A 57343-nucleotide genomic window follows, 5' to 3' on the forward strand; every position below is an offset into this window, starting at 1 on the left:
CTATCCAGGCTGTCGCGCCGGGCATGATCGCGGCGGGCGGCGGGTCGATCGTCAATTTCGGCTCGGTCGGCTGGATGATGGCGACCGGCGGCTACCCGGTCTATGCCGCGTCCAAGGCTGCGGTCCACGGCATGACACGCTCGTTCGCCCGCGATCTCGGCCGGCACGGCATCCGCGTCAACACGCTGGTTCCGGGCTGGGTGATGACCAAGCGCCAGCTTGATCTTTGGATCGACGACGCCGCCAACGAACTGATCGACAAGAGCCAGTGCCTGGCCGGCCGCGTGCTGCCCGAAGACATTGCACGCATGGCGCTGTTTCTGGGTTCGGACGATGCCAAAATGTGCTCCGCCCAGAATTTCATCGTCGACGGCGGCTGGGTTTGAGGGTGTAATCAGGCCAGTATTCCGACCCCGCGTCACGCATGCGGGGTGACTTGCCGCGCGAAACTCAGTACCAGCCTGCATCTACGGATCGGCTGGCAATCCGGTCCATGCGCGGCCATCAGCAAGCAAGGAAATCGATATGAGCGAACTGTTCAGGAACCTGATCGGAGGCGAGTGGGTCGACGGCGAGGCCATTCCCAACATCAACCCGTCGGACACAAACGATGTGGTGGGCGAATATGCCCGCGCCAGCAAAGACGATGCACAGGCGGCGATCGCGGCGGCCAAGGCCGCCTTTCCGGCCTGGTCGCGCTCGGGCCTGCTCGAGCGCCACGCGGTGCTGCGCAAGACCGCGGACGAGATCACGGCGCGCAAGGAAGAACTGGGGCGGCTTCTGTCGCGCGAGGAAGGCAAGACGCTGGCCGAGGGCATCGGCGAAACCGTGCGCGCGGCGCAGATATTCGATTTCTTCGCCGGTGAGGCGCTGAGGCTGGCCGGCGAGATCCTGCCCAGCGTCAGGCCGGGCGTCAGCGTCGAGGTGACGCGCGAGGCTGTCGGCGTGGTCGGCATCATCACGCCGTGGAATTTTCCGATCGCGATCCCGGCCTGGAAGATCGCACCGGCGCTCTGCTACGGCAATACGGTCGTGTTCAAGCCGGCGGACCTGGTGCCCGGCTGCTCGTGGGCGATTGTCGACATCCTCCACCGTGCCGGCCTGCCGAAGGGCGTGATGAACCTGATCATGGGCAAGGGCTCGGTGGTCGGGCAGGCCATGCTCGATAGCCCCGACATCGACGCCATCACCTTCACCGGCTCGGTCGCGACGGGCAAGCGGGTCGCAGCGGCAAGCGTCGAGCACATGCGCAAGTTCCAGCTCGAAATGGGCGGCAAGAACCCACTTGTCGTGCTCGACGACGCCAATCTCGACATCGCGGTGGACTGCGCCGTCAACGGGGCCTTCTTCTCGACCGGCCAACGCTGCACGGCGTCGTCCCGGCTGATCGTAACGGAAGGCATCCATGACAGGTTCGTGGAGGCGGTGACGGCGCGGCTGAAGGGCCTGGTCGTTGACAATGCCCTGAAAGCCGGCACGCATATCGGCCCGGTGGTCGACGAGAGTCAGTTCGGCCAGGACGAGAAGTACATCGCAATCGGTCGCGAAGAGGGCGCCAAGCTCGCCTTCGGCGGCGAGCGGCTCGACCGCGAAACGCCGGGCTTCTACCTGCAGCCGGCGCTGTTCACCGAAGCGACGAACCAGATGCGAATCTCGCGCGAGGAGATCTTCGGGCCGGTGGCGTCGGTGATCCGGGTCAAGGACTACGAGGAGGCGCTGCACACAGCCAACGACACGCCTTTCGGCCTTTCCTCGGGCATCGTCACCACCAGCCTGAAGCACGCGACGCATTACAAGCGCAACGCTCAGGCAGGCATGGTGATGGTCAACGTGCCGACGGCCGGCGTCGACTTCCACGTGCCGTTCGGAGGATCCAAAGGTTCGAGCTACGGCCCGAAGGAACAAGGCCGCTACGCCGCCGAATTCTACACGACGGTGAAGACGGCCTATACCGCTGCCTGATTGCGATCGGGGGGCGGTGCGGCTGGACCGCACCGCCCGTTCTCACACCCGCGCAATAACCTCGTCGGTGTTGGCCAGAAGCTTGCGCACCGCGTTGCGGGCGGCTTCGGGACGACGCAGCCGGATCGCCTTCTCGATGGCCTCGTGCAGTCCCTGCGCGTGGCGCAGATCGTCTGCCTCGCGCGTGACGAAGACGAACAGATGCGCGAGCGCCGATTCGATAAGTGTACCGAGCGGCACCAGCAGTTCGTTGCCGGACGCCCGCAGAATGGCGAGGTGAAAGCGTGTGTCAGCCTGCGTGCGCTGCGGCAGCGATGTCGCTTCGCCCATTTCCCGGCAAGCGGTGCTGATTTCGGCCATCTGTTCGTCGGTCCGCCGCAATGCCGCGAGCGCGGTAGCCTCCGGCTCGATGATATGGCGGAATTCCTGGACCGATATCAGGAAGGCTTCGCGGTTGGGCGAGGTCGCATACCAGGTCAGCACGTCTCGATCGAGCAGGTTCCAGCGATCGCGCGGCTCAACCCAACTGCCGACCTTGGGCCGCGAGCTGAGCAGGCTCTTGGCCATCAGCATCTTGATCGCCTCGCGCACCGCCGAACGGCTGACCTCGAAAGTTTCGGCCCATTTCGCCTCGTTGGGCAGTATGCTGCCGGGCGGATAGTCGCCGCGCACGATGCGCTGGCCGATCTCGTTGGCCACTGACGCGTGCACGCTGGTGCCGACGATCCGTGAATTGTTGGCACGCCCGCTGCCGGCCTGCGGCGCGGCAGGCAGGAGCGCTTCCGCCTCCACTGCTTCGGCCTTCATCGATTTTCCAGTACGCATTGAACTTCCCCTGCCCGATCCCTCAATTGTCGGCTTCGCGCCTTGCGCGGATGCGATCGAACGCAACGGCAAGGACGATGAAGCTGCCGACAAAGGTTCCTTGCCAGAAGGTGCTGATTCCCAAAAGGGTCAAGCTGTTGCGAATGATCTCGATGAGCGCTGCGCCGACCACCGACCCGAACACGGTGCCCGCGCCGCCCATCAGATTGGCGCCGCCGATGACCGCCGCTGCGATCACGCTCAGTTCCATCGACTGGCCGAGATTGGTGGTGACGCCGCCGAGCCAGCCGGCCTCCAGCACGCCTGCAATGCCGGCAAACAGCGCCGAGAACATGTAGACGCTGACCTTGAGCCGTCGAACGGCGATGCCCGTCAGCACCGCCGCCTTTTCGTTACTGCCGATGGCGAAGACGTGACAGCCCCAGCGTGTCCATTTCAAGAGAAGCGCGGTGACGACCGCCAGTATGACCAGCGCGATGACCGGATTGGCGATCCCGAAAGTCGAACCGCCGCCGAGCCAGAAGAGTTGCTTCTCGTCTGGCCCGAACTGATAGATCATCTTGTTGTTGGAAAGCACCATGGCGGCGCTGCGCGCCACCGACAGCATGCCCAGTGTGACCACGAAGGGCGGGATGCGGAGATAGGCGATCAGCACACCGTTGATGCCGCCAATCAGCAGCGAAACGGCTAGCGCTGCGCTAGCGCCCGCCCAAAGCGGGTAGCCGGCATTCATGATGATGGCCAGAACCATCGCCGACAGGCACAGGATCGAGCCGACCGACAGGTCGATGCCGCCGGAAATGATGACGACTGTCATGCCGAGAGCGATGATGGCGACGAAGGCGAAATTTCGCGTGACGTTGAAGAGGTTCTGCGGCGTAGCGAAAGTGTCGGTGACGAGTGTCAGCGTCACGCATGCGATCAGCGCCGCGAGGAATACCCAGAAGGCCTGCTTCGACAGCATCCACGAGATCGGCGTATGGGTCTGCCTGGCTATCGCTTCGTCGATGCTTGAAACCATGTGTCTGCCCCGGCTATCCGTTCAGGTATTCACGCTGCATCGATCGCCCCGGTGATCAGGCCGGTCACCTCTTCCGGTGAAGAGCCGGCGATGGGCTTGTCGGCGACCTTTTTTCCGCGGCGCAGGACGACGATGCGGTCTGCCACGGCAAACACGTCCGGCATGCGATGGCTGATCAGGATCACCGCGACGCCTTGGCGCTTCAGCTCCCGGATCAGGTTCAGGACTTCGGCGACCTGCCGCACCGAAATCGCCGCAGTCGGCTCGTCCATCAACACGATGCTGGCTGACGACAGCCGCGTCCGGGCGATGGCAACCGCCTGGCGCTGGCCGCCCGACATGTCGCGCACCATGTCCCTCGGTCTCGTCTCCGACTTCAACTCGCGAAACAGCTTCGTCGCCGCCGTATTCATGGCGGCGTAATCCAGGATCTTCAGCGGGCCGAAAGAGCGCGTCAGCTCGCGTCCAAGGAACACGTTCACCGCCGCTGTCAGATTGTTGCAGAGCGCCAGGTCCTGGTAGACGATCTCGACGCCATTGTCGCGCGCATCGACCGGGCGGTGGAAATTCATCTGCTTGTCGCGAATGGAAATCTTGCCGTGGGTCGGCTGGAAGTTGCCGGCGATGATCTTTACCAGCGTCGACTTGCCGGCGCCGTTGTCGCCCATCAGGCCAATCACCTCGCCAGCTTCCAGCGATAGCGAGACGTCGTTCAGGGCGTGAATCGCGCCGAAATGCTTGGATATTCCCTCCAGCCGCAGGACGGCCATCGACACCTCCAGTCGTCTAGTCCTAAGGCTATTAGCATCGGTTTGCCTGCAATGGTCAATAGAATGATAAAACGTATCATATGATTTGTAGGACAATTGTTGACTCATGCTTCGGCTTGCGCTTAGTTGCCTGCCGGGAGGTCCGGCATGTTCGTTCTGATTACAGGCGCATCGGGCAGGCATCGCCACGCGGCGTGTTCCGACACGCGCCTGCGGCTTGCTATCCCGGCAATTCCATATGGACGAACAGCTTGGCAGGCCTTGCCGTGCAATCACGGCTGAAACGGCCGGCGGCTTGCCCGCCGGAATGAGAGTGTTTGAATTATAACGACACCATCATTGGGAGGATGACATGCACAAACTGCTTACCGGCATTGTTGCCGGCGCCGCCCTCGCGGCAATGGCCGGTTCTGCCCTGGCTCAGGAAAAGACCCTGGCCATCGTGGTCAAGGGTCTCGACAATCCGTTCTTCGAGCAGATCAATCTCGGCTGCCAGAAGTGGAACAACGAGAACGCCTCGTCCGGGTACAAGTGTCTCTACACCGGCCCGGCCTCCAGCGCCGATGAGGCCGGCGAGATTCAGATCGTCGAAGACCTGCTGACGCGGCCGGATGTGGCGGCGATTGCGATTTCGCCGTCCAATGCGCCGCTGATGGCCAATCTTCTGAAGAAAGCCGCGCCGAAAATTCCGGTCATGACGATCGACGCCGATCTCGCCGCGGCCGACGCGGCGCTGCGCAAGACCTATCTCGGCACCGACAACTATCTTATGGGCGTCAAGTTTGCGGAGCACCTGCAGAAGCTGAAACCCGAAGGTGGCACGATCTGCCTGCAGCTCGGCAACGTCGCCGCCGACAACATCAACGCACGCGCCGCCGGCACCCGCGACACACTTTCCGGAGAAAAAGGCATCGAGCGGCTGACGGGCCAGAATGGCTGGACGGAGATCGATGGTTGCCCAGTCTTCACAAACGACCAGATCGACCTCGCCAACCAGCAGATGGCCGATACCTTCACAGCCAACCCCGATCTCGATGCCTTCGTTCTGGAGGGCGGCTGGGCGCAATTCGCGCCGCAGGCCTATGCGCAGGTGACGGACCAAGTGAAGGCTAAGTTGGACTCGAAAGACCTGATCATCGTCGCCGGCGACACGCTGCCGCCGCAGATGGAGGCGATCAAGGCCGGGCGCAGCCATGTCCAGGTCGGCCAGCGGCCGTTCGAGATGGGCTACCGCGCGCCGTCAGTGATGATGGACCTCATCGCCGGCAAGGCGGTCGAGCCGGTCATCTACACCGGGCTCGACGAATGCATGCAGGAAACGGTCGACACCTGCATCGCCAAGTGAACGCGCATAGAGCGGGGCCGGCTTGCCAGCTGGCCTCCGCTTGCCCGTAACCCAGAGATCTCAAGGAGATCGAGATGAAACTCCGCCTTGCGACTTGCGCATTGATGATTACGGCCGCCTTTGCGGCAACCGACGCGAACGCTCAGGACAAGAAGGCGCTCGCCTTCGTCGTCAACGGCGCTTCCGATTTCTGGAAACTCGCCGAAGCCGGCGTGAAGAAGGCTCAGGAAGAGCTGCCGAATTACGATCTGCAGTTCAAATATCCAGAACAGGCAGCAGCCGCCGTGCAGCAGCGCCTGATGGACGATCTGGTCGCCGCCGGCGTCTCCGCCGTCATGGTGAGCGCCGTCGACCCGAAATCGTCTACCGATGCGCTCAACAAGGTCGGCGCGCAGGTGCCGCTGTTCACCACCGACAGCGATGCGCCCGACACCAACCGCATCGCCTATATCGGCTCGTCCAACACCGACGCCGGCAAGCAGGCCGGCGAGATTGCGCTGAAGGCGCTGCCGGATGGCGGCAAATGCATCGGCTTCGTCGGTCTTCCCGGCGCCGACAATGCGCGAGAGCGCATCGAAGGCATGAAGTCGGTGATCGCCGGCTCCAAAGTCGAACTGGTCGATGTCCGCGGCGACGATATCGACATGACCCGGGCCAAACGCAATGTCGAGGACGCGCTGGCGGCAAACCCGGACATAGACTGCATGGTCGGTTTCTATTCGTACAACCCGCCGCGCATCTACGAAGTGCTGAAGGAATCGGGCAAGCTCGGCGAGATCACCATCGTCGCCTTCGACGAGGATCCGATCACGCTCGGCGGAGTCAAGGAAGGGACGATCGCTGCAACTGTGGTGCAGCAGCCTTACGAATGGGGTTACCAGGGCATGAAGCTGATGGCGAAGTATCTCGAGGGCGACAAGTCGGTGGTTCCCGACGACAAGCTCGTCATCGTGCCCACCAAGATCATCGACAAAGCAAATGTCGATGCTTTCGAGGCCGAACTCAAGGCGCGTATCGGCGGCTGATGCCTCGAACCGAGCAGGCCGGCCCCACTCCCTGCCGGCCTGCTTCGGCGCTCTTGCATGGCAGCGACACCCACTCCCATAATCGGCGGCATGCCCCAATCCTTTCTGGCATTGACGGGGATCTCCAAGCTTTATCCAGGGGTGACCGCGCTGGACGGTGTCAGCCTGCGCGTAAGCCCGGGCGAGGTGATTGGGCTGGTCGGCGAAAACGGCGCCGGCAAGTCGACATTGATGAAGATACTCGGCGGCGTGATCGAACCGACCGGCGGCGAGATCGAAATTGACGGCGACAGGGTCGACCGGCTTTCCGTCAACGGTTCGATGCGGGCAGGTATCGCCTTCGTCCATCAGGAACTCAATCTCTTCGACAATCTGACCGCTGCCGCGAACATCTTCATCGGCCGCGAGCCGCTCCGCGGAGGCCCGCTGCGCCTGATCGACACCGAAGCGCTGAACCGGCAGGCCAAGCCCCTGCTCGACCAGTTGGGCGCCGACTTCGAGCCCGACACGAAGGTCGCGGACCTCTCGCTCGCGCAAATGCAACTGGTCGAGATCGCCAAGGCGCTGTCGCTAAAGGCGCGGCTCGTCATCATGGACGAGCCGACGTCGAGCCTGACAGTGACTGAAACCAACCGGCTGCTAGCTGTCATCGGCCGTCTCAAGGCCGAGCAGGTGGCGGTCATCTTCATCTCACACCGGCTGGGCGAGGTGAAACAGACCGCCGACCGGGTGGCTGTCTTGCGCGACGGCAAGCTGGTCGCCGAGCTGGCTCGCGGCGAAATCGAAACCGGCACGATGATCAGGCACATGATCGGCCGCGACCTGAAGACGCTTTATCGGCCGCCGGCCGCGCCGCCGGGCAGCGCCATTCTCGAACTCGCCGATGTAAGGACGACCTACCGTCCGGGGCAGGGCGTCAGCTTTTCCGTGCGGGCGGGCGAAATCCTCGGCCTCGCCGGGCTTGTCGGTTCGGGAAGGACCGAGCTTGCCCGCGCCGTTTTCGGCCTTGAGCCTAAGCTCGGCGGCGAGATCAGGATCGACGGCCGCAAGGTCGCGCTTCGATCGCCGCGCGAGGCGATCCGGCAGGGCGTCTATCTCGTGCCGGAAGACCGCAAGCGCTCGGGCCTCATCCTGCCCTTCAGGATCAGCCACAATATCAGCCTGGCCAGCCTGAAGAGCCTGTCGCGCCATGGCATTGTCGATCGCGCCGCCGAGCGCCGCGAGGCCGAGGCGCAGAAGAAGAATCTCGACATACGCTGCCTGGATACGACGGCCGAGGCCGGATCGCTTTCCGGCGGCAACCAGCAGAAGGTGGTGCTCGCCAAATGGCTGTCGATGCAGCCGAGAGTGCTGATCTTCGACGAGCCGACGCGCGGCATCGACGTTGGCGCCAAGAACGAGATCTACCGGCTGATGCGCGAGCTTTCGGACCGGGGCGTCGGGATATTGATGATCTCCAGCGACATGGAGGAGGTGATCGGCGTCAGCGACCGCATCGCGGTGATGCATGAAGGCGCGATTGCCGGCTTCCTCGACCGCGGCCAGTTCACCGAAGAAAATGTCCTGTCGCTGGCCGTCGGCCGCGCCGCAATCCGGGAAGCCGCAGAATGAACCGCAAGGATTTTGGCCTGCTCATCCTTATCCTCGTGGTCGGCACGGTCGTCGCCATCATCAATCCGCGCTTCCTGTCGCCGGTGAACCTTTCCAACACCGCCAATCTCATCGGCCTGTTCGGAATTTTCGCACTCGGCCAGGCTTTCGTCATCATATCCGGCGGCATCGAGCTCTCCGTCGGCTCAATCATAGCCTTGCTCGGTGTGATCTTCGTCGATCTGGTCTCGCTGGGCACCGTCAACTGGAGCGTCGCCTTCGCCGTCGTTCTGGCGCTTGGCTGCCTCATCGGTCTGGTGCACGGGCTGCTGATAACCAGGGCGCGCCTGCAGCCCTTCGTCGTCACGCTTTGCGGGCTGCTCATTTATCGCGGCGTAGCGCGCTACTACACCGACGACGCCACCGCCGGCTTTCCTTTCGGCGCCAGCTTCCCGACACTGGAATGGCTGGTGGCTGGCCGCTTTTATGGCATTCCGCACAGCCTGATCGCCTTTCTCATCATTACGATCATCATGGCGGTCGTGCTGCACCGCTCGGTGTTCGGACGCTATCTGTTCGCCGTCGGCAAGAACGAGGAGGCGGCCCGCTACAGCGGCATACACACGACCCGCATCATCACGGCGGCCTATGTGATCTGCTGCGGCCTGACAGCGGTGGCGGCGGTGTTCATCGCCATGTACACGCGGTCGATCTCGCCATCCTCGCACGGCAATTTCTACGAACTTTACGCCATCGCCGCGGCCGTGCTGGGTGGCTGTTCGCTGCGTGGCGGAGAAGGCTCGATCATCGGCGTTGTGCTCGGCACCGTGCTGCTCCAGGTCCTGCAGAACCTGGTCAATCTGTTGGGCATTCCGAGTTCGCTGAATTTCGCGGTGATGGGGTCGGTGATCCTGCTCGGCGTGCTCGCCGACCAGCAATTCTACAGAACCCGCAAAAGCGTTGCGCGGGCAGCCGGCTGAAAGCGACAAAAGCAAGCGCGCGCCGTCACTGGGCCGTTGCAGGCGGAACCTCGCTTCCCTGCCGCAGCCGCTCCATCACCTCCGCCAGTTGCTCGGGATAGTCGGGCATGAACGTCCAGTAATGGGGTCCGGAGGGACCTTCGCCCTTCGCCAGTCCACGCTCGTCCGGCGGCAGATGGAAGAGGAGCGTGATCAGGACGTCGCTGCTCACCCATGGATCGTCGTACCAGAACGTATGCGACCGGTTCGAAAGGCCGGGAATGTTCTCAGGCCGCACCCGCAGCACTTCGAGACCGTAATTCGTGGCTGCCTGAAGCAGCCAGTCGGTGGCTTCCGGGCTGAGCTCCTGCATGTCTGGCCGCCCGGCGCGCGACGCGCGGTTGACCGCCTGCGACAGCCTGAGCGCGCTGTCGTTCATGTTCACGGCGACCGTAATCCGCTGCACATCGTCGGCATAGTCGCGCATGTCGTCGACGAAGGCTCGGAAATCGGCGTCGGGGGCGGCGTGATAGACCTCGCCGATCCGGAACGATTGTGCATCCGGCTGTTCGGGGTCGCGCCCGACCATGGCCAAGGCGTCGCTGCCCACCGTGCCGCCAGCGCTGTAGGTGAACACGTCTATCTTCTCGGCATCAGTGTTTTCGGCCAGCAGTTCGATCAGCTTCGCCAGATGCGGTGCTGCGCCAAAGGCGGTGATCATATCCCTGGAATAGCGCAGGAAACTCTCGGCGGTCGGCCAGGCGAACAGCACCACGACCGAATTGCGCCCGGTGAAATGATGCAGCTGCGCAGCCTGTCCGGCGGCCCGCTCGACAGTGGTGTTGGCGCCGTGAATATAGACGATGATGTCCTTGTCGCGGCTGCGCTTCAGCACGGCATTGATGTCGGCGAACCAGGCCTGCGCCTCCTCCGTCAGCGGCTCTCCGGTCTCGAATTCCGCCTGTTCGTTCAGGTTCTCGAGGTTGAGAAAGGGACGGCGGTCTTCGCTCGCGCCGGTGGACCAGGCGTAGATCCGGTCCCAGGTCGTGCCCTCTTCGCCGATCCTGATCGTCGCCACGCCCATATGCATGTCGCGCCCCGGCACCACCGCGTAGAGCCGGTTGCTGCGCGGGCCTATCGGCAGGCGGTTGGTCGCATAGAAAAGCGGGATCCTGGGGTCCTGGGTCAGGGCCGGATTGGCGGAGAAGGCGTTCACTTCCCCGTCGAGGAATGCTTCCGGGGCCGGCATCAGCCGCATCGGAGGGTGGTAGAACGCCAGCGCGACGGTGATGCCGATGACGGCCAGGCCAAGGATGATGATAAAGCGAACCATGGTCTCCCCTCGAACCCGTCTTATATGTCGGCCGGCAGGCCCTTTACGGAAATGTCTCCAAGGAACGAAATCGCGCCGGAAACCGATTGCTCCGGCCTTTGCATGCTCAGTCTCTGACGGCGCGCAGGAACAATTCGCGAAGCGTCAGATCGTGATCGAAGCGCCCGTCGCGCAGGAAGTTCAACACCTGCGCGATCACCAGCGGGTTGTTCATCATGAATGTATGGGTCGTCGGCAGGACGATGTGGTCCGCCATGCCATCAAGCTTGGTGCTCTCCACCGAAACCTTGCCGTCGTTCGGACCGTTGAACATGGTCGACAGGATCGGATTGACCGAGCGGTCTCCGGCGATGATGCCCAGCTCGAAATCGGCAGGGCCGAGCGTGTTGGGGACGCTGTCGGGACCGGTGCCGAGTTGCAGGCCGGCGGGGCCGTTGAAGAATTCGAAGATACTGAGATCGCCGAGAGCGTCCACCACTTCCGAGCCCCGGTTGGGCGGCCCGAGCATGACGACGCGGCCAAGATTGTCGGGCCGGCTTTGCGGGAGCCACGCCCGGAGCACGATGCCGCCCAGCGAATGGGTGACGAAGTGGACCTTGCCGACCTCACCGCACATCGCGACCGAGGTGTCGACATTCGCCAGCAATTTGTCGATCGGGGCGTCGGTCGAGGGATAGGTTTCGTTGACGACCTTGAAGTCGACCGCACTCAGCGTCTCTTCCAACAGGAGGAAAGAAATGTCCGTGCGCGACAGTCCGTGGATCAGCACTACGCAATCCTGCGCCAAGGCCACCTGCGCAACCAATGAAAACAGAAGTGCCATGACATAGCGCATGGACCAAATTAGTCCCACCGACCGGCGACCTCAAGGGCGTCGGCGCCGCGCTGTTTTCAAAGGTCAGGCTGAATCTGGCGGAGAGGGAGGGAGAAGAACCCACGTTTCCCAACCCGAAGAATACCAAGCACTTAACCTCAACACTCCGAAAGGATCGCCCGGATTTTGTACCACTGAAATGTACCATGGTGTCAAAAAGTGCGTCCCCCGATCCACTTTTGGCAGCGCAATCAGCCAGGCCATTTTGTGGCGCTTCACCAGACTGAGGATGTGGGAATGCCCTGAGCTTCTATTGCCGCTTGGCGCGATCTGGGCGCGGTTTGGCAGGCTCTTTACCGCGAAGGAGGCGCAATTCGCGCAGGGACAAAAATTCCGTCAGAAGCAGCGCCATAGCGGCCTTACACTTGAGCATTCCCGTGGGCGTCCGAGAACTGGCCGTCAATCCGTCTGCTACAGGCGTTGGCCCGCCTCGTTCAACGGACGCTCACCTTCCTGCCAGTGGCACAAAGACCGGCGCTCGTCGGGAACGGTGCCGTAGTTCCCATCGCCTTTATGCAGCGGAGGATTTCCATCTCTGTGCCGCCGCCATCCTGACGCATCGCGACGAGCACGTTGGTCCACCTGTCGTATTCGCTTTCGATGCGTGGCACACCGTGCAGCGCCATCACTTCGTCCAGTGCTCGCTTGATTTGCTCGCGTGTGTAGCTGCCTTGGAATACGGCGGCTGCCTGATCCAGAACGGAAACGGAAGCGGAGGGGGCTGCCTTCTTGTCGTTGCCGGTGAATTGCCCAATGAGCGCGAACACTCCGATGACAGCGCAGATAGTCCACAACAGCGAAGGCTTCGCTGATGCTGGTTCCGCGCTGGCGGCGGTCTTTGGGAGGGCTGATCCTGTGCTCATGGAATGCGTCTCAACTTCCGTGAAACTCTATATCTGGGAGCCTAATTGCAATTAGTTGCAATTAGCTTCAGGTTTTATGTCCAATTCTGATTAAGCGGCACTAAATCGCATTGCAGTCGCTCCCTACAGCTATCGCTGAGGGAGCAGCATGGACGATCTGCGAAAACGGTTTGGACGACTGGTGACGGCACACCGCAGGCGGGCTGGCTATACCCAAGAACAGTTGGCGGAGCGGGCAGGGGTCAGCGTCGATACAATCTCGAAGATCGAGGTCGGAGCGACGGGCGCTCGTTTTCCGATGATCGAGCGGATCGCAACCGCACTTCAGGTTGATCCTGCAGAGCTGTTCAGCACTGAAATCCCATCAGGCGCGTTGAAGCGAGCGAAGCTGAATGAGGTTACGCTTACATTGGCTGGTCTGTCAGAGACCGACCTGCAATGGATCGGTGATCTGATCGGGGTTGCCCTACGACGAAACGGCCCCAGCAGGCCAGTTTAGCGGAAACCGCTTATCCCGGCCATTTGGTTGAAGCGATCTTGAGTGAAGCCAACATAGGCTTCCAATCCTTCCAAATCTCGTGCGGCTGCCACCATGGCACGGGATGCGCAGCGAGGTGCTTGCGGAACTTAGTCCGGCGATCCTTCTTCAGGAGCAGGAGCGCGTCCTTGAGCCCTCGCACCTGCACGCTATCGCAAAACATCGTCCACAGCCCTTCCTCGACTTCTGACGGCGCGACGGGCATGTTCGTCGTGAACTGCATGTCGGCAAAAGGGTTCGGCAGAGTTGGCAGCTGGTAGACCTTCATCCCCCCGAGGTTCACCAGCCGCCGTTCGATGCGCACAACTGACGGCCCGCTCCAGCCTTGGCCTTTGCTCAGCCGCTTCTTCTTGCGGCTGTAGATCAAGGTTTGGTTCCCCTTCGGCTTGCCATAAGCAAGGTTCTGGAGGATGCCGTTGATCGTCCACCGCATCGTGGTGCTGCTATGCTGGGGGAGAAACTGGAAACCGTCCATGCGCACACTCGGTAGGTCCACGGTTACGTCGATCCGAGTGACATGACCGTGCTTTGCCACATACTCCCAGCCGCCCGGCATGATGGTTATCATAGCGGCGTGAAGTTCGACTATCCCCAGCGTCCCGAGATCGACAGGGACGAACTCCAGCCGGATGCGTTCGACCTTCTTATGCGCCTTGTCATATGTCGCCTGAAAGAGCGGTAGCCTCTTGAAATCGACTATCGAGGGCAGGAGAACCCGCTTGCCGATCTGGAAACCTTTGCCCTTTGGACCGTTGGCCCATAGCATGGGGTCATCGAGGTTCTGAAAGAGAGCCATATAGATGTCATGCGCATCCTGATCCTTGTGGGGCTTTAGGACGATGCTAATCTTGTCGATAAAGGGGGATTTCGGGAGGGTTTCGGCCTTGTTAGAAGGCTTGACCTTATAAGTGATTTTGACGGGCATCCCGCATTGGGCCGTCGTTCATCGGTCGGACTGCTCGATAGCGTATCGGCGCGCCTTGCTGAGCGGAAACCGCTCAACGCTCTGTCCTTCATATTCGTGGACGCGCTTTTCCAGCCAGTCCAAGAGACCCCCGGCAGCATTGCGGCCTATTGCCGCCATTTCCAAACCTTCATCGAAGCTGACCGAAATCCTGTGGGTTCCGACCGGCGTCTCAGAAATTGCATCGCAGAACTTGCCACCATCCGAGAAATGCAGTGTCACGCTGATTGCTATTAGACTGTCGTTGGCCATCGTCACTACTCTCTACAATTGAACATTTGTTTAGGCTGCTTTGCGGGTGTCCTGCATAGCCTTGGCAGCCCTCAAGAGCTGGACGATGTACGAATTGACGCTGCGATCATCTTCCTTGGCACGGTCCTGAAGCCATTCCTTCAGGTCGTCGGGAATGCGGATGCTGAATGCGGTGCGGTCGTTCATGGGACATTTGTGGTTTAATATAGGACCATTACGGTTTACAGCCATACCGTCTTGTCGTCAACACCGTAGCGGTCCATAAGAAGACCATGATCGCAGACGCTCAAATGAAGATACGCCTCCCGCACCTCCTGAAGGAGCAGATCGAAGCCGCAGCACGAGACAGCAACAGGTCGCTCAACGGCGAAATCGTCTTCCGCCTCGAAGCATCGTTCGGGTTCAGATCGCCGGGGCAACAACCTACGCGACGCGCAATAAAACGGGCGGCTAACGTCACGCTGTCAGAAGATGACTACGACTACATTGCGGGAAAAGTGCTGGCCCGCCTGCGGCGGCTTGAGGAATGAGACCGCAGACGCATCCAGTTCTGGAGGTGTGACATTAATTGCACAAGAACCGCGACCAGCAGCGGGAGTTGAGCCGCTTCTGAATTTGGTTTCTGGGCGCGATTTGGCGGCCTAGGGCCCCATATGGTGGTGCTGGGGACGAAATGGTTCTCCATCCCAGCGCCACTGCCGCCTTGCGTCACGCCGGTTCTGGTTTCGTCCGAGAACTGACCGTCAAATCGCTACAAACCGCCGTGCCCGATCCGGGACCATGCTTCTCTGAACTGGTCTTCCTCGTATTCTCGGGGCTGCGACCAGTAGGACACACGCCCGTGGTACTGCTCTGTTTGGGCAAGAACTGGAAACCGTCCATGCGCACTCCGGGCAGATCAACGCCACATCCAAGCGCGTCACCCGGCCATGCGTCACAGCATATAGCCAGCCGTCCGGCAAGATCATGTTGATCGCCACATGAAGGTCCAGCATGCCTTCCGGCTCAAGGCCCACAGGCACGAAATTAAGCAAAAGTTTGCTAATTGACCAACCGGGTTGATCGCGTACGCAAAACCCGTGATTGTATAGCGAAGCGGCTTTGCGCCGCAGATAGCAAATGAGGGGGACGTAGGCATTGTGGTTCGACTGGAAGAGCTTAAGCGCGGTGTTCACATTGATGGTCTTTCGCCAGCCGGTACAGCCGAAGTAATTTCGGTCGATTGGCTGAGCGATCACCAGCTTGAAGTCACCTACCGCACCGGCAAGGGCCTCGATCAACGCATCCTCGTTCGCGACGACCAAGACCGGCTCCTAGCGGCGACTGCGACCTCGCCATTCTCCTTCGATGGGAACGCCGAGAATTTTCGTCTCGCTGCTGAAGCGCATCGGATCACTCTGGCCCATTTGTTCGATCCCTATCTGGCGCTGACCAGCGCCAATATCGAAGCACTGCCCCACCAGATCACTGCCGTCTATGGAGAGATGCTGGAGCGTCAACCGCTCCGTTTTCTTTTGGCTGACGATCCCGGCGCGGGTAAGACCATCATGGCCGGCTTGTTTATCAAGGAGCTGATGATCCGTGGCGACCTAAAGCGCTGCATGATCGTTGCGCCCGGATCGCTAGTCGAGCAATGGCAGGACGAGCTTAAGGAGAAGTTCGATCTCGACTTCAAGATTGTTGGCCGCGAGATGTTCCGTACAAGCTACAGCGGCAATCCGTTTAATGACGAGGACAGGCTGATCGTTCGGCTTGACATGGCATCGCGGTCTGAGGATGTGCAAGCACTGATCGAAGCCTCACGGGACTTCGACCTCGTGATTTGCGACGAGGCGCATCGCATGTCGGCGAGTTATACGGGGGGCGAAGTCAAATACACCAAGCGCTTTCAACTCGGCCGGATGCTTGGCCGCAACTCGCGTCATTTCCTGTTGATGACGGCTACTCCCCACAATGGCAAGGATGACGATTTCCAGCTTTTCCTGACGCTCCTTGACAATGATCGCTTCGAGGGAGCGTACCGGGAAGGCGTGCGCACGTCCAACGCTTCCGACCTCATGCGCCGCCTGATCAAAGAAGAACTTTACTGGTTCGACGGTCGACCGCTCTTTCCAGAGAGACGCGCTTATACGGTCAGCTATCCGCTGTCCGCTACCGAAGCCGATCTCTATGCCTCGGTCACCGACTATGTGCGCGAAGAGATGAACCGCGCCGAACGGTTCGCCAATTCGGATGAAAAAAAACGGAACAATGTCGGCTTTGCGCTGCAATCGCTTCAACGCCGTCTGGCCTCGTCGCCACGCGCGATTTGGCATTCCCTAAAGCGCCGCCGAGAAAGGCTGCAAAAGCGGCTGGAGGAAGAGCAACTCAAGCTGAGGGGCGGGATGCCTTCGACGTTCTCCCCGTTGTCCATTCTAGATGTTCCGGGTGACGACGATTTAGAGGAAATGCCCGAAGAGGAGGTGGAAGCGCTCGAAAACGAGGCAATCGACACGGCCTCCAGTGCTCGCACGCTGGAGGAATTGAAGATAGAAATCGAAAGTCTCAAGGTTCTTGAAGAGAAGGCGTTCGCATTAACTCGCTCAGGAGAGGATACGAAGTGGACCCAACTCGCGGCGATCCTCGACCAGCCGCCTATTTATGATCCCGCCACCGGCCGCCAGAAGAAGATACTGCTCTTCACTGAGCCACGCGATACGCTCGACTATTTGCGAGAGAAGATCGTCACTCGCCTTGGCTCCCCTGAGGCCGTCAAAGTTATTCATGGCGGCGTACCGCGCCAGCAGCGCCGTGCCGCAGTCGCCGGCTTCAACGATGATCCCAAGGTTCGTGTACTGATCGCCAACGACGCAGCAGGCGAAGGCGTCAACCTTCAACGCGGCTCGCATCTCATGGTCAACTATGACCTACCATGGAACCCGAACCGGCTTGAACAGCGCTTTGGGCGCATCCACAGGATCGGCCAGACTGAGGTATGCCACCTGTGGAATTTGGTGGCCGGGGAAACGCGCGAAGGCGCGGTCTATCAGCGCCTGCTGGAAAAGCTTGAGGAGGCTCGCAAGGCCCTTGGAGGCAAGGTCTACGATGTGCTCGGTGAAGCCTTCGAAGACAAAAGCCTGAAAGATTTGCTGATGGAGGCGGTGCGCTACGGCGACCGCGAAGATATTCGGGCACGCCTGTTCCGGAGCATCGACGGGGTGGTTGATCAGTCGCATCTCAATTCTTTGACCGAACGCGCGCAGCTTTCGCAGGAAACGCTTAATCCCGAACGCGTCCAGGAGCTGAAGTTCGAAATGGAGCGGGCGCACGCTCGCCGCTTACAGCCGTTCTACGTCCGCATGTTCTTTGCGGAAGCCTTCAGGCGGCTAGGCGGCGAAATGGTTGTGCGCGAGGAAGGTCGCTGGGAAATCCTTCGCGTGCCGGCGCTGATCCGCGGCCGCGATCATCTGACAGGGCACGGCGATCCGGTGTTGGAGCGATATGGCCGCGTCTGTTTTGACAAGACACATATGAGTGGGGCCCATGGCCAGGCGAATGCCGCCCTGATAGCACCTGGCCATCCGCTGCTCCAGGCGGTAGTGGACCTCACCATTGAATACTACGGAGCGGCACTGAAGCAGGGCGCAGTGCTTATTTCTGAAACCGCTCAGGACGGCGGGCCGCGCTTGCTTGTCATGGCCGAACACGAGATCAAGGACGCAGTGACCGCGCCCGACGGCCAGCCTCGCGTTATTTCGAAGAGGTTGCAATTCGTCAGTCTCGGCGAAGATGGCAGCGCGCGAGACGAGGGGCCCGCTCCTTATCTCGATCTTCGCCCACTGACCTCCGAGGAGCATGATCTGTGCAAAGACGCACTGGAGGCGAACTGGCTGAAGCAAGACCTATTGGCGCGAGCGCGAACATATGTAAGCCAGCATCTCGTTACCGGACATCTGGAAGAGGTCCGTACGCGCCGCCTCGCCTATATTCGGAAAGTCGAGGAGGCAGTCCGCGTCCGTCTCAAGAAGGAAATTGCCTATTGGAACCGACGCGCCGATCAACATCGGCTCAACATCAAGACGGGAAAGGATGAACGATTGGCGTTTGCCCAAGCCGAGGAGCGAGCGTCACGACTGGCCGATCGACTGGAAATCCGGCTGTTGGAGTTGAAGAAGGAGCACGATATTTCCGCCGCTTCGCCGATCATTCGCGGCGGAGCGCTCGTCATTCCAGCCGGCCTTCTAGCGAGCCTCAAGGGCGAAACAGTTTTCCACGACGGATTTGCAGAGGAGACGGAAGAAACCGAGCTTCTCGCGATGAATGCTGTTATGGAGGCCGAACGGGCGGCCGGGCGTAATCCTGCCGACGTCTCCATGCACAATCGCGGTTGGGACATTGAGAGTGTCACAGCTGAGGGGGAATTAATATTTCTTGAAGTTAAGGGTCGCGTCATTGGCGGACGGGAAATCATTGTGACGAAAAACGAAATGCTCAAGGCCCGCAACGCCGGGGACCGTTACCATCTTGTTTATGTGCCAATCGACGCCGGGTTTTCCGGTCAACCGCAATATCTGTGCGATCCTTCGCGCCACCTATGGGACGAAGGTGAATTCAGAGACATCTGCCGGCATTATGCGGTCAAAGACATTTTGGCGCTTTCAGCCAACTCTCCGAAAGTTGCGGAGTTCGGGCGCTGATGACTGGCCGGGCACGGCTGAAACTGATCGAACATTCTCTGCCGCTAGAGAAGATTAACCTCGCCTCTATCCGAGAAAAACCGCTCTGGCGTGGCCACCCATCCGGCTTGCACAAATGGTGGGCCCCTCGGCCTTTGGCAGCCTGTAGGGCGGTGCTTTTTGGGCAATTGGTTGATGATCCATCCGCCTGGGAAGACAAGTTCCCTACCGAGGAGGAGCAGGCCAAGGAACGCCGCCGGCTTCACAAAGTTATTGAGGACATGGTCGAGTGGCCATCGTCCGATGCTAAGGACCAGAAACGGTTCGAGACCGCTATCGAGGTAGCGCGTTATGAGATCGCCCGTTCGGTGGCAAGGGAACTTGGCGATGAAGCGCCAACTCACCCTCAGGCGGTGCTGGACTATCTTAAAGAGAGGGGACCGTCGGTCTACGATCCGTTTTGCGGCGGTGGAGCGATCCCGCTGGAGGCGCAACGTCTCGGCCTTCGTGCCTATGCATCCGACCTCAATCCGGTCGCGGTGTTAATCACTAAGGCACTCACCGAGTTCCCGCCGAAGTTCGCCGGATTGCCACCTGTACATCCGGAAGTGAAGAAAGAACGCGACCTTGCGGGGCGCGACTGGAGAGGCGCGCAAGGTCTTGCCGAAGATGTGCGCCGCTACGGGCAATGGATGCGCAGCGAAGCAGAAAAGAAGATTGGCGAACTTTATCCCCAGACGACGTTACCAGATGGTTCGAAGTCGACTGTTATCGCGTGGTTGTGGGCACGCACGGTCGCCTCTCCGGACCCCGCGCAGAAGGGCGCACATGTGCCTCTCGTATCTTCATTCACGTTGTCTTCAAAAGCGGGGAAGGAGGCTATCGTCGTTCCGGTGAAAGACGCCACCACTAAGGATGGTTGGCGCTTTACGGTGAAGTCTGTCGGGGTGACCAAAGAGGAGCTGGCAACCGCCGCGAACGGAACCAAAGGGGCGGGACGAGGATCGAATTTCACCTGCCTTCTGAGTGGAGCCACGATCTCCGGCGGATACATCAAATCAGAGGGTATGGCTGGCCGCCTCGCTGTCCGACTTATGGCGATTGTTTCGGATGGGGTGCGATCACGCTTCTATGAAGCACCTAATGATACTCATGAGCTCGCGGCTGAGATCGACCGGCCAACTGCACCGGAATTGGAACAGGCAGTCCCTGAACGTCTCACCGGGGGAACTTGCTTTCCTTATGGGCTAACTACGTTCGACAAGCTGTTCACGTCACGCCAGTTAAAAGCTTTGACGACCTTTTCCGATCTGGTGGCTGATGCACGGGTCAAGGTGCTCGAAGCTGCTCGATACTCTGCCGCTTTTTCCAATCACCAGGATCCCGATCGATCACTCGCCGATGGTGGAACTGGAGCGACAGCATACTCGGAGGCTGTGGCTACATATTTGGGACTTTCAACGTCCAAAATGACAATGTTCGTTTCGACCCAAAGTCGGTGGCGGTCAGGCGAGGGAAAAACAGCGCCAGGATTTGGACGCCAAGCCCTTCCCATGATTTGGGACTTCGCTGAGATTAACCCATTCGCTGGAGCTGGAGGCGATCTAGAGCAGGTTATTTCGAGCGGCGTCGGCTTTCTGCAGATGCCCGTTTTAGCTGCCGGTAGTGTCCAACAAAAAGTGGCCCAAAACAATGACTACCGTAAGAATTCGCTCATATGCACCGATCCTCCTTACTATGACAATGTAGCTTACGCCGACCTCTCGGATTACTTCTACGTATGGTTACGGAAGAGCCTCAGGCAGATATTTCCTGACCTGTTCAGACGCTTAGTAACACCGAAGGACGATGAATTAGTAGCTACTGCCTATCGCCATGGAAGCGACGAGCGCGCCGAGCGTCACTTCATGACCGGAATGTCGCAGTCTCTAGAAGCAATGCGTGCTTCTTCGCTCGACGCCCCTGTCGTCATTTATTACGCATTCAAACAATCTGAGACACGGGCAGTCGGTGAAATTTCACCGGGCTGGGCCGCGTTCCTGCAAGCAGTCGTTAATGCTGGTTTGCAGGTAGATGCAACGTGGCCGCTGCAGACCGAAATGGCTACACGCCAGATTGCTTCGGGGACTAACGCCCTCGCATCCTCAGTTGTCCTCGTCTGTCGTTCCCGGCCCGAGGACGCAAAGACCATCGGCGTTCGTGACTTCCTCCGCGAGCTGAAGCCGGCGATGAAAAAAGCTATCGAAGAACACCAGAAGGCAGGCGTCCCGCTGCCCGATCGGCGACAGGCGGCAATCGGTCCAGGCATCGGCATCTTTTCAAAGTATGCGTGGGTACGTGAGATAGATGACAGCAGGATGAGCGTCGCAAGAGCGTTGGCGCTTGTTAACCGCGAGATCGACGAAGCGCTGAGCGAAGGTACCGAAGCACTCGATCCGGAGACCCGTTTCGTGCTCGAATGGTATGAAATGAGGGGCTACAAGCTCGTCGAGAAAGGGGCAGGAACCGCGATAAGTCAATTAATGAGCTTCAACCTCACAGAGGGCCGCATGAACAGTTCCGGTTTGTTCCGTTCGCGTGGCGGCGATGCGAAGCTCCTGACACGCGGCGAAATGCAGGAGGCCGACCCGCAATGGAGCCCGTCCCGCGATGGCAGTTTCACCGTTTGGGAGATGGCGCAGCATATGGCCAGCGTGTTCCACGCCGAAGAGGGGGGGGTGGATGACGCAGGCCGCATCCTCGCCGAGAGCCGGCGCTCTGGGCCAGACGTTTTGCTTGTGGCCGAGCGCCTTTTCGAGATCGCCACGAATAAGGGCGACAATGACGAGGCTCTGGTCTGGAACCAACTTCAGACAGCGTGGCCAGAAATCGAACGGGCTGCTGACCGCGCCGAGGAGGCCGGCATCGGCTCGGCACCCGTTCAAGCTCAATTTGATTTCCCGGCACTCCGTAAGGAACAGATATGAACAATCGCGATCGTATCGCCCAACTTTTGGCGCTTATTGAGCGTGGTTGCCTACCCTTTGTGCAGAAGCATCTAACGGCCCAGCTTGGTGCAAACTGGCGGCGCACGGCGCGTATGCCGCAATCCCTTTCGCCCATGGCCGACTTAGATGCTTACGCGCTGCTATACGCCATCAACAACAATTGGCGCGAGGTCTTTCAGAACGTCCTCAAAATGGAAGTGCGCGACGCGGCCTCCGCCGCATTGGCCGGCCGCAACAAATTCGCGCATTCTTCAGGCGCGATCGACGACCAATTGGCGCTCCGCGCGCTTTCGGGTGGGTCGGATTTGCTCAATGCTGTCGGTGCGAAAGACGAAGCTGACCGGGCTTCAGCTTTGCTGAAGGGCTTGCTTACGGCGATGGCCAGCCCAACCATAGCAACAGGACAAGCTCAGCCGGCAGGCCCACTAGCCGAACCAGCGACGCCACATCGTCCCACGCTTACGCTGACACCCAACCGCACAAAGGCCCAGGAACCAACGCAGGAGGATTTCTTCGGCGGAGGCGAGGTGGAAGGGTTGAAGCCTTGGCGTGTGGTGTCACCCCCGCGCGAAGATGTTCTGACAGGCAGGCTCGATAAGGACAAATTCGCGGCCAATCTCGCCGCCGCCGACCGCGCCGAGGGCGAGGAAACCTACGCCGATCCGATCGAGTTCTTCAACGCCACCTACTTAACCGCCGGCTTGCGGATGACGCTCGAAAACGCCGCCAAACGTCTCAGAGGTGGCGGTGGCCCTTCAACGATCGGACTGCAAACTAATTTCGGTGGTGGCAAGACCCACACACTTCTGTCGCTGCTGCACATGGCTCGGCTTCAGGACCTGAGCCGTGCTGACAACTTGTCGTCGATCGCTACCGAGATCGGTTCCTCCAATCTTGGAGAAGTGAACCTTGCGGTCTTCAGCGGCAGTGACAAAGGGCCGGACATACCGCTAGCGACCGCAGATGGCCAAGCTGTTAGGACCCTATGGGGTTATCTGGCCTGGCGGCTGGCAGGGCGTGAAGGTCTGGCGCTTGTGAAACCATCCGAGGAGGCAGGTACCAGCCCCGGTGCGGAAGTCTTTCAGAAAGTGCTAACGCTGACGGGGCAGCCGTCGCTGATCCTGCTCGATGAGTTGGTCGTGTTTGTTCGTCAGCTAACCGGCGAACGCTACAACGCGCACCTCTCTTTCCTGCAATCACTGACCGAAGCCGCGGCACAAATCCCAAATGCTCTTATCGTCGGTTCGCTGCCGGAAAGCGATCTTGAGGCCGGCGGGACCGAGAAAGGACTGGAAACGCTCCGCACGCTGGAAAAACTGTTCGGGCGAACACAATCGGCTTGGCAGCCGGCTCAGGGTTCAGAGACCTATTCTGTAGTTAGGCGTCGCTTGTTTCAGGAGTTGGATACGGAGGGCGAGAAGCAGCGTAAGCGCACGGTGGAGCGCTTTGTAAAGCTCTATCGCGATCACAAATCGGACTTTCCGTTAGGCACTGGCGAGCGCGACTACGCCGACAAGATGATGGAAGCTTATCCCATCCATCCGATGCTCTTCGACAAGCTGTCGAACGAATGGGGTGCTCTAGAAAAATTCCAGCGCACGCGCGGCGTGCTCGCGCTTTTGGCGCGTACGATCTTTGCCAGCTATCGCGAGCGTAGCGACGAGCCACTGATCCTGCCGAGTTCGTTGCGCGTGGATGATCCGGCAGTTCGTGGCGCGCTACTCGAACCGCTCCCTGGCCCTGTATGGGGATCGATTATCGAAGGCGAAGTCGATGGGGACACTTCGCTGCCGGCTGAGATGGAAAGCCGAAGGCAGCGCTACCGGAATGATCAGGTTGCCAGGCGCGCAGCGCGTGCTGTGTTTGTTAGCACAGCTCCTGCAGGAGATGCGCGCGGCGGCATCACTGGTCCAGAACTTAGGCTCGCCTGCGTCAAGCCGGGTGAGCAGATATCCATATTCGGTGATGCGCTTCGCGAAATAGCAGAGAGGTCAGCGCACCTCTATGAGACGGAAGGCCGCTATTGGTACGGCCCCCGCGCGACGCTAAACAAACTGGCTGATAACCGACAGCTCGACGTGGACAATGATGCCGCCGATGCTGAGATCATCAAGTTCCTTAAGATAGACGAACGAGCCAAAAGCAGTTGGGGTCGGGTCCATACCGCACCGGATAGAGCCTCGGAAGCGGAGGACCGCCCAACTTCCGGGTTGGTGATCCTTGACCCCAATCATCTTTACCAGGCCGGGGGTGGATCAGTCGCGGAAATCGAAGCGTTGGACGGGGTGGACCGCCGTGCTGGAGGCCAACGCAAATATCGCAATGCCCTCATCTTTCTTGCTGCCGACGATCGCGGACTTGAGGATGCTCGTCGCACGGTTAAGCGGATGATGGCATGGAAGGGCATCGTCGACGACCGCAGCCTCGATCTGACCGACAGCCAAAAATCCGATGCGCAAAGCCGTTTTACGCAGGCGGAAAGGGCGGCGAAAGATACCGTTCGCAAAGCGTGGTCGCATCTGCTTGTGCCGACGCTTTCGGTGACGGATCAGAGCGTTGTGGTGCTGGAGCATTTTGCGATGCGGCTTTCGGGTCAGCGCACCCCGGCGGAGGCGGCGTGGGATAAGGCGTCCGAGGCGGCAGTCATCTCAACAACGCTCGGTCGCCGGAGCTTCACCGAGCGAATGCTGGAGCTTTGGCCTCAAGGGAAGCCTGACCTCCCGGTCGATCAGGTGCGCGATTGGTATTTCGAGTTCCTGCATATGGAGCGACTGAGGGACGAGGTCGTTCTGGCGAGTGCGATTTCCGATGCCGTGGCCGATATGGATGCTGAAAGTGCGAAATTCGCGCTGGCCGCAGGCAAGGCTGATGACAACTATCGGGAACTGCAGTTCGCCAGGAACGTGCCCGTGCGTTTTGGCCAAGAAATGGTGATGGTTCTCCGGGAGATTGCGGAAGCAGCAAAGCGGCGGGATCAAACCAGCGAAGGTGGAGCAGCCAGTTCCACCACGACGAGCGGTTCTGGCACCCAGGGCCAGGCCGGCTCGGCGCGACAAGACGTGCGACCAAGGCGTTTTTCCGGCGTGGTTGAACTGGACACCATTCGTGGTGCGATGAAGGTTTCTCAAGTCTTCGAAAGCGTTATTGCCGAACTCGACCGGGCCGAGGGCACCACCTTCCGTATCGTGCTTGAAGTCCAAGCCGAGACCCCAGAGGGCTTCTCGAAGGATGTCGAGGATGTTGTATCAGACAATACTCAAGCTCTCGGCTTTTCGAGAAAGCAATTCGACTAAACGAAAGGATGCCTTAACGAAGGATCGCGCATCTCAGACACGATCTCCCAACGACGACGTATCGAGCTGTTAGGCCGCCTGTTCGAGTTCCAGCACATGGTTGCCTATTTCAGGCACAGTCACCCGTGGAATGACAGCGATGTCTCGCTTTCTTCCCTGCTCTCCCAACTCGTCAACCACCTCCAGCACATCACCAAACTGCTTTTCGGTAATGTGCGGATCGTACTTATCCTGATGTTTAACAATCATCTCATACTTTCGCTGGCGATCTAGCGCACCAGCAGCGTCGCGATCCTGTTCCAGATCCCACATCAAACGTTTGATATGGTCGATTATCGTGTTGGACCGCTTTGCAGGCAGCGTAGCGAAATTGGCTACGAGGGATGAGCCGGCAAAGCCAATGTAAATGTCTTGCGCACGGGGCTTCCGTTTTCGTTCACGTTTTTCACGAATTTCGGCATGGAAGAAGCTCGATAGTCGTGGCCTATGTTGTTCGACATATTCCAACACGAGAACCGGCAAACGGTCCGCTTTAGCTTTGGCCTCAGCCGATACCGGCAGTACCTCTTCGGAGCGTTCGATCCTTTCCGCCAGGCCGGCATCATAAAGCGACGAAAGCGAAGCGAGCCATGTCGTCGCGATCTGCTTCAAACTGCTGCCTTCACCTTCCCTCAACTCGCCCATGGTGATCCCCGAGAATGTCTGTCGAGGCTCGTGCAATGCAGTTTGCCCTCGTTCAGACAAATCCGATTTCAGTACGTCAAGCGCGACGCGGGCAGCAAGTAAAGCTGTCTCTGCGCCATCGCCGAACAAACAATGGAGCCGCCGCCATGCATTTGCTTCAGCGAGATAAAAATCGGTTTCCGTCGCGCTGGCCACTCCGATAACCAGGTTCTCAGGTGAACTGAGGCGAGGTGAAAATAGTACTGGCGTCCACAATGCTCTCAGATGATCAGCACGGCTAGGAAAGCCATCATTGGTGAAGATCACACTCATACCAGCAACCCGAGAGCTTCCGACGCCAATCGCGGAACGTGTTGCACGCGGGCATTCAGGAAGGCCACGAGGGCTTCAAAATCTCCTCGCGCCAGAATGTGAGCGACGTAGTTCAGTTCGCCCAATCGAGCAAGTTCTACCCCATTAAGACGCGCAGGCAGAGCACCCGCAGGGCCGGCGATTTCCCGCCTTCGATCATCGGAAATCGTCGGGGTAAGCCAGTGTGACAAGCGGTTGTTATACTGGGCGTCAGGTTGGAAATGCGCTGGCTCCCATCCGGGACCAGTAAAACTGTGCCCGTGGTCGATGAGCCAAATCTCACTGCGGCCTGAGAAGAGCAGATTTCCCTCGTGCCGGTCAGTGTTGGCGATCCACGTGTCAAAGCCATACATTCCGGCCGCATCGTTCCATGCCGCCAATTTCTCTCGGATCAGGGGTACCTTGCCTGGATCGCCACAATAAATCTGCTGAACATTTTCAGCATGTGTGTCGGCAGATGCAAAGACCAAATGTCCACTGCCATCAGCCAGTGGGCAACGCGAAACCGCCAATATTCCCGGCTCCACTCGCGCGATTATTGGCATAGGTATGGGCAATTTCGACGCCAGGCCTATTGCAGCTGCCATGACCTCGTTTGCGAGCTGGCGCGCGCTCAAATCTTTGATGATTGCCTGTCGGGCCTCGCCATCGGCGCACAGGACTTGACCGCGAAAGGTGTCGTTCACGTTGCCCAATTTGAACGGGCTTGCACCATGAAGCACTGTTCCGAGAACAAGATGCACCGGAGTTTCACCTTGCCCACCGGCGCTCTGCCGATCGGTCTGCTCCATCCATCCCCCCCGATGACGACCGGAACTGTCAAAACTACCGAACGATTTTTCAAATACAAGTCTCTCGTCACAGCCCCGATCAGATTTCCCGGATGCTGACGTTACTAGTGCAATTGATTGCACCAGCTCGAAGGCCCGCCCTCGCAATGAGTAATTGCTTGCCTGCTGCCGGTGGCGGCGCACGAAAATAGCCGTTTTGTAGGTCGTGATAAGTGGGTGTTATCGGAGGTTAGAGGTTATCTTAGACCATCCATGGCCGGGCGTCTTACGGACAAACTTCCGTGGTGCTTTCTCGGCGAAGGGTTGGCGGCGCACAGCCCACAGAGCCGCCGGAAACCGCGCTGACCTGTCCTCAAGCCAAGCATTTTTCCGGGTTTCGGGTTACCATCTGGAGACCCCAATGCGTGGTGTGATCCCGATGTCGCGCACCGGGACCGGGAACTTCCCGATAATCTCGCTCTTGCAGACGGCGTAGTCGCGGCCACCCGCCATGGGGTATCCCGTGTCAGCTGTGTCGTAGATATGACCGCAGGTCTCGTCAACTCGCTCCTGCTGTCGTTCCATATCCTGCGACCACAGTGCAAAGTTGAGCGTCTGCTGCTGCTGTCGCGCCTCAAAGGCTCTCTGGTCCTTCTGCCGCTTCTGGTAATCGGCGACAGCGTTCCCTCCGAGGTATGCAGCCATCCCAACCGCCGGAATAATGAGCGCTGCCACGATGGCGACGACGATCCCTGGTCGCGTCCGCATGAAGCTTCGCAATCCGCACTTCATCCCGCTCCAGGTATTGTGTGCCCAGTCGGAGTAGATCTCTTTCAGCGTTGGCTCGGTCGTGCTCATCATCCTGCCCTCCGTCGTGACGGACTGTACCAGTTCCGGGTTAGGACCGGGTGAAGGCGTTTTGGAGTTTTATCCATTTCGGTAGTCGCAAGCCATCTTGACCAGCCTGCAAAGCAGGCCACGTTCTCTAGTTCGCTCTCGAGCCGCCTTCAAGGTGGTTGGACCGCGTGTACCCATCACATCGCCAGAAACCGGGGGTCGCCTGACGCCCAGCCCAGCCTCAACCGCTGCCCACTCGGGAGCGTCGTTGAGACGGCGGTGTCCGGTTCTGCCGAAAGCCCGAAGACATTGAGCAGCGCGGCAAAATCGTCGAACCGCAATCGCTTGGGCGAGAAGGAGTGGATGATCATCGCAGCTTCGTCGGTTTTAAACCGGCGTGCCTCGATCAGTGCGGAGGCCGTTCTGTGCAGAAGCTGGTAGCAGAGGTGCAGCGGCGGCTGCTCTGGGTCCAGTCCAAGAAGTTGGCATATGTGGCTCAGCCGCATCTGCTTGCCTTCTGACGGCGTGCCCAGCCATTCAGCCACGGTCTTGTCAAAAGGCTCGTTGACCTTGCCTTCGATCATTGCCGCGCACGTCTGGTCCGCGTGGCGGACGAGGGCGAACACGTCATTCTGGCTCTGCGTGGTTCCGCCCGGCAGGGGAACCTTATATTCTGGCAGCGCGAGCAGAAGCTCCGCAGGGGCGTCAAACATACGGGCAATCTCAGGTGGGAGACCGTCTGCTCCTTCCCAGCAATGCGCGAGGGTTTTCGCTGAATATCCGGTTTGCCAATGGAGGTCTGGCTTTGCGAGAAACGCCTGCCAGGCGGTCGGGCCGCTACTCGGAATGTGCACTCGCGTCATACGCTCCCCCATCATATTCCAAAACAGTATAAGAGCGATGGGTTGCAGAAGCATTGTCCAGATGAAGCAAATTCGACAGGTGCTATTTACTACCGGAAGAGGCGAGAACACTAAGCGAGTTCCGCTGACCTTGAGGCGCGATCCCCACACCAGCACCGCCCATTGCGACAGCGGGCATATATTTCAATGATCCGCCCGTCAAGGATAGCACCCGTCCTCATGCTAAACGAGAGCCTCGGCGTTTCCGACCTGTCGGGAAGCCCGATGTGCATCAACACGATGAAGGTGCTGACGTACATTTGCGACAATGACGGCATCACGCTTACCAAGTCCGAGGCGTCCTACCGCAAATTCGTCACCTGGGCGGCAGAGGAGTTCGGCTGGCCGGGCTTCGAGGCAGAGGAACTCTATCGCCTCAACAGGGTGCTAAACGAGCCAGATTTCCCGCCGCTCGCCATCATGCACGAACTTCTGGTCGGTTCGCGGCTGATCCGCCACTACAAAAGTAAGGCGCTGCTGTCACAGGCTGGGAAGGCGATGCTTGGCGACTACGGTGCATTGCAGGCCGAACTGTTCGATACATTCTTCATCGCTTTCGATCACGCGGGCCACGAGCGGTTTCCCATCGAATACGAAGAGGCCGATGTCGTGCATTTCCTTGGCGTGATCCAGAACCGGCTCGATGGTTGGGTGCCGCTAACCGAACTCGCTGGCTGGTGCCTGCCGCTTGATCTCATCACCAGCTACCGGTTCAGCCCCGTACAGGACGCCAGTTTTTACCTGTTCTCGCACCTTGTACGTCCGCTGCTGTGGCTCGGCATGATCGAGGAGCACAACGTCGAGGACAAACGGCTCCGCATAGAAGATCGGCGCTACCGCAAGACGCCGCTGTTCGACCGCTTCCTCAGTTTCTGGCTGATCCGGGACGGCGGGGCGACGATCCACTAGCTGGCGCTGCTACAGCACGGCCCCTGCTGCATTGTCGGTGAACATGTCGCCCACCCTGACATAGCGGGCGAGCATGGCGTCGGAGGCGTGGCCGGTGGTGCGGCGGATGGAGAGCGTGCTGACGCCCGCGATTACCGCGCTGGTGGCCAGCCCGGCCCGAAGACTGTGGCCGGAGTAGGCGTATGGAGCGAAGCCTGCTGCTTCGGCTCGTTGCTTCACGACGATGCACGTGGCCTCCCCTGAGAGGCGCTGGCCGACCGCATGACCATGGCGATTTATGGGGCGGAAGATCGGCCCTTCTTCGATCCCGGCGAGTGCGAGCCAGTCGACTAGGTGCTTCACCGGACACCACCGCGACCGACCGAAAGGGATGCCGATCTTGCGGCCCGCGCCAGTCTGATCCGTCTTCGACCTTCGGAGGTGAACGACAATCCCCTGACCCACATGTTCGATGTCGGCCACGTCTAGCCCCACCAACTCGGATCGCCGGAATGCTCCCGCGAAGCCGATCAGCAGCAGCGCCTTGTCGCGAACGTCTTTTGGTCGGTTTCCCATTCGCTCTAAAATCTGGAAAAGGTCTTCGCGGAGGACAGGCTTGGCTTCGCGCTGGGCGGTTCCGATCATGCGCCTGATACCGCGAAGTGTGGCCTTCACGATTTCGGACTTGCACGGATCATCGCCACCGATGGCGCGATGAGCTTTGGATAGGGATGCCAAACGCCGACTGATCGTCGCGGCTTTGTGGCTCGACGCCATCGCGGCGAGGTATTCAGCAACCCTCTCGGGGGACGACGGGATAGTCCCGCCCCAACTCTCGTATTGGATCATGTCCGATCTGTAGGCGTGTTTGGTCGCTTCGGAGAGGGAACCGGAGATCAGGGCAGAGACCCCGTCTGACAGCCTTGGTGCGCCGATTTGATGGAGGTCGCCATGGCGACTGATCGGCAGGGGCGAGTTTGTGCAATTGATTGCAAATTGAGTAAAATTTGAATGGTCGCTTCTTCCGGTCTCAGCTGCGATTTGCATCTGGGTGGGGTGGTCAGAGAACATTGGCCCGCTCCTCATTCAGGACTGGGAGGTCATTGCGGAGCAGGTCGATTACCTCAGTAGCGTCGTCCACTCCGAAGCCGTTCGCCTCGTCCTCCATCGTTCGGCGTAGGTAGTTGCCCATCGGCCATTGCAGACGGCGGCGAAGCAAACCTCCTTCCGCCCGGAACACCAACCCACCCACCAACTCGACCCTGTCACGTGGGGCGATATGCTTTCCAATCCACCGTCCGGTTGGCGTATCCCTTTTCAAGAATGCCTTGAGAGCAGCCCTGCCGGGACGGGTGTAGAAATCTACGCTCCAAGCGGGCACATTGCCGATCATAGTGGATGGCGCGATTTCATCATCCTTTTCGGTCGGTTGGTAGCCGGTCGAGCGTGGCGGGACAGCCGACGACAAGAGAGCGACAAAAAAGGGCAGCGGCTCGCGCATCCGCACTGAACCCCGTTGCGCTAATTCGAGCACGCAATGGGGGAACCCCGTCTGAAGCATCGTCTCCAGTACGTAGGGGAGGTTGCCTTTCCTCGTCCTCATGGTCGGAACTGGACAGCGATCCGTACCCACTGTGTACATCAATGCGATCCCTCGGGTGATGATGTCGCCGTCGCCCGCGACGATCTCCATTAGCTCGCGTTGGGTTCGATAGGTCAGGCTGAGCCGGTCACTCTCGTATCGAGGATGGCTGATGACAGTCATCAAGAGGTCGTCGGCGGCTCGGCATTTCCGAGCCGCGGCAATGCGCTCGACCAGAACCGATGCGATTAGCCAATCGCCCCCGAATGTCTTTCGGATGCCCTTGGCGGACGTGCCCACCAGGACTGGTGTGATCAGGTCTAACGAACCGAGCCCAACATCTTCGAACACCGCCACGGCGAGCCGCTTCCATAGGCGATCCGGTGTATCTCGCAAGAGGGTCGCAGCAGCTCGGAGAGCGTGGTTCGTCTCACCCCGCCGCAGTGACTTCTGCAACAAGCTCATCGCCAACCACTCCGAAACGTCGAGTGGCTGAGGTTCGGGAATTGTCCCCTCCCGGTCCGACATGATCGTCGCCAGCTCCGGGTAGGCATTGCGGAGGAAATCGTTGGTGTCCATGTCCATCTCCTTCTGGGGAGCGGTCAGGAACAAAGGCCCCGCTATAAGCGATAGCGGGAGGGACACCTTGGAAAAGAGAGAAGTGCCATACTTGGGCACTGAACGACAGAATGGTTAATAAGGTACCTAAATACCACTCCTGTCTGCTGTGGAACCTCCCAGTACAGAAGGGTTTCCAGCGGAAATCGTCATGTCCCGAAACCCGTCGCAGGATGGTCGGGAGACATGCGATTTGTCCTCCGTCCACGGTTCACAATTTTATCGGATATTCGACCCTGTTCAGGTGTTCCGACAGCTTCTGAATGCTGGCTCCCTTGCCGTAACCCGCGTGTACCGAGCGGTCGGCGTGCCCCACAAGTGACTTGGCTATGCTGTCTGGAACCTCGGCTTCGCGAAGCGCGTCGGTGAAGTTGTGGCGGAAGGAATGGAACGTGGTCTTGGCGGTACGGACCTTGATGCTGCGCGTGTAACGACCCCACCATTTCGACATGTTGTGCGAGAAGTATCCGTCCTCACCCGGCTTTATGTCGTGGAACACCCGCGCCTTCTTCTGCTTCCTTGCCTTCGCCACATGGTCGAGCAGACCGAGTTCGATCAGCTTCGCATGGACCGGAACCCGTCGCTCGCTGGAGCCCGTCTTCAAGTGCTTGCCATCACCTTCCGCCAGCGACACGTCGAAATACATGACCTCTCCGTCCTGCTTCACGTCCCCCGTTCCAAGCTGCACGATCTCGCCCAGACGCAGCCCGGAATAGAGCGCCACCAGCGGGATCCAGAAATAACCGTCACGGTAGATTTCTGAGCCGGGCGTGGCACGGCGGAGCCGGGACGAGCATCCCCTATACAGGGGCGACGAAAATATGCGCTGAAGCTGCTCCTTGGAGTACGGATAGCGATCCCCCTGCGCCTTGCTCTTGCCCGAACCGAGAACCTTGATGCTTGGTCCCGGCATCTTCGGCATCTCCTCCTCGTCCAGCAGCCACTGGAGGAAGCTCCGAAACATGCTGAAATACTTGTTCTGGGTCCGGGGCGACATGCCCCTGGCGGAGGGGTTTTCCGCGATCAGCGCGGAGAGCGATTTCTCCGCATTACCTTTGACCTTGGTAATGTTACTCGGCAGGTTGGCGAGCGTGTCGCGCACTGACTTCACGTCATCCGTCCCGATAAATGATACGGGCTTGCTGCTGCCGATAACGGAGACGGCGAGATTGAGAACGCGCCGGTAATCGAGTTCGGTCTTCCTGACCCACTCCTTTCCCGACTTCTTCATCTGGATAAACCGTTGGCGTGCCTCGTCCAGCGTTAGGAGACCGGAGGCGACGACCGAGGTGTCGTCCAAGCTCTCGGGCTTCATCCCGGCGAACAAGGGATCGGAGGGGCTATTGTCCGAATAGTCACCGGATAGCGCCTTCACTAGGTACTTCGCTCGCTCGATCCTCGCCCGCGTTACGCCCGTTCGCACATATTCAACGAGGTCGAGAGACGCTACTTTTTCGTCGGGTGTTTGCACCTGCACGATCTCGTCGGCCTTCGCCAAAGTAAGGGGATCGAAGGTCTTGCTCTTCAGGTCCCCGGTCAGTCGGGCAATGTCCTCGCGCAGCCCGTCGATCTCCGCATCCAGATCAAGAGCGGGGTCGTCCGGCAGATCGTGCGAGATCAGCAGCGCCCTGTTCAACTGCTCCTGAAAATATGCTCTGACTGCCGCATCGAGTTGCTGGACGGACGGTTTCGACAAAAGGGCGGACCTCCCGAAGAACAGATCGAAGGCATTGCTCATGTGACGGCAGCGAACCGCCGCCATAGCCCGATCGGTCGTTCTTAGCGTCAGCTTGATTTCAGTGCAGTTAATTGCACGACGCCACTGCGTCGGCACGGCTGCCCGGAAGTAGAACATGTCTCCCCGGCGGAGCAGCCTCTGCATCTTGGCTCGCGACAAAATCGTCTCCGATGGCCAGAGTTTTGTACCACATCGGAGTTCCGAGATTTTCGCTTGGAATTTTGTCTATAATTACCAGATATTTACGGCAAATCTGGCGGAGAGGGAGGGATTCGAACCCCCGATGGGCTTGCACCCATGCCGCATTTCGAGTGCGGTGCATTCGACCACTCTGCCACCTCTCCGGGTGATGGTCGGCCGTTGCCGGCGCGGCGCACTAGATAACGGCTGGAGCCTGCCGATACAAGGCCCAATCGGTTGCAAATTTGCCGCTCGCCTTGACTTCGCCGGAGGCTTCGGTTACGGACATCCACATTCCGGCGTGGGGGCCTCTCCGCGCCGGTTGTACTTTGAACCCCGCAGACTGACAAAAAGACGGCCAGATCGCCTTTGCGCGCTCGAAAAGCCGGACCGAACAGCGAAAGGCAAAAAATGTTCGCAGTCATCAAAACGGGCGGCAAGCAGTATCGCGTCGCCGCCAACGACCTTATCAAGGTCGAGAAACTTGCCGGCAATGCCGGCGACATCATCGAATTCGGCGAAGTCCTGGCTTTCGGCGAAGGCGAAAATGCGACGTTCGGCGCGCCGTTCGTCGAAGGTGCTGTTGTCACGGCGGAAGTGGTCGAGCAAGGCCGCGCCAAGACCGTCATCGCCTTCAAGAAGCGCCGCCGCCAGAATTCGCGCCGCAAGCACGGCCATCGCCAGCATGAAACCACCATCCGGATCGCTGAGATCCTGACCGGTGGCGCCAAGCCGGCCAAGAAGGCCGCCGCCAAGAAGGAAGTGGCTCCGGAAGCGGAAGCCGCCGAAAAGCCCGCCAAGAAGGCTGCGCCGAAAAAGGCTGCAGCTTCGGCGGAAAACGAATAAGCTCGGGACTGAAGGAGAACAGCAATGGCCCATAAGAAAGCTGGCGGTTCGTCGCGCAACGGTCGCGATTCGGAATCCAAGCGCCTCGGCGTGAAGAAGTTCGGCGGCGAAGCCGTCGTTCCGGGCAACATTATTATTCGTCAACGCGGCACCAAGTGGCATCCCGGCACGAATGTCGGCATTGGCACGGACCACACCCTTTTTGCGCTCGAAGCCGGCGCAGTCGCGTTCCGAAAGAAAGCCAATGGCCGCACGTACGTATCGGTGAACCCGATGACGAAGGCAGCGGAGTAGCCGGTTCCGCGACTAGAACACCGGCGACCCATCTCGGGGACCGGTGTCTGGACAGTCCAGAAAAAGGATCAGGGGAGATGGGCCGCCATCTCCCCTTTTTCTATGTTTTTTCTGGAGGACTGAAATGGTTGCCGAAAGTGAAGACTTCGAAGGCGAAAGTCTGTCGATAGACTGCCCTGTCCTGGTCACCGAGCGGCTGGTGCTGCGCCCGCCGCATGCCGACGACGCGGCCGAACTCGCCGTGCTGGCCGACAACCGCCGCATCGCCGAAATGCTGGGGCGCATGCCGCACCCTTATGGCGAGGCGGAGGCGCGCGCCTTCATCGCCAGGTCGGCCGAGAAGCAGGCGGCGGGCGCCGTCTATGCGGTGACGCTCGCCGACAGCGGCGCGTTCATCGGCTGCGCCGGCCTGAACAGCACCGAGCGCGGCCTTGAACTCGGCTACTGGATCGGCGAACCCTATTGGAAACGTGGCTATGCGACGGAAGCCGCGCACGCGCTGGTCGATCTCGCCTTCCGCGCCACGGCAATCAACGTGCTGCACGTCTCGTGCCGGGTCATCAACCCGGCGTCGCGCCGCGTCATCCACAAATGCGGCTTTCAGTATTCCGGCCAGGGCATGCTGAACTCGATCGTCGCCGGCCAGGTGCCGGTCGAACGCTACCGGCTCGACCGCAAGACCTGGGTCAGCCTGCGGACCTGGGGCCGATGAGCGGCGTTACGGCCGGCGTGATTGCGCCGGCCGTTCACTCCAGTTCGATCCAAAGCGGCAGATGATCGGAGCCGGTCGCAGCAGCGTCCACCCAACTGCGGCGCACGCCTGCCATCAGGCCGGCACTGACGAAGGCGTAGTCGATGCGCTTCCAGCGGCTCTTGTCCTGCGGGCGCTTCGGGTCGACCCAGGTCGTCACCGGCTCGCCCTCCGAGACCCGCGCGGCCGCGTCGGCGGGATGGGTGGCGAGAAGCGGCATGCCGAATTCATGATCGGCCCGGCCGGTCAGTTCGATGTATTCGGGCGAGCCCGCAAGCATGTTGAAATCGCCCATGACGATGAAGGCTTCGGCATGCGGCGGCTCGGGAAATCCCATTTCCGAGAGCCCGCTCAGCGCGCCGCCTTCCAGCGGGTAGTTCAGCATCCGCTCGCGCAGGAAGCGGATTTGCGCCAGCCGTTCTTCAGGGCTGCGATGGTCGAGATGGGTGGAATAGAAGCGGACCGGTCCGAGCGGCGTGTCGATCAGCGCTTCGATTGCGCCGCGCTGGTAGTTCGTATGGCCATAGGTGCGAGTACGCGGCAGCAGCAGATTGCGCGACAGGCGGATCGGCGACCTGGACAGCACCATGTTGCCGAACTGGAACATGACGTTCACCGCTCGCTCGTCCTTCACATGCGAGCCGACGTCGGCCTCGAAATTGGGGCCGTAGACCGAAAAATAACCGGGAAGGGCGGCACGGATCTCCTCCACCATGTCGTGGCCCTGGTTCTTTGGATTGTTGCGCGACACCTCCTGCAGCGCGATCACATCGGCGCCGCGCACGGCGTCGGTTATGCGTCCGATATCGTAGCGGCCGTCGAGCCCGACACCGTACTGGATGTTGTAGCTCACGCATTTCATGGCATGTTCCCCCGCAATTCTGAATTTTAGAGCATCCTTTGCGCGTCCAAGCGGACGCACGGCGCTCTAAGCTCCTGCAATTCGGCTCTCGCGCTTGGATGCCGCTTGCGTTAGAGCAGTCCGTTCCAAGACCAGAAACAGGCGCAAGCTGTCAATCCGATGAAATTTCTCGACCAGGCCAAGGTTTACATACGCTCCGGCGACGGCGGCTCGGGCAGCGTCTCGTTCCGGCGCGAGAAATTCATCGAGTTCGGCGGGCCGGATGGCGGCGACGGCGGCCGCGGCGGCGATGTCTGGATCGAGGCGGTGGACGGGCTGAACACGCTGATCGACTATCGCTACCAGCAGCATTTCCGCGCCAAGACCGGCGTGCACGGCATGGGCCGAAATCGCACCGGCGCGAAGGGCGCCGACGTGGTGCTGAAGGTGCCGGCCGGCACGCAGGTCTATGAAGAGGACAACGAGACGCTGATCTGCGACCTGACCGAGGTCGGCCAGCGCTATCGCATTGCCGCCGGCGGCAATGGCGGCTTCGGCAACCAGCATTTCAAGACCTCGACCAACCAGGCGCCGCGCCGGGCCAATCCCGGCCTGCCGGGCGAGGAGATGACGATCTGGCTGAGGCTGAAGCTGATCGCCGATGCCGGCGTCGTTGGCCTGCCCAATGCCGGCAAGTCGACCTTTCTGGCGGCGGTCACCGCGGCCAAGCCGAAGATCGCCGACTACCCCTTCACGACGCTGCACCCCAATCTCGGCGTCGCCCGTGTCGATGCCCGCGAATTCGTCATCGCCGACATTCCCGGCCTGATCGAGGGCGCGCATGAGGGCGTCGGGATCGGCGACCGCTTCCTCGGCCATGTCGAGCGCACGCGGGTGCTGCTGCACCTGGTGTCGGCGCAGGAGGAAAGCTTGGCAAAGGCCTACAAGACGGTGCGTGCGGAACTCGAAGCCTATGGCGGCGGGTTGGCCGACAAAGCGGAGATCGTGGCGCTGAGCCAGGCCGACACGCTGGACGTGGATGCGCGCAAGAAGAAGCTTGCCGCGCTGAAACGCGCTTGCGGGCAGACGCCGTTCGTCATGTCGGCGGTGACAGGCGAAGGCGTGGAGCCGGTGCTGCGCGCGTTGATGGCCGAGGTCCAGGGCGCCCGCGAAGCGGAAGCTCCCGCCGAAGCCGATACGCGCTGGCAGAAGTAGGTCGGCCATGCAGTCCCTGAAAAAATACCGGCGCATCACCGTCAAGATCGGCTCGGCGCTGCTCGTCGACCGCGCTGCCGGGCTGAAGCGCGAATGGCTGGCCTCGCTGGCCGAAGATGTCTCGACGCTTGCGGCCGGCGGGGCGGACGTGCTGGTCGTCTCGTCCGGGGCTATCGCGCTCGGGCGCACCGTGCTCGGCCTCGGCAAACGGGCGCTGAAGCTGGAGGAAAGCCAGGCGGCGGCGGCCGTCGGGCAGATCGAACTCGCCGGCGCGTGGTCGGAGGCGCTGGCGCGCTGCGGCCTGAGATCCGGGCAGGTGCTGGTCACACTCGGCGACACCGAAGAGCGCCGCCGCTATCTGAACGCACGCGCGACGATCTCGACGCTGCTCAAGATGAAGGCGGTGCCGGTCATCAACGAGAACGACACGGTGGCGACGTCTGAAATCCGCTACGGCGACAATGACCGGCTGGCGGCGCGGGTGGCGACCATGATGGGCGCCGACCTGCTGGTGCTGCTGTCCGATATAGACGGCCTCTACACCGCGCCGCCGGCGCACGACGCGGCGGCCAAGTTCATTCCGGTCGTCGAGCGCATTACGCCCGAGATCGAGGCGATGGCGGGAGCCGCGGCCTCCGAGCTGTCGCGCGGCGGCATGCGCACGAAACTCGATGCCGGCAAAATCGCGACGGCGGCGGGAACCGCGATGATCATCACCTCGGGGACAAGGCTCTCGCCGCTGATGGCGATCGAGCGCGGCGAGCGGGCGACATGGTTCAAGCCGAGTGCCAATCCGGTCAAGGGCTACAAGAGCTGGATCGCCGGACAGCTCGAACCGGCGGGAAGACTGACGGTTGACGCCGGCGCGGTCGGCGCACTGCTTTCGGGCAAGTCGCTGCTGCCGGCCGGCGTGAAACTGGTCAGCGGCAATTTTTCGCGCGGCGACACGGTGGCGATCCTCACGCCCGAGGGCCGCGAGATGGCGCGCGGCCTTGTTGCCTACGATGCCGCCGATGCCGTAAGGATTGCGGGGTTGAAGACGGCCGAGATCGAGGCCGTGCTGGGCTACGAGGCGCGCTCGGCGATGATCCACCGCGACGATCTGGTGGTGAGCATGCGCGAACCGATGGAAGAAGCCCGGGCTGAAGGATGAGCCATGCTGACGACGCATGAGAAACCCCGCGAGGACACCGCCACCCTGATGGCCGATATCGGCCGCCGGGCGCGGGCTGCGGCGCGGCCATTGGCGATCGCCAGCGCCGAACGCAAGCACGCGGCGCTGATCGCCATGGCAGATGCCATTCTGCGCGGCGAGGACAAGATTCTGGCCGCCAACGCCATCGATCTGAAGAATGGCGAGGAGGCCCGCCTCGGCGCGTCGTTCATGGACCGGCTGAAACTGACGCCGGCCCGCATCCGCGACATGGCCGACGGGATCAGAGCTATCGCCGAACTCCGCGACCCGGTCGGCGAGGTCATCGCCGAATGGGACCGCCCGAACGGGCTGCATATAGAGCGCGTGCGCACGCCGCTGGGCGTCATCGGTGTGATCTACGAAAGCCGGCCCAATGTGACGGCTGACGCCGGAGCGCTCTGCCTGAAAGCCGGCAATCCGGTGATCCTGCGCGGCGGCTCGGATTCGCTGAATTCTTCGGCCGCGATCCACGCCTGCCTGGTGGAGGGGTTGAAAGCGGCGAAGCTGCCGGCCGACGCGATCCAATTGGTGCCGACCACCGACCGCGCCGCCGTCGGCGAAATGCTGAAGGGGCTTTCCGGCAATCTCGACGTCATCATCCCGCGCGGCGGCAGGAGCCTGGTCGAGCGCGTGCAGAACGAAGCCCGCGTGCCGGTCTTCGCGCATCTCGAAGGCATCTGCCATCTCTACATCGACAAATCGGCCAAGCTAGACATGGCGGTCGCGATCGCCGTCAACGCCAAGATGCGGCGCACCGGCATTTGCGGCGCGGCGGAGACGCTGCTTGTCGATCGGGCAGCCGCTTCGACGCATCTCGTGCCGGTGCTGCAGGCACTGAGAAATGCCGGCTGTGAGATCCATGCCGATGAGGAGGTTCTGGCCGTATTCTCCGATGCGCAAAAAGCCGTTGAGGCAGACTGGTTCACCGAATATCTCGACGCCATCATCGCAGTGAAGCTAGTCGACGGCGTTTCCAGCGCGATCGAGCATATTGAAACCTATTCCTCGCACCACACCGAGGCGATCGTCGCCGAGGACGCGGCAACCGTCGAACGGTTCTTCAATGAGATCGACTCGGCGATCCTGCTGCACAACGCCTCGACCCAATTCGCCGATGGCGGCGAATTCGGCATGGGTGCGGAGATCGGCATCGCCACCGGCAAGATGCACGCGCGCGGCCCGGTCGGCGTCGAGCAGGTGACCTCGTTCAAGTACCGCGTGCGCGGTTCGGGGCAGGTGCGGGCGTGAGCGCTTGTAGCGGCAGACGGTTGAACGTCCTTGCTGTTGAATAGCGCTTTGGTGCCCTACGTTGCCCCCCTCTGTCCTGCCGGACATCTCCCCTACGAGGGGGGAGATTGGCCGGCCGAGCCGTCTTCGCCAATCACCAGGGTTGCAGGAGTGGCGGATCGGGCGAAGCTGCTGATCTCCCCCCTTGTGGGGGAGATGTCCGGCAGGACAGAGGGAGGCAACGTAGGGCACGACAAAGCAGTCCTACGCGATTGGCCATCTTATTGCGCGGCAAGGGGCTGAGGAGTGTCTCCAACCGACATCCTCCATCACCACCTCCGCATGCCCCATGTCGAAAAGGGCATGGCGGTCGGGCTGTTCGGCGGCTCGTTCAATCCTTCGCATCGCGGCCATGCGCTGGTCGCCGAGATCGCGCTCAGGCGCCTCAAGCTCGACCAGCTCTGGTGGATCGTCACGCCCGGCAATCCGCTGAAGGCCTCCAGCGAGCTTGCGCCGCTCTCCGAGCGCCTGAAGCTTTCCGAAGCGGTTGCCCGGGATCCGCGCATCAAGGTCACCGCCTTTGAGGCGCGCCACAATGTCCGCTACACGGCCGACACGTTGGCGCTGATCAAGGCGCGCAATCCCGGCGTCGATTTCGTCTGGATCATGGGCGCGGACAATCTGCGCGATTTCCACCATTGGCAGCGCTGGCGGCAGATCGCGCTGACCTTTCCGATCGCCGTCATTGACCGGCCGGGCGCGACCTTGTCCTTCCTGTCCTCGGTGGTGGCCAAGACCTTCGACTATGCCCGTATCGACGAGGCGGACGCGCCTCGACTGGCGCGGATGAAAGCGCCTGCCTGGACCTTCATCCACGGACCGCGCTCCTCGCTGTCATCGACCGCCATCCGCAACGGGTCGAAGGGCAAAGCCCCGCCGGCATGATCCACACGCGCCAATCCGGCGGTCCAGCACGCCGCCCGCCTGTCGATGTCGCTTTTGCCGCTTCCTGAATCCCGTGCCGCAGGCAAGCTCGCCGCGACATGAACGCCGCGCACCCGAAACCAATCGAGCAGAACGAGGCCGGCGATGCGCCGACACCGGCAATCGCGGTCGCCAGCGTCATCGTCGCGCTGGCGCTGGTGGCGGTCGGCAACGGACTGATGTTCGCCTACATACCGGTGCGGCTCGGCTCGGAAGGATTTCCGCCGACCTGGGCCGGGAGCATCCTGACCGGTCTGTCGGCCGGCGGCATGGCCGGCTGCCTGCTGACAGGGCGGATCGTGCGCCGTGTCGGCCACGCTCGCGCCTTCATGGTGTTTTCCGCGCTGATCGTTCTCTCCAACGCCCTGGTCGGCGCCGGCGTCTATCCGGTTCTCTGGATCGTTGCGCGCGCGCTTTACGGCTTCGCCATCAGTGGCGTGTTCATCGTGGCGCAGAGCTGGCTGAACGATGTCGTCGCCAACTCGATCCGCGGCCGGGTGATGGCGATCTTCTATGTCAGCTACATTGTCGGGCTGGGCGTCGGCTCGTTCATGTTGAGCTTCGTCGACATTACGATTTCGGAAGCGCCGCTGGTCGGCATCGCCTTCACCGCACTGTCAATCCTGCCGGTCGGGCTGACAAGGCTGCGGCCGCCGCCTCCGCCGGAATCCGCTTCCGTCGCGCTCGGGCGGGCATGGCGGATTTCGCCGGTCGGCATGGCCGGCATGCTGGCCGTCGGCGGGCTGTCGATGATGGTTGCCGGCTTCGCGCCGATCCACGCCACCGCGAAGGGTTATTCGCAGCAGGAGGTGGCGACGCTGATGTTCGCCATGCCCCTTGGCACGCTGCTGTTCCAGATCCCGCTGGGCTGGGCCTCCGACCGCACCGATCGCCGCTATGTGCTGATCGCGGCTTCGCTGCTCGTCGTCCTGGCCGGCATCGTCGCGAGCCGGATGGACGGCAGCGCGCTGGCCGTCATGATCGCCATCTATGTCGTGTGGAGCGGTTCGAGCGAATCCATCTATTCCCTGTCGAGCGCGCACGCCAACGACCGGGCGTCGAAGGACGACCTCGTCACGCTGTCTTCGACGATGCTGTTTGCCTGGTCGCTGTCAGGGTTCCTTGTGCCCGGACTGGGAACTATTCTGACCGCGCTCTACGGCACGCAGTCCTTCATGTATGTGGCAATCGCCATCGGCGCCGCCTTCTGCCTTTTCGTCGCCTGGCGCGTGCTCACAACGAAGGCCGTCGCTGTCGCCACCGTGACGGGATATTCGCCGATGACCGCGCAGGCGCCGTTGCCGGTGGAACTCGCCTTCTCGACGGACGAAGAGTCTGACGGCCGGTAATCGGCCGAAACCGGACCATGTCTTGAAACCGTTACCCGACTCTGCCTATCTATCGAGTATTCGCAATAATGCGGATGTTGGTTGTTCCTGTTTCGAAAGGAAAGACACTGAGAACAGCACTACGGAAGAAGGCAGTCGTCATGCCTTCGCCGGCCGGGATGAGCGGAAACGCAGCCGTGTCCCGCGCCCTCGACACCGTCCTTGCCAGTCTGGAAGACTCCAAGGCCGAAAATATCGTCTCCATCGACATTCAGCGGAAATCGAGCCTCGGCGACTATATGGTCGTCGCTTCAGGCCGTTCCCACCGTCATGTCGCGGCGGTTGCCGACCAACTGCTCACGGCGCTCAAGGATGCCGGCCTCGGCACCGCGCGCGTCGAGGGCCTGGCGGGCGCCGACTGGGTTCTGATCGATTCAGGCGATATCATCGTCCATGTCTTCCGCCCCGAAGTCCGCGACTTCTACAATCTCGAAAAGATGTGGCAGGCGCCGGATCTCGAGGAAGAAACGGTTCACTGAACCGTTCACGGCCGGGACAGGATGCGCATAGCCGTACATGCCGTGGGCCGGATGAAGTCCGGCCCCGACAAGGAATTGGCCGAGCGCTATTTCGATCGCTTTTCCAAGAGCGGCCCGGCCTTGGGCCTGGAATTTACCGGCGTGACGGAAATCGCGGAAAGCCGCGCCCAGACCGCCGGCGAGCGCCGCCGCGAAGAAGCGCAAAAACTGTCGGCGCAGCTTGGCGCCGGCATTTCCCTCATCCTGCTCGATGAGCGCGGCAAAAACCTGTCATCGGAAGAATTCGCCCGGAAGATCGGTTCGATGCGCGACGATGGCCGGCGTGGCCTAGTCATTGCCATCGGCGGGGCGGATGGTCACGAGGCGTCTTTACGCGAACAGGCCGCCTTGGTTCTATCGTTCGGCGCGATGACATGGCCGCATCAGCTCGTCCGCATCATGCTGGCCGAGCAGCTCTACCGCGCCGCCACCATACTGTCGGGCCATCCCTATCACAGGGCCTGATGGTGGGCGTTTCGCCGAAAGCGTGTCTTGCCCCTGTCGTTATGGTTGATGGTCCGTTAACGAACGAGCCGATAGAATCCGGGCGGCATGTGGCGCGAATTATGACGATTGTGACGGGACCGAAAGCGGAGCTACTGCGCCGCGGCATATTTGCCGCCGCGATGCTGCTGCTTGGCGCAGGTTTCGCCCATGGCCAGGACCGCGTTCCCGAAGCGGCAGCGCCCGATCTGCGGCGCGCCGAATATGAGCGCGTGCTGCGCGAATCCGAGCTTTCGGCCGAGCGGCTGGAAGAACTTGCGGCCGAGATCGCGGACGTCAAGAAGGATCACGCCTCGATCACCGCCAGCCTGATCCAGTCGGCCAAGACCGAGCAGAAGCTCAGCCAGGACATAGACGACATCACCGGCAGGCTCGAAGCGTTGAAGGATCAGGAGGACGGCATAAGGCGCTCGCTGAGCGCCCGGCGCGGCGTGCTCGCCGAAGTGCTTGGCGCGCTGCAGCGAATGGGCCTGAATCCGCCGCCGGCAATCCTGGTCAAGCCGGAGGACGCGCTGTCGTCAGTGCGCAGCGCCATCCTGCTCGGCGCCGTCGTGCCTGAACTGCGCGCCGAGACAGACATCCTGCTGGCCGACATGAAGGAGATGATGAGGCTTTCAGCCTCGATCGAGGCCGAGCGCGGCCGTCTCGTGGCGTCGGTAGGCGAGCAAGTCGCCGAAAAGCAGCGGCTGAACCTCCTTCTCCAAGAGAAGCAGAAGCTTCAGAGCGAGGCCGAAACCGCGCTCGCCGAGGAGCAGCGCAAGTCCGAACAACTCGCAGCCAAGGCATCGAGCCTTAAAGACCTGATCGCGGCGCTGGAAAAGCAGGCCGAGGAAAGCCGCCTGGCCGAAGAGGCGCGGCGGAAGGCCGAGCAGGAAAAGGCCGAGCGCGAGGCGGAAATCGCGGCCCTGCCCGACGCCAACCGGCTGCTCTCGGCCGCCCCCTTCGCGTCGCTGCGCGGGCAGGTGGCGATGCCTGTTGCGGGCCGCATGAAGCGCCGCTTCGGCGCCAAGGACGGTAACGGCGGCGTGATGCTCGGCGACATGGTTGCGACACAATCGGGAGCCATCGTCACCGCGCCTGCCGATGGGAGCGTTCTTTATGCGGGGCCGTTCCGTTCGTATGGACAACTCTTGATCCTGGATGCCGGAGACGGCTATCATGTGGTTCTGGCGGGCATGAGCAGAATCAACGTCACTCTTGGTCAGTCCGTCCTAGCCGGCGAACCAATCGGAGCGATGGGGGAAGCCAGGGTAGCTAACGCCTCGGCTGCGAGTGCAAATACCGCGCCGGAACTCTATATTGAGTTCCGCAAAGATGGAAAACCCGTCGATCCGGCCCCGTGGTGGGCGGAGCGTCTTTCTGGAAGGACAGGAAATGGTACGTAAATTGTCGCTTCTGTTTGCCGGTGCGCTGATGGGCGCATCCGCCATGAGCCTCGTCTATGGCGCGCCCGGGTCGACAGCCAATGCGGCGGGCTCCGACACATATCGCCAGCTGGCGATATTCGGCGACATTTTCGAGCGTGTGCGGGCGCAGTATGTGACCCCGCCCGAGGAGAAGTCGCTGGTGGAAAACGCCATCAACGGCATGCTGACCTCGCTCGATCCGCATTCCTCCTATCTCAATCCGGAAGCCGCAAAGGACATGCGGGTTCAGACCAAGGGTGAGTTCGGTGGCCTCGGCATCGAGGTCACCATGGAAAACGAGCTGGTCAAGGTGATCACGCCGATCGACGACACCCCGGCCGCCAAGGCTGGCGTACGCGCCGGCGATTTCATCGCCGAGATCGATGGCGAGGAAGTGCGCGGCCTGACGCTGAACGACGCCGTCGAAAAGATGCGCGGCCTGGTCAACACGCCGATCACGCTCACCATCCTGCGCGAAGGCGCCGACAAGCCGCTCGAAATCACTATCGTGCGCGACATCATCAAGGTGAAGGCGGTGAAGTTCCGCGTCGAGAACGATGTCGGCTACATGAAGATCACCTCGTTCACCGAGAAGACCTTCGACGATCTGGAAGCCGCGATCAATTCGATCAAGAGCCAGGTTCCGGACGACAAGCTCAAGGGCTACGTGCTCGACCTGCGCCTGAACCCGGGCGGTCTGCTCGACCAGGCTGTCAGCGTCTCCGACAGCTTCCTCGATCGCGGCGAGATCGTTTCGACCCGCGGGCGCGATCCGAAGGACATCACCCGCTTCGATTCGCGCCCTGGCGACATGATCGACGGCAAGCCGCTGATCGTGCTCGTCAATGGTGGCTCGGCCAGCGCCTCGGAAATCGTCGCCGGCGCGCTGCAGGATCACCGCCGCGCGACGGTGGTGGGCACGACCTCGTTCGGCAAGGGTTCGGTCCAGACGATCATCCCGCTCGCCGAGAACGGCGCGCTGCGCCTGACGACCGCGCTCTACTACACGCCGGCCGGCAAATCGATCCAAGGCAAGGGTATCTCGCCCGACATCAAGGTCGAGCAGCCGCTGCCGGAGGAACTGCAGGGCCGAGACGTCTCCCGTGGCGAGTCGGATCTGAAGGGCCACATCAAGGGCGTCGAGGAGAGTGACGAGGGTTCGGGTTCGGCAGCCTATGTGCCGCCGGAAGCCAAGGACGACATCCAGCTCCAGTATGCGCTCGAACTGCTGCGCGGCCAGAAGACGGATCCGGCATTTCCGCCCAATCCGGAAAAGGCCGTGATGAACCAGTAGGCCGTTTTTAACTCTACTCTGACGGTCATCTAGAGCGATTGTCTGCGCTTCCGGTGCTCACGGACTTGAATGTCCGCTCCGCTCCGGTTCTCGAAAATCACTCTATATGACTCGCCAGAGCGAGTTATAATCCGGCCTACACGATCGACCGCGTACTGCGTATTGCGTTGCTGCCGGGACCCGCAAGGTTCCGGCAGTTTGATTCAGGGACTGTTCCGCCGGCAGGGGATTTGGCGTGGCACCAGCAGACAAGGACATTGAACGCCCGCTCGGGCAGGCGGTTCGGCCGGCGCGCCGGGCGTGGCCGCGTTTTCGCGCCGGGCAGGTCGCCGCGGTTACGGCCGCGCTCTGCGTCGTGGCCTTTTCCGGCGCTATCGCGCTGCGCGAAAGGCCGTTCCGCAACCCGGCGGCGATCGTGGTTTCCACCCCGCAGGCTGAGGCGCAAGCCATCGCGCCCGACATATCCGCCGCGCCGGTCGAACCGGCTGCGGTTCCCGACGGTCCCTCCATCATCAACGTCAATCCGCCCGACGGCTCCGGCAAGGGCGTTGTGATCATCCGCGACCCGTCGGAGTTCGGCCAGAATTTGCGGGTCGCCCATCTTCCCGACAAGGCGCTGATCGAGCAGAGCGAAACCGGCCCGCTCCCGGTGCGCGCCGGTGACGGCAGGCGTCCCGTCGACGTTTACGCCCGTCCCTGGTCGGGCGCGCGCGGTGCGCGCGTTGCGATCGTGATAGGCGGCCTCGGCCTGTCCCAGACCGGCACGCAGGAAGCGATAGCCAAGCTTCCCGGCGAGATCACGCTCGCCTTCGCGCCGCAGGGCAACAGCATCGGCCGCTGGATGCAGGAGGCGCGCCGCACCGGTCACGAGATCATCATGCAGGTGCCGCTCGAGCCGTTCGACTTCCCCAATGTCAATCCGGGCCGCAACACGCTGACGGTGGACGCCACGTCTGAGGAAAACCTGGAGCACCTGCACTGGGCGCTGTCGCGCACCACCAACTATACCGGCGTGATGAACTATATGGGCGCGCGCTTTTCCGCGGACGCCACGGCCATGGGTCCGTTCTTGGCCGAACTCGGCAAACGCGGCCTCCTCTATCTCGACGACGGCTCGACCGCGCGTAGCGTGGCGCCCGAACTCGCCCTGAAGAACCGCGTCCCCTTCGCGATCGGCGACACGGCCATCGACACGGTCCGCAATCGCGGCGAGATCCTGAAAAAGCTCGATGAACTCGAACGCACGGCGCGCGCCAAGGGCTACGCCATCGGCACCGGCTCGGCCTTCGAAATTACCGTCGACGCTGTCGCTTCCTGGGCGCAGGAAGCGAAGAAGCGCGGCATCGAGATCGTTCCCGTTTCAGCGCTGACGACAGACCCCGAACGAGGTTAGACCATGCCGAAGAAGCGAAATGTCAGGGCCGAGGATCTGCCCTATCGGCCCTGCGTCGGGGCGATGGTGCTGAATGCCGAAGGCCGGGTCTGGGTCGGGCATCGCCTTGCCGAACCAGACGGCGAAATGGCGACTTCGCATCAGCTCTGGCAGATGCCGCAGGGCGGCATCGATCCCGGCGAGGAGCCGTTGGAGGCGGCACGCCGCGAACTCTTCGAGGAAACCGGCATGGAAAGCCTGAAGCTGCTTGCCGAGACGCCGGACTGGATCAACTACGATCTTCCGTCCGAACTTGTCGGCATCGTCTGGAAGGGAAGATACCGCGGCCAGACGCAAAAATGGTTCGCCTTCCGCTTCCATGGCGACGAGAGGGAGATCCGCATCAACCCGCCGCCCGGCGGCCATTCGCCCGAATTCGACCATTGGGACTGGAAGAGAATGGACGAACTGACCGGCCTTATCGTGCCGTTCAAGCGCAAAGTCTACGAAGAGGTGGTCGGGGCCTTCCGGCATCTGGTGGATTGACGAGGTTCCGTGCAAGGAAACCTGCCTTAAATCATTGCTTGAGGCGAATCCTGTCGCAATACTAGCTCCAAACAGGGAAATTTTGCATTGCTAGGCAATTCTGTCGCGAGATATTGCGTTGAATCTGCGAGGGCATTATTGGTGCTGCGAAAACTGCAGGAAGCGGGCGCTCCACGTGCAAGACTCATTCGGACCGCAGGACGTGAACCAGGCCGGCGCGATCCTCTCCATTGATCTCGGTGCGATCCGGGAAAATTACCGCATCCTCCGGAGCCGGCTGACGCGCGGCCGATGCGCTGCCGTGGTCAAGGCGAACGGCTATGGGCTGGGGGCTACGCGGGTTGCGAAAGCCTTGGTGGAGGATGGCTGCGATACGTTCTTCGTCGCCCATGTCGCGGAGGGCATCGAACTCGAGCGCTCGATCGGGCGGGACGTCGCAATCTACGTACTAAACGGCGTCCCTCCCGGCGCTGAAACGCAATGCGCAGCGGCCGGGCTGATCCCTGTCCTCAACAGCACCGAGCAACTGCAAGCCTGGCGCGCCGCCGCCCGCCGTCTCGCCAAACCGTTGCCCGCCGCTCTCCAGATCGACAGCGGCATGTCGCGGCTCGGTCTTGCGCCGTCTGAAGTCGATGCGATCACCGCAGATCCGGCGTCGCTGGACGGGATAGATCTGAAGCTTGTGATGAGCCATCTCGCCTGCGCCGACGAACCCGACAGCCCGGCCAATGCCCTGCAGCTCCGCAACTTCGAAGCGTTGCGCGCGAAGCTGCCGTCGGCGCCGGCATCGCTTGCCAATTCCTCCGGCATATTTCTCGGCGGCGGTTTTCATTTCGACCTCGCCCGGCCGGGCGCGGCGCTCTACGGCGTCAATCCGACACCCGGCAAGCCGAACCCGATGCGGCAGGTCGTCAGCCTTGCTGCCAAGGTGATCCAGACGCGGACGCTGGAGGCGGGCGCCGGCGTCGGCTACGGCCATTCCTATCGCGCCGCCGGCGGCTTGAGCGTCGCCACGATCTCGCTCGGCTATGCCGATGGCTGGCCAAGGCATGCGGCGTCGCGCGCCTTTCATGACGGCGTGCCTTTGCCCTTCGCCGGCCGTGTATCGATGGACAGCATCGTTCTCGACATATCGGCGCTGCCGCCTGGCACCCTAGGCACGGGCGATACGGTCGAATTGATCGGCGCGCATCAGACGGTGGACGAGGTCGCCGCGCAGGCCGGCACGATCGGCTACGAAATACTGACCGGCCTCGGCAGTCGCTTTCACCGCATCTACGAAGGCGGGTGAGCGGCTTTGCCGTAGCCAAGGCAGTTTGAAAAGGGGTTTGGACGAGTGAAGGTTCTGGTTCTGGGCAGCGGGGTGATCGGCGTCACCACCGCTTATTATCTCGCGCAGGCAGGGCACGAGGTCGAGGTCGTCGACCGCCAGAGCGGGCCGGCGCTCGAGACGAGCTTCGCCAATGCCGGCGAGGTTTCGCCGGGCTATTCCTCGCCCTGGGCCGGCCCGGGCATTCCGCTGAAGGCGATCAAATGGCTCCTGATGCGGCACGGCCCGCTGGTCGTGCGGCCGAAATTTGACCCGGCCATGTGGTCGTGGCTCTTGAAGATGCTGCGCAACTGCACCTCCGCGCGCTACGCCATCAACAAGGCGCGCATGGTGCCGATCGCCGAATACAGCCGCGACAGCCTGCGCGCTCTGCGCCAGGAGACCGGCATCGCCTATGACGAGCGCAGCCGCGGCACGCTGCAGTTGTTCCGCACCCAGGCGCAAGTCGACGGCACCGGCGGCGACATCGAGGTGCTGAAACAGTTCGGCGTACCGTTCGAAGTCCTGGACCCGGCAGGCTGCATCGCGGCCGAGCCAGCACTCGCCAAGGTTCGCAACAAGATCGAGGGCGGCCTCCGTTTGCCCGGCGACGAGACCGGCGACTGCCAGATGTTCACCGAACGGCTGGCTGCACTGTGCGCCGGGCGAGGCGTAAAGTTCCGTTTCGGAACGGCCATCGACAAGATTTTGGTCTCCGGTAAAGCCGTGACCGGCGTGGCGACCAGCGCCGGTTTGCTGACCGCCGAGGCCTATGTCGTAGCGCTTGGCAGCTATTCGCCGTTGATCCTCAAGCCGCTCGGCCTTTCCGTTCCGGTCTATCCTGTGAAGGGCTATTCGATCACCGTGCCGATCACCGATCCTGCCGGCGCTCCGGTCTCGACTGTCATGGACGAGAGCTACAAGGTCGCGATCACCCGGCTCGGCGACCGCATCCGTGCAGGCGGCACCGCCGAGATTTCAGGCTACGACCTCCGGCTCCATGACGCGCGGCGCGACACGCTGGAACATTCGGTCGGCGAACTGTTTCCGAATGGCGGCGCGCTCAAGGACGCGAAATTCTGGTGCGGGCTCCGGCCGATGACGCCGGACGGCCCGCCCATTATCGGACAGGCAGGGCCGAAGAACCTTTACCTCAACACCGGCCACGGCACGCTCGGCTGGACGATGGCCTGCGGTTCGGGCCGCGTGCTCGCCGACCTGATCTCGAGAAAGAAGCCGGAGATCGACATGAGCGCTCTGGGCCTGAGCCGCTACGGATAGGCAAGGCAATCGCCTTCCGCCGCCGCGGCGTGTTCCTTTCTTGGAGCGCCTAAATTTTAGGCACGCGTTGGTGCAAATACGGTCAAAAAGACGGCAGCGCCACGCGTCGTTGGCCGTGTAGAGAATTCATTAACGAATTATTCTGGCTGCGCCGTCGACGTTGGCACGCCCCTTGCTTCCCTTGGCTCAGCAAAATAATCCAAGGGGGATCCGATCCTGTTCCGGATAGTGGCTGCGATTTTGGTTCTGACGGCATTTGCGCCGGATGCCGTTGCACGCCCGATGGACATCGGCGGCCCGACCAGTTCGCCGATCGGCCATTTTGAATTCTGCAAGAAATGGCGCGACGAATGCGCCAGGATCGCGGAGCCGTCCGGTCCCGAGGCGCTTAGCGAAGCGGCGTGGGCGGCCATCAGGCAGGTCAACGAGCGCATCAACTCCGAGATCGCTCCGAAGACGGACCGGGAACTCTTCGGCAAGGAAGAGCTGTGGACCTTTCCCAAGAGCGCCGGCGATTGCGAGGATTTTGCGCTGCTCAAGCGCCGCATTCTGATCGAGGAACAGGGCCTTTCGCCTTCGAACGTACTTTTGACGGTAGTGAAGAGACAAAACGGCGAAGGCCACGCCATCCTGACGCTGCGAACCACGGAAGGAGATTTCGTGCTCGACAATCTTCATCCGGCGGTTCGGCCCTGGGATGCTGCGAAGGGCTACAAATTCATCAAGCGCCAGTCCTCCGAACATGCGGCCGCATGGGTATCGATCGGCGTTCCCGGCCCGGCGCCCGTTCTGTCGGCGGGCAGCAAGCCGTGAGGAGCAGGCGGGACTTTCCGCACCGAAATTTTTTCGCGCTCCGATTGTAATTTTCGCGAATTGGTGGCCTCATCAGGTCCTTGGGTACCTGGAGGGCATTCGCCATGTTTAAACGCCTCTTCGCCGAATTCCTCGGCACTTTCTGGCTTGTGTTCGGCGGTTGCGGCAGCGCCGTTCTCGCCGCCGCGTTCCCCGATGTCGGCATCGGGCTGCTTGGTGTTTCGCTGGCTTTCGGTCTGACGGTTCTGACTATGATCTACGCCGTCGGCGGCATTTCCGGGGGCCACTTCAATCCGGCCGTCTCGGTGGGCCTGCTCGTCGCCGGCCGCTTCCCGGCAAAGGATCTCGTGCCCTATGTCGCCGCCCAGATCGTCGGCGCGGTCGTCGGCGCGGTGGTCCTCTACCTGATCGCCAGCGGCAAGGCGGATTTCTCGCTGGCGGGCGGCTTCGCTGCCAACGGCTATGGCGAGCATTCGCCCGGCGGCTACTCAATGGCTGCGGCGCTCCTGGCCGAGATCGTGCTGACCTTCATGTTCCTGATGATCATTCTTCGCGTCACTTCCGGCGACGTGCCGGCCGGCTTCGCGCCGATCGCCATCGGCCTGACGCTGACGCTGATCCATCTGATCTCGATACCGGTCACCAACACTTCGGTGAACCCGGCCCGCTCGACCGGCCCGGCCTTGCTGGTCGGCGGCTGGGCGATCCAGCAGCTCTGGCTGTTCTGGGTCGCGCCGCTCGTCGGCGCAGCGCTCGCCGGCTTTGCCGACAAGGCCCTGTTCGAGAAGCGGCCCGATGCGGCCGCCCAAACGCCAGCCTGAACCGGCAGGATTACAGGAAAACGGCGCCCTCGGGCGCCGTTTTCATTTCGCATTAAAGTTGCCGATCAGGTGAAATATTGCCCGCCATTGGCGGTGATCGTCGAGCCGGTTATGAAGCCGGCGTCGTCCGACGCAAGGAACACGACACAGCGCGCAATTTCATCCGCCTCGCCGAGCCGCCCGACCGGGATCTGCGCGATGATAGATTCGCGAACCTTTTCCGGCACCGCCATCACCATGTCGGTGGCGATGTAGCCGGGGCAGATCGCGTTTACGGTTATGCCCGCCCGGGCGCCTTCCTGCGCCAGCGCTTTGGTGAAGCCGAGATCGCCCGCCTTCGCCGCCGAGTAGTTCGCCTGCGCGAACTGGCCTTTCTGGCCATTGATCGACGAGATGGTGATGACGCGGCCGAATTTGCGTTCGCGCATGCCATTCCACAGCGGGTGCGTCATGTTGAACACGCCCGAAAGATTGGTGTCCAGGACTTCGCGCCACTGCTGCGGCGTCATCTTGTGAAACGGCGCGTCGCGGGTGATGCCGGCATTGTTGACCAGAACCTCCACCGGCCCGAGATCGTCCTCGACCGCCTTGATGCCGGCGGCGCAGGATTCGTAGTCGGCCACCGACCATTTGTAGGTCTTGATCCCGGTCTCGTCGGTGAATTTCCTGGCGGCCTCATCATTGCCGGCATAGTTCGCGGCGACGTTGTAGCCGGCCTTTTTCAACGCGATCGAGATCGCCGCGCCTATGCCGCGCGATCCGCCCGTGACGAGTGCGGTTCTGGTCATTGATGGTCCTCCTCCTGTTAAACAGGGGAGTCAAGGGAATAGGGGAGTAAGGCAATAGGGGCCAGTCATAACCCTACTGCCCTACTGCCCTACTCCCCTACTCCCCTAATTCATCGCTTCAAAACACATCGCCACGCCCATGCCGCCGCCGATGCACAGCGTCGCCAAGCCCTTCTTCGCGCCGCGGCGCTTCATCTCGAAGGCCAGTGTGTTGAAGATGCGCGCGCCGGATGCCCCGATCGGATGGCCGATGGCGATGGCGCCGCCATTGACGTTCACGATCTCCGGATCCCAGCCCATATCCTTGTTGACGGCACAGGCCTGCGCGGCGAACGCCTCGTTGGCCTCTACGAGGTCGAGGTCGCCGACCGACCAGCCAGCCTTTTCCAGCGCGCGGCGCGAGGCGGGAATCGGCCCGGTGCCCATGATCTGCGGATCGACGCCTGCGGTCGCCCAGGAAACGATGCGCACCAGCGGCGTAATCCCGCGCCGCGAAGCCTCGGCCTCCGTCATCAGCACGGCCGCCGCCGCACCGTCGTTCAGCCCCGACGCGTTAGCCGCCGTCACCGTACCTTCCTTGTCGAAAGCGGGGCGCAGCTTCTGCATGGCCTCGATCGTCGCGCCATGACGGATATATTCGTCTTGGTCGACGACCGTGTCGCCCTTGCGGCCCTTGACCGTCACCGCAACGATCTCGTCCTTGAACTTTCCGGCCTTCTGCGCGGCTTCCGCCTTGTTCTGCGAGGCAAGCGCGAACTCGTCCTGGGTCTCGCGGCTCAACTGCCACTGGCGCGCCACGTTCTCGGCGGTGATGCCCATATGGTAGCCGTGGAAGGCGTCCCACAGCCCGTCCTTGATCATCGTGTCGATCAGCTTGAAATCGCCCATCTTCACGCCGGCGCGCATATGCTGGCAGTGCGGCGACATCGACATCGATTCCTGGCCGCCGGCCACGATGATCCTGGCGTCGCCGGTGGCGATCTGCTGCATGCCGAGCGCGATGGCGCGCAGGCCCGATCCGCACACCTGGTTCAAGCCCCAGGCGGTGGTCTCCTTGGGCAGGCCGGCGCCGATGGCGGCCTGCCGGGCCGGGTTCTGGCCTTCGCCGGCCGTCAGCACCTGGCCGAGGATGACCTCGTCGACCTCCTGCCCATCGACGCCGGCGCGCGCCAGCGCTTCCTTGATGACGACGGCGCCGAGTTCGTGCGCTGTGGTGTTGGCGAACGCGCCGTTGAACGAACCGACGGGCGTGCGGGCGGCGCTGGCGACTACGATTGCGTTGGAAGCGGACATTTTCGTCTCCGGGCTGATACGGGAAGCAGGGTTCAGGCTTTTTCTTGCCCTTTCCACAAGCTGAGTCAAATCGAATTGCCGGCCGGCAGCCTTGCGTCAGGCGGCGGAGAGGCCGCATGCTGCGCCGTTCGCCGCAGCATGACTGCAGCATGAACTTTTGCACTGCACAAAGCGCTTGGATTTGTGACGCTTTTGCGCATATCCTGTTTTCGGCGCAATCGTTACCGGCTGCTTACGCAAGGTCCGGTCTTCCTGGGAGGAATGTGGATGCCCGCAAAAGACGATCCGGTTGTTATAAAAAAATACGCCAACCGACGGCTCTACAATACGGGCACCAGCACCTATGTGACGCTGGAAGATCTGGCCGAGATGGTCAAGAGGGGCGAGGATTTCACCGTCCAGGATGCCAAGACCGGCGACGACATCACCCATCCGGTGCTGACGCAGATCATCTTCGAACTGGAGAACAAGGACGGCCAGAACATGCTGCCGATCCCGTTCCTGCGCCAGCTCATCGCCTTCTACGGCGACCAGATGCAGATGATCGTGCCGAGCTTCCTCGAACAGTCCATGACGGCGTTCGCCAAGGAGCAGGAGCGCTTTCGCGAGCAGATGAAATCGGCGCTCGGCAAAGGGCCGATCGACATGATGAAGATGCCGGCGCCGCTGAAAGCGCTGGAGGAGCAGACGCGGCGCAACATGGAAATGTTCCAGAACGCGATGCGCCTGTTCACGCCCTTCCCGCCGGCCGGCTCCTCAACTCCGCCGGAGCCTGAGAAGAAGGAAACTTCTCCGAAATCCGACGATCTTCAGGAGCTGAAGGATCAGATCGCTGCCATGCAGCGCAAGATCGATTCCATGGGGTGAGGAATGGTCCGCGCAGCGGACGAAAAGCCAACGATTTGGCTTTTCGAATGACGAACGCCCGGAGCCCTAGCGGAGGGCCGGGCAGGCCGCCGGTTCGCGGAACGCGAATCGCCATGCCGATGGGCGGCTCAACCTTTCGCCGCGGCTTCCAGGCCGGCGATGTCGAACTTCACCATCTTGTGCATCGCTTCGGAGACCCGTTTCGCCTTGCCACGATCGGGATCGCTCATGAGTTCGCCGAGCCGCTTGGGAATGATCTGCCAGGAAAGGCCCCAGCGGTCCTTTAGCCAACCGCATTGCTCTGTCGAGCCGCCCTCCTTCAGCGCGTCCCACAGGCGGTCGATCTCGGCCTGGTTGTCGCATTCGACCATGACCGAGAAGCTGTGGTTGAACGGATCGAGCGGGCCCGCCTCGATCGCCATGTAGCGCTGGTCGCCGAGCGTGAAGGCCGCGATCTTGACGCTGCCCGCGGGTCCGCTCGGGTTGTCAGCGGGCACCGCCGAGACCCACTGGACCGACGAGCCGGGAATGAGGGAGGTGTAGAAGCCGATGGCCGCCTCCATGTCCTTCTCGAACCAGAGATGTTGAGTGACCTTCATCGCGGTGATCCTTCCTTGAGATCGGGGTTCAGCCGAAACGGGCACGCGCGGAAAGCCCGGACGCAGCCGCTTCTCGTTTCAAGGACGAACGACAAGGCGGCCTCCCGACAAATGCGACGATTTTCTTTGCCACGCGGCAGGGAGTCCGCTGGGCTGCGTGGATAAATCCACCTCCATTCTGGCCAGCGCGAAGAAATTTATCTTGAGAGATCAATGACATGTGAAATTATGGGAGAAACTTTTGTTCACACCCCTAGCGCTTCCCGCATAGTTATCGGCAGTTTCTCCCGCGGGAACACCGGTCGCGACGGTGATCTGTGGGGAGTAACCGGCGCCTCCGTCCTGCCGCCAACGTAGCGGCAGGCCTGGGCAGGTTCCGTCCAAGGGTTCCCGCCGGGGCACTACGGTCCCGGAGTGCTGGACGAGCACATAGGGCGGCCCGGGATTAGGTGGCCGTAAGCAGCTTCGGCCGCCGCCACCGTGAAGCCGACTGCCGATGAGGCAACTGGCTTCAGTCCCGGCAAACCGCACAGCGGAACGGACGGAAACGACAAAGCGCCGGCGGGGTGCGAGGACCGCGCCACGTTACTTTACTTTAGGAAGGCTCGGCCTCGCGCCCCGCTTCCCGACTACTCCTTCGACCTCATCCTGAGCGTGTCGAAGGGTCGAAGGGCTCTTTCAGAGGCCAGACGCGAGAGCGGGTGTGGCAATGAGAAAGTGCGCCGGCGCTTTCCCTTCGTGGGGAGGGCGATCCCGCCGGCCGCTACCCCAGATGAACGTCGCGCCCGGAGGCGCGCAGAGACACCGAGAATCCCGCCAGCACGTCGACCAGGGTGATCACCATCAATGTGAAGAACACCGGATGGGCCGCGCCTTTGACCAGCAGAAACTCGACCAGGAAAGCCACGAAGACGAAGGTGGAAAGCAGATGGTCGACCACCGAGGCGTTCGACGTGCGCGTCGATTTCACGATCTCGACGAACAGCAGCAGGAGCGCGGCCACGATCAGCGAAATCCCGAGCGTCATCGAGAACACGCCGCCGGACATCATGGTGAACGAGAATATCTCCGTCGCCCAGGGATCGCCTTCCGGACCATCACCGAAGAAGCCGGCGAGGCCCATATTGTAGAGGATGAACGGCACGATCAGCAGCGGAATGCTCGAAAGCATTGGAATCTCCCATCTCGCACGATCCCGAAAAGTTGCAGACTTTTCGGATCAGATCATGCGCACGACACTGGATGACGGCCTATTGAAGACGGGATTTTGCCGCGTCAAGCAATCGGCGCCGCCGCAAATGAAAAGGACCGGCGCTTGGCCGGTCCTCGTTCATTAGGCGTTAAACGCAGTAGCGCTCAGCTTTCCTTCGGCGTCAGCACCTGGC

General features: G+C 61.4%; 53 protein-coding genes and 1 tRNA gene (2 of these 54 only partly in view). 31 read left to right on the forward strand and 23 right to left on the reverse strand.

The genetic code is table 11. The features are described from left to right. Positions 1-386 carry the 3' portion of an SDR family NAD(P)-dependent oxidoreductase gene (locus G6N73_RS00860; RefSeq protein ID WP_165021849.1) on the forward strand. It extends 391 nt beyond the left edge of the window, so the window shows 386 of its 777 coding nt (coding positions 392-777); its start codon lies beyond the left edge, outside the window; the stop codon is at positions 384-386. 139 nt (positions 387-525) lie between these two features. Further along, on the forward strand, positions 526-1962 hold the full coding sequence (locus G6N73_RS00865; protein WP_165021852.1) for an aldehyde dehydrogenase family protein: 1437 nt from the start codon (positions 526-528) through the stop codon (positions 1960-1962). A 42-nt stretch (positions 1963-2004) separates the two neighbouring features. On the opposite strand, the gene G6N73_RS00870 is transcribed toward G6N73_RS00865, so the two are convergent. The 3 genes from G6N73_RS00870 to G6N73_RS00880 are packed head-to-tail and all read right to left on the reverse strand — an operon-like array spanning position 2005 to position 4578. Continuing rightward, positions 2005-2787: a FadR/GntR family transcriptional regulator gene (locus G6N73_RS00870; protein WP_165021855.1), complete on the reverse strand. Its 783-nt coding sequence runs from the start codon at positions 2785-2787 to the stop codon at positions 2005-2007. A gap of 22 nt (positions 2788-2809) precedes the next feature. Next, entirely contained in the window at positions 2810-3808 is a 999-nt protein-coding gene (locus tag G6N73_RS00875; RefSeq protein WP_165021858.1) for an ABC transporter permease, read from the reverse strand. Between the two features lie 29 nt (positions 3809-3837). Further along, on the reverse strand, positions 3838-4578 hold the full coding sequence (locus G6N73_RS00880) for an ATP-binding cassette domain-containing protein (RefSeq protein WP_165021861.1): 741 nt from the start codon (positions 4576-4578) through the stop codon (positions 3838-3840). Between the two features lie 352 nt (positions 4579-4930). On the opposite strand from G6N73_RS00880, the gene G6N73_RS00885 reads away from it, so the two are divergent. The 4 genes from G6N73_RS00885 (at position 4931) to G6N73_RS00900 (ending at position 9518) form a co-directional block, all read left to right on the forward strand. Next, positions 4931-5923, forward strand: a complete 993-nt coding sequence (locus G6N73_RS00885; protein ID WP_165021864.1) for a substrate-binding domain-containing protein — start codon at positions 4931-4933, stop codon at positions 5921-5923. A gap of 74 nt (positions 5924-5997) precedes the next feature. Further along, the gene (locus G6N73_RS00890; RefSeq protein ID WP_165021867.1) at positions 5998-6948 is read left to right on the forward strand and encodes a sugar-binding protein; all 951 of its coding nucleotides are present in this window, start codon (positions 5998-6000) and stop codon (positions 6946-6948) included. A 90-nt stretch (positions 6949-7038) separates the two neighbouring features. Further along, positions 7039-8559 carry a sugar ABC transporter ATP-binding protein gene (locus G6N73_RS00895; RefSeq protein WP_165022756.1) on the forward strand — a complete coding sequence of 507 codons (1521 nt, stop codon included), beginning with the start codon at positions 7039-7041 and terminating at the stop codon, positions 8557-8559. Beyond that, a complete protein-coding gene (locus G6N73_RS00900) occupies positions 8556-9518 on the forward strand; it encodes an ABC transporter permease (protein ID WP_165021870.1) in 963 nt (320 codons plus the stop codon). Before G6N73_RS00895 ends, G6N73_RS00900 begins: the two co-directional genes overlap by 4 nt. 25 nt (positions 9519-9543) lie before the next feature. Here the strand turns inward: G6N73_RS00900 and G6N73_RS00905 are convergent, their stop codons facing one another. The 3 genes from G6N73_RS00905 to G6N73_RS00915 form a co-directional block, all read right to left on the reverse strand. Then, positions 9544-10830 (reverse strand): alpha/beta hydrolase, encoded by a 1287-nt coding sequence (locus tag G6N73_RS00905; protein ID WP_165021873.1) that lies wholly within the window; start codon positions 10828-10830, stop codon positions 9544-9546. A gap of 106 nt (positions 10831-10936) precedes the next feature. Then, the gene (locus tag G6N73_RS00910; protein ID WP_165021876.1) at positions 10937-11665 is read right to left on the reverse strand and encodes an esterase/lipase family protein; all 729 of its coding nucleotides are present in this window, start codon (positions 11663-11665) and stop codon (positions 10937-10939) included. Between the two features lie 473 nt (positions 11666-12138). Further along, the gene (locus G6N73_RS00915; RefSeq protein ID WP_165021879.1) at positions 12139-12567 is read right to left on the reverse strand and encodes a hypothetical protein; all 429 of its coding nucleotides are present in this window, start codon (positions 12565-12567) and stop codon (positions 12139-12141) included. Positions 12568-12715: 148 nt separating this feature from the next. Here G6N73_RS00915 and G6N73_RS00920 point away from each other — a divergent pair, with 148 nt between their 5' ends. Then, entirely contained in the window at positions 12716-13066 is a 351-nt protein-coding gene (locus G6N73_RS00920; protein WP_165021882.1) for a helix-turn-helix domain-containing protein, read from the forward strand. Positions 13067-13076: 10 nt separating this feature from the next. Here the strand turns inward: G6N73_RS00920 and G6N73_RS00925 are convergent, their stop codons facing one another. From G6N73_RS00925 to G6N73_RS00935, 3 genes are read right to left on the reverse strand one after another with little or no spacing between them, the layout of a single operon-like run. Next, positions 13077-14030, reverse strand: coding sequence for a hypothetical protein (locus tag G6N73_RS00925; RefSeq protein WP_165021885.1), 954 nt, complete (start codon positions 14028-14030; stop codon positions 13077-13079). A gap of 18 nt (positions 14031-14048) precedes the next feature. Next, complete coding sequence (locus G6N73_RS00930) at positions 14049-14321, reverse strand: hypothetical protein (RefSeq protein ID WP_206078584.1); 273 nt, start codon at positions 14319-14321, stop codon at positions 14049-14051. Positions 14322-14351: 30 nt separating this feature from the next. Further along, positions 14352-14507: an Arc family DNA-binding protein gene (locus G6N73_RS00935; protein ID WP_165021930.1), complete on the reverse strand. Its 156-nt coding sequence runs from the start codon at positions 14505-14507 to the stop codon at positions 14352-14354. A gap of 86 nt (positions 14508-14593) precedes the next feature. On the opposite strand from G6N73_RS00935, the gene G6N73_RS00940 reads away from it, so the two are divergent. The 4 genes from G6N73_RS00940 to G6N73_RS00955 all read left to right on the forward strand — a co-directional run bounded on the left by G6N73_RS00940 (position 14594) and on the right by G6N73_RS00955 (position 25256). Further along, entirely contained in the window at positions 14594-14851 is a 258-nt protein-coding gene (locus G6N73_RS00940; RefSeq protein ID WP_165021932.1) for an Arc family DNA-binding protein, read from the forward strand. 609 nt (positions 14852-15460) lie between these two features. Then, a complete protein-coding gene (locus G6N73_RS00945; protein WP_206078585.1) occupies positions 15461-18997 on the forward strand; it encodes a helicase-related protein in 3537 nt (1178 codons plus the stop codon). Further along, positions 18997-21942, forward strand: a complete 2946-nt coding sequence (locus tag G6N73_RS00950) for a DUF1156 domain-containing protein (RefSeq protein ID WP_165021934.1) — start codon at positions 18997-18999, stop codon at positions 21940-21942. The genes G6N73_RS00945 and G6N73_RS00950 overlap by 1 nt, the downstream gene beginning before the upstream one ends. Beyond that, complete coding sequence (locus G6N73_RS00955; RefSeq protein ID WP_165021935.1) at positions 21939-25256, forward strand: DUF499 domain-containing protein; 3318 nt, start codon at positions 21939-21941, stop codon at positions 25254-25256. The genes G6N73_RS00950 and G6N73_RS00955 overlap by 4 nt, the downstream gene beginning before the upstream one ends. 69 nt (positions 25257-25325) lie before the next feature. Here the strand turns inward: G6N73_RS00955 and G6N73_RS00960 are convergent, their stop codons facing one another. The 4 genes from G6N73_RS00960 to G6N73_RS00975 all read right to left on the reverse strand — a co-directional run bounded on the left by G6N73_RS00960 (position 25326) and on the right by G6N73_RS00975 (position 28815). Next, complete coding sequence (locus tag G6N73_RS00960) at positions 25326-26252, reverse strand: hypothetical protein (RefSeq protein ID WP_165021938.1); 927 nt, start codon at positions 26250-26252, stop codon at positions 25326-25328. Continuing rightward, on the reverse strand, positions 26249-27082 hold the full coding sequence (locus tag G6N73_RS00965; RefSeq protein WP_165021941.1) for a HipA family kinase: 834 nt from the start codon (positions 27080-27082) through the stop codon (positions 26249-26251). Before G6N73_RS00965 ends, G6N73_RS00960 begins: the two co-directional genes overlap by 4 nt. A gap of 381 nt (positions 27083-27463) precedes the next feature. Next, entirely contained in the window at positions 27464-27922 is a 459-nt protein-coding gene (locus tag G6N73_RS00970; protein ID WP_165021944.1) for a hypothetical protein, read from the reverse strand. 173 nt (positions 27923-28095) lie between these two features. Next, on the reverse strand, positions 28096-28815 hold the full coding sequence (locus G6N73_RS00975; RefSeq protein WP_425484027.1) for a DUF6946 family protein: 720 nt from the start codon (positions 28813-28815) through the stop codon (positions 28096-28098). 165 nt (positions 28816-28980) lie between these two features. On the opposite strand from G6N73_RS00975, the gene G6N73_RS00980 reads away from it, so the two are divergent. Beyond that, positions 28981-29709, forward strand: a complete 729-nt coding sequence (locus G6N73_RS00980) for a hypothetical protein (RefSeq protein ID WP_165021947.1) — start codon at positions 28981-28983, stop codon at positions 29707-29709. 9 nt (positions 29710-29718) lie between these two features. Here G6N73_RS00980 and G6N73_RS00985 read toward each other — a convergent pair whose 3' ends face one another. The 4 genes from G6N73_RS00985 to G6N73_RS01000 form a co-directional block, all read right to left on the reverse strand. Next, on the reverse strand, positions 29719-30759 hold the full coding sequence (locus tag G6N73_RS00985) for a site-specific integrase (protein WP_246251557.1): 1041 nt from the start codon (positions 30757-30759) through the stop codon (positions 29719-29721). Then, entirely contained in the window at positions 30749-31849 is a 1101-nt protein-coding gene (locus tag G6N73_RS00990; RefSeq protein WP_165021949.1) for a hypothetical protein, read from the reverse strand. Before G6N73_RS00990 ends, G6N73_RS00985 begins: the two co-directional genes overlap by 11 nt. 250 nt (positions 31850-32099) lie before the next feature. Next, a complete protein-coding gene (locus G6N73_RS00995; RefSeq protein ID WP_165021952.1) occupies positions 32100-33770 on the reverse strand; it encodes a site-specific integrase in 1671 nt (556 codons plus the stop codon). A gap of 110 nt (positions 33771-33880) precedes the next feature. Continuing rightward, positions 33881-33970 (reverse strand) — tRNA-Ser (locus G6N73_RS01000). 247 nt (positions 33971-34217) lie between these two features. On the opposite strand from G6N73_RS01000, the gene rplU reads away from it, so the two are divergent. From rplU to G6N73_RS01015, 3 genes are all read left to right on the forward strand, one after another. After that, complete coding sequence (rplU, locus tag G6N73_RS01005) at positions 34218-34652, forward strand: 50S ribosomal protein L21 (protein WP_165021955.1); 435 nt, start codon at positions 34218-34220, stop codon at positions 34650-34652. Positions 34653-34676: 24 nt separating this feature from the next. After that, entirely contained in the window at positions 34677-34946 is a 270-nt protein-coding gene (rpmA, locus tag G6N73_RS01010) for a 50S ribosomal protein L27 (protein WP_165021958.1), read from the forward strand. A 124-nt stretch (positions 34947-35070) separates the two neighbouring features. Beyond that, complete coding sequence (locus G6N73_RS01015) at positions 35071-35658, forward strand: GNAT family N-acetyltransferase (RefSeq protein ID WP_165021961.1); 588 nt, start codon at positions 35071-35073, stop codon at positions 35656-35658. A 34-nt stretch (positions 35659-35692) separates the two neighbouring features. Here G6N73_RS01015 and G6N73_RS01020 read toward each other — a convergent pair whose 3' ends face one another. Continuing rightward, on the reverse strand, positions 35693-36559 hold the full coding sequence (locus tag G6N73_RS01020) for an endonuclease/exonuclease/phosphatase family protein (RefSeq protein WP_165021963.1): 867 nt from the start codon (positions 36557-36559) through the stop codon (positions 35693-35695). Between the two features lie 159 nt (positions 36560-36718). Between G6N73_RS01020 and obgE the strand changes: the two genes are divergently transcribed. From obgE to aqpZ, 15 genes are all read left to right on the forward strand, one after another. Continuing rightward, complete coding sequence (obgE, locus tag G6N73_RS01025) at positions 36719-37753, forward strand: GTPase ObgE (protein ID WP_165021966.1); 1035 nt, start codon at positions 36719-36721, stop codon at positions 37751-37753. A 7-nt stretch (positions 37754-37760) separates the two neighbouring features. Continuing rightward, a complete protein-coding gene (proB, locus tag G6N73_RS01030; RefSeq protein ID WP_165021988.1) occupies positions 37761-38906 on the forward strand; it encodes a glutamate 5-kinase in 1146 nt (381 codons plus the stop codon). Between the two features lie 3 nt (positions 38907-38909). Further along, on the forward strand, positions 38910-40196 hold the full coding sequence (locus G6N73_RS01035) for a glutamate-5-semialdehyde dehydrogenase (RefSeq protein WP_165021991.1): 1287 nt from the start codon (positions 38910-38912) through the stop codon (positions 40194-40196). A 321-nt stretch (positions 40197-40517) separates the two neighbouring features. Then, positions 40518-41120, forward strand: a complete 603-nt coding sequence (locus G6N73_RS01040) for a nicotinate-nucleotide adenylyltransferase (RefSeq protein ID WP_165022766.1) — start codon at positions 40518-40520, stop codon at positions 41118-41120. A gap of 98 nt (positions 41121-41218) precedes the next feature. Next, positions 41219-42508, forward strand: a complete 1290-nt coding sequence (locus G6N73_RS01045) for an MFS transporter (protein ID WP_165021994.1) — start codon at positions 41219-41221, stop codon at positions 42506-42508. Between the two features lie 140 nt (positions 42509-42648). Beyond that, positions 42649-43026 carry a ribosome silencing factor gene (rsfS, locus tag G6N73_RS01050; protein WP_165021997.1) on the forward strand — a complete coding sequence of 126 codons (378 nt, stop codon included), beginning with the start codon at positions 42649-42651 and terminating at the stop codon, positions 43024-43026. A 21-nt stretch (positions 43027-43047) separates the two neighbouring features. Then, positions 43048-43530 carry a 23S rRNA (pseudouridine(1915)-N(3))-methyltransferase RlmH gene (gene rlmH / locus G6N73_RS01055; RefSeq protein WP_165022000.1) on the forward strand — a complete coding sequence of 161 codons (483 nt, stop codon included), beginning with the start codon at positions 43048-43050 and terminating at the stop codon, positions 43528-43530. Between the two features lie 101 nt (positions 43531-43631). Then, positions 43632-44954 carry a murein hydrolase activator EnvC family protein gene (locus tag G6N73_RS01060; protein ID WP_165022003.1) on the forward strand — a complete coding sequence of 441 codons (1323 nt, stop codon included), beginning with the start codon at positions 43632-43634 and terminating at the stop codon, positions 44952-44954. Next, positions 44944-46269, forward strand: a complete 1326-nt coding sequence (locus G6N73_RS01065) for a S41 family peptidase (protein ID WP_165022006.1) — start codon at positions 44944-44946, stop codon at positions 46267-46269. Before G6N73_RS01060 ends, G6N73_RS01065 begins: the two co-directional genes overlap by 11 nt. A 235-nt stretch (positions 46270-46504) precedes the next feature. After that, complete coding sequence (locus G6N73_RS01070) at positions 46505-47662, forward strand: divergent polysaccharide deacetylase family protein (RefSeq protein ID WP_165022009.1); 1158 nt, start codon at positions 46505-46507, stop codon at positions 47660-47662. Between the two features lie 3 nt (positions 47663-47665). Continuing rightward, positions 47666-48187 (forward strand): RNA pyrophosphohydrolase, encoded by a 522-nt coding sequence (locus G6N73_RS01075; RefSeq protein WP_165022012.1) that lies wholly within the window; start codon positions 47666-47668, stop codon positions 48185-48187. Positions 48188-48362: 175 nt separating this feature from the next. After that, complete coding sequence (gene alr, locus G6N73_RS01080; RefSeq protein ID WP_165022015.1) at positions 48363-49478, forward strand: alanine racemase; 1116 nt, start codon at positions 48363-48365, stop codon at positions 49476-49478. A 45-nt stretch (positions 49479-49523) separates the two neighbouring features. Then, positions 49524-50777, forward strand: coding sequence for a D-amino acid dehydrogenase (locus G6N73_RS01085; protein ID WP_165022018.1), 1254 nt, complete (start codon positions 49524-49526; stop codon positions 50775-50777). A 228-nt stretch (positions 50778-51005) separates the two neighbouring features. Continuing rightward, complete coding sequence (locus G6N73_RS01090; protein ID WP_343044523.1) at positions 51006-51590, forward strand: transglutaminase-like cysteine peptidase; 585 nt, start codon at positions 51006-51008, stop codon at positions 51588-51590. 80 nt (positions 51591-51670) lie between these two features. Continuing rightward, positions 51671-52411 (forward strand): aquaporin Z, encoded by a 741-nt coding sequence (aqpZ, locus tag G6N73_RS01095; protein ID WP_281352814.1) that lies wholly within the window; start codon positions 51671-51673, stop codon positions 52409-52411. Positions 52412-52476: 65 nt separating this feature from the next. Here aqpZ and phbB read toward each other — a convergent pair whose 3' ends face one another. After that, positions 52477-53199, reverse strand: a complete 723-nt coding sequence (phbB, locus tag G6N73_RS01100; protein WP_165022024.1) for an acetoacetyl-CoA reductase — start codon at positions 53197-53199, stop codon at positions 52477-52479. Positions 53200-53304: 105 nt separating this feature from the next. Further along, complete coding sequence (locus tag G6N73_RS01105; RefSeq protein WP_165022027.1) at positions 53305-54492, reverse strand: acetyl-CoA C-acetyltransferase; 1188 nt, start codon at positions 54490-54492, stop codon at positions 53305-53307. 267 nt (positions 54493-54759) lie between these two features. Here G6N73_RS01105 and phaR point away from each other — a divergent pair, with 267 nt between their 5' ends. Then, positions 54760-55359 (forward strand): polyhydroxyalkanoate synthesis repressor PhaR, encoded by a 600-nt coding sequence (phaR, locus tag G6N73_RS01110; RefSeq protein WP_165022030.1) that lies wholly within the window; start codon positions 54760-54762, stop codon positions 55357-55359. A 128-nt stretch (positions 55360-55487) separates the two neighbouring features. Here phaR and G6N73_RS01115 read toward each other — a convergent pair whose 3' ends face one another. The 3 genes from G6N73_RS01115 to rpmF all read right to left on the reverse strand — a co-directional run. Beyond that, positions 55488-55958: a VOC family protein gene (locus G6N73_RS01115; protein WP_165022032.1), complete on the reverse strand. Its 471-nt coding sequence runs from the start codon at positions 55956-55958 to the stop codon at positions 55488-55490. Between the two features lie 763 nt (positions 55959-56721). Next, positions 56722-57129, reverse strand: coding sequence for a hypothetical protein (locus G6N73_RS01120; protein ID WP_165022035.1), 408 nt, complete (start codon positions 57127-57129; stop codon positions 56722-56724). A gap of 185 nt (positions 57130-57314) precedes the next feature. Beyond that, positions 57315-57343, reverse strand: the end of a protein-coding gene (gene rpmF, locus G6N73_RS01125) for a 50S ribosomal protein L32 (RefSeq protein WP_008834724.1). Its footprint extends 154 nt past the window's final position; only the last 29 of its 183 coding nucleotides appear in the window; the start codon falls outside the window, past its right edge; it ends in the stop codon at positions 57315-57317.

This window comes from Allomesorhizobium camelthorni, from assembly GCF_011045125.1.
In the GTDB taxonomy this organism is placed as follows: Bacteria; Pseudomonadota; Alphaproteobacteria; order Rhizobiales; family Rhizobiaceae; genus Allomesorhizobium; species Allomesorhizobium camelthorni.

Bases quoted from the DNA above. Each gene is read 5' to 3' on its own strand.
- G6N73_RS00930 (WP_206078584.1), bottom strand. From the start codon at position 14,321: ATGGCCAACGACAGTCTAATAGCAATCAGCGTGACACTGCATTTCTCG.
- rpmA (WP_165021958.1), top strand. From the start codon at position 34,677: ATGGCCCATAAGAAAGCTGGCGGTTCGTCGCGCAACGGTCGCGATTCG.
- G6N73_RS00990 (WP_165021949.1), bottom strand. From the start codon at position 31,849: ATGGACACCAACGATTTCCTCCGCAATGCCTACCCGGAGCTGGCGACG.
- G6N73_RS00905 (WP_165021873.1), bottom strand. From the start codon at position 10,830: ATGGTTCGCTTTATCATCATCCTTGGCCTGGCCGTCATCGGCATCACC.
- rplU (WP_165021955.1), top strand. From the start codon at position 34,218: ATGTTCGCAGTCATCAAAACGGGCGGCAAGCAGTATCGCGTCGCCGCC.
- G6N73_RS01115 (WP_165022032.1), bottom strand. From the start codon at position 55,958: ATGAAGGTCACTCAACATCTCTGGTTCGAGAAGGACATGGAGGCGGCC.
- G6N73_RS00870 (WP_165021855.1), bottom strand. From the start codon at position 2,787: ATGCGTACTGGAAAATCGATGAAGGCCGAAGCAGTGGAGGCGGAAGCG.
- G6N73_RS00885 (WP_165021864.1), top strand. From the start codon at position 4,931: ATGCACAAACTGCTTACCGGCATTGTTGCCGGCGCCGCCCTCGCGGCA.
- G6N73_RS00900 (WP_165021870.1), top strand. From the start codon at position 8,556: ATGAACCGCAAGGATTTTGGCCTGCTCATCCTTATCCTCGTGGTCGGC.
- rsfS (WP_165021997.1), top strand. From the start codon at position 42,649: ATGCCTTCGCCGGCCGGGATGAGCGGAAACGCAGCCGTGTCCCGCGCC.
- G6N73_RS00940 (WP_165021932.1), top strand. From the start codon at position 14,594: ATGATCGCAGACGCTCAAATGAAGATACGCCTCCCGCACCTCCTGAAG.
- phaR (WP_165022030.1), top strand. From the start codon at position 54,760: ATGCCCGCAAAAGACGATCCGGTTGTTATAAAAAAATACGCCAACCGA.
- G6N73_RS01120 (WP_165022035.1), bottom strand. From the start codon at position 57,129: ATGCTTTCGAGCATTCCGCTGCTGATCGTGCCGTTCATCCTCTACAAT.
- G6N73_RS01060 (WP_165022003.1), top strand. From the start codon at position 43,632: ATGACGATTGTGACGGGACCGAAAGCGGAGCTACTGCGCCGCGGCATA.
- G6N73_RS00975 (WP_425484027.1), bottom strand. From the start codon at position 28,815: ATGCTTCTGCAACCCATCGCTCTTATACTGTTTTGGAATATGATGGGG.
- obgE (WP_165021966.1), top strand. From the start codon at position 36,719: ATGAAATTTCTCGACCAGGCCAAGGTTTACATACGCTCCGGCGACGGC.
- G6N73_RS00995 (WP_165021952.1), bottom strand. From the start codon at position 33,770: ATGCAGAGGCTGCTCCGCCGGGGAGACATGTTCTACTTCCGGGCAGCC.
- G6N73_RS00910 (WP_165021876.1), bottom strand. From the start codon at position 11,665: ATGCGCTATGTCATGGCACTTCTGTTTTCATTGGTTGCGCAGGTGGCC.
- G6N73_RS00915 (WP_165021879.1), bottom strand. From the start codon at position 12,567: ATGAGCACAGGATCAGCCCTCCCAAAGACCGCCGCCAGCGCGGAACCA.
- G6N73_RS01015 (WP_165021961.1), top strand. From the start codon at position 35,071: ATGGTTGCCGAAAGTGAAGACTTCGAAGGCGAAAGTCTGTCGATAGAC.
- G6N73_RS01020 (WP_165021963.1), bottom strand. From the start codon at position 36,559: ATGAAATGCGTGAGCTACAACATCCAGTACGGTGTCGGGCTCGACGGC.
- rlmH (WP_165022000.1), top strand. From the start codon at position 43,048: ATGCGCATAGCCGTACATGCCGTGGGCCGGATGAAGTCCGGCCCCGAC.
- proB (WP_165021988.1), top strand. From the start codon at position 37,761: ATGCAGTCCCTGAAAAAATACCGGCGCATCACCGTCAAGATCGGCTCG.
- G6N73_RS01075 (WP_165022012.1), top strand. From the start codon at position 47,666: ATGCCGAAGAAGCGAAATGTCAGGGCCGAGGATCTGCCCTATCGGCCC.
- G6N73_RS00865 (WP_165021852.1), top strand. From the start codon at position 526: ATGAGCGAACTGTTCAGGAACCTGATCGGAGGCGAGTGGGTCGACGGC.
- phbB (WP_165022024.1), bottom strand. From the start codon at position 53,199: ATGACCAGAACCGCACTCGTCACGGGCGGATCGCGCGGCATAGGCGCG.
- G6N73_RS00950 (WP_165021934.1), top strand. From the start codon at position 18,997: ATGACTGGCCGGGCACGGCTGAAACTGATCGAACATTCTCTGCCGCTA.
- G6N73_RS01040 (WP_165022766.1), top strand. From the start codon at position 40,518: ATGCCCCATGTCGAAAAGGGCATGGCGGTCGGGCTGTTCGGCGGCTCG.
- G6N73_RS00920 (WP_165021882.1), top strand. From the start codon at position 12,716: ATGGACGATCTGCGAAAACGGTTTGGACGACTGGTGACGGCACACCGC.
- G6N73_RS00875 (WP_165021858.1), bottom strand. From the start codon at position 3,808: ATGGTTTCAAGCATCGACGAAGCGATAGCCAGGCAGACCCATACGCCG.
- G6N73_RS00955 (WP_165021935.1), top strand. From the start codon at position 21,939: ATGAACAATCGCGATCGTATCGCCCAACTTTTGGCGCTTATTGAGCGT.
- G6N73_RS00935 (WP_165021930.1), bottom strand. From the start codon at position 14,507: ATGAACGACCGCACCGCATTCAGCATCCGCATTCCCGACGACCTGAAG.
- G6N73_RS00980 (WP_165021947.1), top strand. From the start codon at position 28,981: ATGCTAAACGAGAGCCTCGGCGTTTCCGACCTGTCGGGAAGCCCGATG.
- G6N73_RS00890 (WP_165021867.1), top strand. From the start codon at position 5,998: ATGAAACTCCGCCTTGCGACTTGCGCATTGATGATTACGGCCGCCTTT.
- G6N73_RS01045 (WP_165021994.1), top strand. From the start codon at position 41,219: ATGAACGCCGCGCACCCGAAACCAATCGAGCAGAACGAGGCCGGCGAT.
- G6N73_RS01105 (WP_165022027.1), bottom strand. From the start codon at position 54,492: ATGTCCGCTTCCAACGCAATCGTAGTCGCCAGCGCCGCCCGCACGCCC.
- G6N73_RS00895 (WP_165022756.1), top strand. From the start codon at position 7,039: ATGCCCCAATCCTTTCTGGCATTGACGGGGATCTCCAAGCTTTATCCA.
- G6N73_RS00965 (WP_165021941.1), bottom strand. From the start codon at position 27,082: ATGGAGCAGACCGATCGGCAGAGCGCCGGTGGGCAAGGTGAAACTCCG.
- G6N73_RS01035 (WP_165021991.1), top strand. From the start codon at position 38,910: ATGCTGACGACGCATGAGAAACCCCGCGAGGACACCGCCACCCTGATG.
- G6N73_RS00985 (WP_246251557.1), bottom strand. From the start codon at position 30,759: ATGTTCTCTGACCACCCCACCCAGATGCAAATCGCAGCTGAGACCGGA.
- G6N73_RS00960 (WP_165021938.1), bottom strand. From the start codon at position 26,252: ATGAGTGTGATCTTCACCAATGATGGCTTTCCTAGCCGTGCTGATCAT.
- G6N73_RS00970 (WP_165021944.1), bottom strand. From the start codon at position 27,922: ATGATGAGCACGACCGAGCCAACGCTGAAAGAGATCTACTCCGACTGG.
- G6N73_RS00880 (WP_165021861.1), bottom strand. From the start codon at position 4,578: ATGGCCGTCCTGCGGCTGGAGGGAATATCCAAGCATTTCGGCGCGATT.
- G6N73_RS01065 (WP_165022006.1), top strand. From the start codon at position 44,944: ATGGTACGTAAATTGTCGCTTCTGTTTGCCGGTGCGCTGATGGGCGCA.
- G6N73_RS00925 (WP_165021885.1), bottom strand. From the start codon at position 14,030: ATGCCCGTCAAAATCACTTATAAGGTCAAGCCTTCTAACAAGGCCGAA.